The sequence below is a fragment of the Methylobacterium sp. 37f genome (genome assembly GCF_023093475.1).
Lineage (GTDB): Bacteria > Pseudomonadota > Alphaproteobacteria > Rhizobiales > Beijerinckiaceae > Methylobacterium.
The window spans coordinates 56,527-112,507 of record NZ_JAGHKN010000001.1; the positions used below are offsets into that span (position 1 = coordinate 56,527).

Here is a 55,981-nt window from a genome sequence, read left to right on the forward strand (position 1 = left end):
CCTCACTGAGGCCGGACGCCCTGATCGCGACGAACACCTCGTCGATCTCGATCACCCGGCTGGCGGCATCGACCGATCGGCCGGAGCGCTTCATCGGCATCCACTTCATGAACCCGGTGCCGGTGATGCAGCTCGTGGAGCTGATCCGCGGCATCGCCACGGAAGACCCGACCTACGAATCGGCCAAGGCCTTCATCGCCAAGCTCGGCAAGATCTCGACGATGTCGGAGGATTTCCCGGCCTTCATCGTGAACCGCATCCTGCTGCCGATGATCAACGAGGCGATCTATACGCTGTACGAGGGTGTCGGGTCGGTCGAGTCCATCGATACGGCGATGCGGCTCGGCGCCAACCACCCGATGGGTCCGCTGCAGCTCGCCGACTTCATCGGCCTCGATACCTGCCTGTCGGTGATGCAGGTGCTGTACGAGGGACTTGCCGATTCGAAGTATCGGCCCTGCCCGCTTCTCGTGAAATATGTCGAAGCCGGCTGGCTCGGACGCAAATCCAAGCGCGGCTTCTACGATTATCGCGGTGAAACGCCCGTGCCGACCCGCTGAGGCGGACCGGCACGGACGGGAATCTCGTCCTACTGCTTGTTGCCGTTGGCCGCGGGCTGGGCCGGAGCCGGGTAGGCCGGGTTCGAGGCCGGCACCGAACCGGTATTCGCCGACGACGTCGCGTTCGAATCACCCTTCACCGAGCCCGTCACTTCCTGGCGGGAAGCATCTTGGCTCTGCGAGGCGTAGTCCTTCGGCGAATTCGCGCCCTGCCACGTCATCAGGCCGGTGATCGCGATCGCGAGCAGCACCAGGCTGGCGACGAGGACGTAGAGCACCGGCTTGCCGCGCTTGCCCTGCCGGGCTTCCTGGCCGTGTAGATTGTCTGCCATGCGATCCTCGCTTGAACGGCCCTGAAGACCGCTGTTTCGACCCGAGCGTCGATTCCGCGGAACCGGGCTCGTGATTGTTGCTCGGGTCTGAAACGCGAGGGTCGAGAGCGGAGTTCCCGTCTAGGTCCGGCTCAGCGGCCGGTCACCAGCATGATCTTGCCGAGATGGGCGCTGGATTCCATCAGCTCATGGGCCTTTCGTGCCTCTTCCAACGGGAAGGTGGCGTGGATCACGGGCCGGATCGTGCCGGATTCCAGCAGCGGCCAGACATCCCGGGCGAGGCCTTCGGCGATCGCCGCCTTCTCGGGCTTGGGCCGGGCGCGCAGGGTGGCGCCCGTGAAGGTCAGGCGCTTCATCATGATGGGCGTCATGCTGAAGGCATCGACCTTGTAGCCCTGCATGAAGGCGATCTGCACCAGACGCCCCTCGATCGCGAGGGCCGAGAGGTTCTTGGCGAGGTAGGGCGCCCCGACCATGTCGAGGATGACGTCGACCCCGTTGCCGTCGGTGAGCCGCTTCACCTCCTCGACGAAATCGGCCTCGCGGTAGTTGATCGCGGCCTCGGCGCCGAGCTTGACGCAGAAGTCGCATTTCTCGGCCGACCCGGCGGTGGCGAAGACGCGGGCGCCGTGATGCTTGGCGATCTGGATCGCGGTCGAGCCGATGCCGCTCGATCCGCCATGGACCAGGAAGGCCTCGCCGGCCTTCAGGCGACCGCGCTCGATCACCGTGCTGTAGACGGTGAAGTAGTTCTCCGGCAGGCCGCCGGCCTCGACGAGGCTGAGCGATGTCGGCTTCGGCAGGCATTGCCCGATTTCGGCCACCGCGAACTCGGCATAGCCGCCGCTGATCACCAGGGCGCAGACTTCGTCGCCGAGCGCGAAGCCCGTCGCGCCTTCGCCGAGGCCGACGATGCGACCGGCGACTTCGAGGCCGGGAATCTCGGTGGCGCCCTTCGGCGGCGGATACTTGCCCTCGCGCTGCTGGATGTCCGGCCGGTTGATGCCGGCGGCCACGACCTCGATCAGCACCTGACCGGGGCCGGGCTGCGGCAGCGGCACCGCCTCGAGGGTGAGCACGTCCGGCCCGCCGGCTGCGGCGTAGCGGATCTGACGCATGGTCTCGGGCAGGCTGGCGGTCATCGCAGGGTGTCTCCAGGGAGCCCCGTCATCTGCGGCTGGCATCCCGATTGGCAAGGGCGCGAGTGGCGCGGAGTTCAGCGGGTGCCGTACATTCGGTCGCCGGCATCGCCGAGTCCGGGCACGATGTAGCCGTGGTCGTTGAGGTGGCTGTCGATGGCGGCGGTCCAGACGGGGACGTCCGGGTGGGCTGCCTGCAGGCGGGCGATGCCTTCCGGGGCCGCCAGCAGGCAGACGAAGCGCAGGTCCTGCGCGCCCCGCTGCTTCAGGAGGTTGATGGCGGCGACCGCCGAGTTCGCCGTCGCCAGCATGGGATCGAGCACCAGCACGGTCCGGTCGAAGAGGTCGGACGGCGCCTTGAAGTAATACTCCACCGCCTCCAGCGTCTCGGGATCGCGGTAGAGACCCACATGCGCCACCCGGGCCGACGGCACCAGGGACAGCATGCCGTCGAGGAAGCCGACGCCGGCCCGGAGGATCGGCGCCAGCACCAGCTTCTTGCCGGCGATCTGCGGGGCCTCCATCGACTGGATCGGGGTCTCGATCGTCACCGATTCCAGCGGCAGGTCGCGCGTGACCTCGTAGGCCAGCAGCATGCCGATCTCGTTGAGGATCTGCCGGAAGCCCTTGGTCGAGCGCTCACGCTGGCGCAGCAGGGTCAACTTGTGCTGCACGAGGGGGTGGTCCACCACCCGGACCGTCGCGGCGGCTGCCTGCATCGCTGGATCTCCATCAAGCCGAGGTCTGATCCTGAGCGGCGGGAGACCGAGGCAAGACCGAAACCGGATTTCTAGAGCATCGCGGGATTGCGAGCGAGGTCTTCGGACGGATTGCGCCCGTGAAAAAGGGCTCCCGGCCTGAACCGGAAGCCCTCGGTATTCAGCGCATGCCGGAGACGACGCTCAGACCGAGCGGGTCGTGTCCGCGCTGCGGCGCTTCTGCATGAAAGCGTCGAACTGCTCGCGGTCCTTGGCCCGCTTCAGCTCTTCGACGAAGTCGGCGAACTCGCGGCTCTCCTCCTGGAGGGCGCGGCGCTGCGCGTCGAGACGCTCGAGCTCGCTGCGGCGGTAGGCGTCGAAGGCCAGATTGCCCGTCGACGTGCCGTTGGCGGCCTCGAACGCGGCGGCGAAGCGCGAGCGCGCGGCGCCCGCGTTCCACGCGGCCCCGCGGCCGGCCAAGCCGCGCAGTTCGCTGAGCGCAGGGTAACCCGCGACCTTCCAGGCGATGTAGGCGGCGGCGAGCGGCCACCAATAGACGAACGCGACGACGATCGCGCCGATTTCCAGGGACCGCTTGGGGAAGGGGCCGCTGCGGCAGACCTTCCCGGAGGTGAAGGGGGAGGAGGAAGACAGACTCACGGCTCACGACTCCAATGTAAATGTGAACGACATTCACTTGCGGACGGATCGCGCTGCTTTCAAGGGGTCGTCCCTCAGGTCGTTGCGCTGGTTCCGCGCCCTCCGGTCGCAGCCCCGTGGACGAGGGCGAGGACGCCGGCACGCAGCAGTTCGTACTTGTCCGGCATGCCGGCGCCTTTCGGCAGATGGCCGGACGCCGCCAGGGTGGCGAGTCCGTGGGCGAGGGCCCAGACCTCCAGGGCGATGAAGCGGGGTGCGACGCCGCCGAAGCCTTCGGGGAAGGTCGATTGCAGGGCGTCCACCAGCAGGTCGAACGGACTGGGGCGTACGCTCGCCTCCGCATTCGGCACGCCGGCGCTCAGGCCGCGGGTCTCGAAGATCGCCGCATAATAGCCGGGCTCCTCCTCGGCGAAGGCCAGGTAGGCCTCGCCCATCCGGGTGAACCGCTCCAGGGGCGTTCCCTTGGCGGTGAGCGCGCGGGCCAGACGTTCGGCGAGATCGGCAAAGCCCCGACCCGCGACCTCTTCGAGCAGGGCTTCCCGACCGCGGAAGTGGCGATACAGGGCAGCCGGAGTGACACCGACGAGGCGGGCGGCATCCACCAGGGTGAAGCCGCCGATGCCGCGTTCCGCGATGAAGCGGCGGGCCGCCTCGATCAGGGCCTCCTTCAGGTTGCCGTGGTGGTAGCTCCGCCGGTCCCCCGGCCCCTCGCGCCAATGCCGCACGCCACTCTCCTCGCCCCCGGCCCGAACCGACATGACCTGCCGGCCCGGCCCAAGGTTCCTTCACACGAACCCACGCTCCCTCCCCTACCACGAGGAACCGTTTTTCGAGGCAGCTTCCGCTGCGCGGATCAGGCGCATCCATGGGCAACACAGATGTAAAGGCCGAGATGAATGGGCGACGATGATGCAAGCGCCGGGCAGGACCTCACCCGCGAACGTCGCCGTGACTTCCGCGACGCAGGGGCCGGCGATCCGGCCCGACCGAAGTCCGGGGCCGGGATCGACTCGGCGAGTCGCCTTGCTCAAAAGCAGATTCTAGACTCATGGTGGGTAGAATACAGAATATCGTCCCGGGGTGGATCAAGAGCCGTGCCTGAGGGATCTGCGCAAATTGATTTCGAGAGCCTGACGGATCTCATCTACGAGGCGGCGGTCCTTCCCGAACTTTGGCCCTCCGTGCTGGATCAGCTCGCCGGGATCGCCGGTGCGCAAGGCACAGTTCTGATTGCCTCTGATCTGAGATCTCACCGCTGGATCAACTCGAAATCCCTCGACCAAGTCATGGCGGATTTTGCATCGGGAGGCTGGAGCAGCGCCGGCCAGCGGACCGCGCGCCTGCTGGCCGCTCGCCACGCCGGGTTCGTGCGCGAACAGGACGTCTACACCCCCGAGGAGTTGGAGCAGGACGTCCTGATCCAGCACTTCCTGCGCCCGCGTGGCCTCGGGTGGGGAACCGCGACCGCCTGCCCGCTCTCGACGGGCGACACGCTCATCTTCAGCATCGAGCGGCGCTTCGTGGACGGGCCGGTTCCGGCAGAGGCGATGCGGGTCCTCGACACCCTGCGGCCGCATCTCGGACGCGCCGCCCTGGTCTCGGCGCGGCTGAAGCTCGAACGGGCCCGTGCGGCGGTGGAAGCCCTGGAGGTGCTGAGCCTTCCGGCCGCCGTCCTCGGCGCGGACGGCCGATTGCACAACCGCAACGCCGCCTTCGCCGGGCTGGTGCCGCGGGTGGTCCGGGATCAGCGCGACCGGGTCACCCTCAGCCATCCGGGCGCCGATGCCCTGCTGTCGGACGTGCTCTCGGGCCGCCGGGCGAACGCGGCCCGCTCGATCCCGGTCCCCGCCGATGCCGACAACCCCGCGATGGTGATGCACCTGCTGCCGGTGCGCGGCCTCGCCCAGGACGTCTTCGGCGGCGGAACGATGCTGATGCTGGCGGCGCCCGTCCTGCCGCGCCCGGTTCCCGGCACCGAACTCCTGGCGGGCCTGTTCGACCTGACCGCCGCCGAGGCCCGGATCGCCCGCGGCATCGCCGACGGGGCTACGATCGCGCTCCTGGCCGCCCAGCAATCGGTCGCGCACGAGACGATCCGCAGTCAGGTCAAAGCGATCTTCGCCAAGACCGGCGTCACCCGACAGGTCGATCTCGCGCGCCTGATCTCGGGGTTCAGCCTGATCCGATGAGCGATGCGGTCACGGGGCGCGCGACGCGGCGCCGGTCGGATTCCGGACGGCGAGCGCCCGGAACAGGATGACGTTCGAGAGGTCGTAGTCCGCGGCCGGTCCGCCGAGAGCCGGTCTGACGGGAACTTCACCGGCGGTGGGCGTCAGCGCCGAAGTGATCAGGCAGGCGATCACCCGGTCGCTCGAACCCCGCTCGACGTGCCGAGCCAGTCGCCGACGCATCCACGGAGCCATCGTCCATCTCTCGAGCATCGCCACCCTCACGTGCCTCAACGCGTCGCATAGAAGCGCAGCGGTGCAGGAGCATCATCCCCCATTTGGGGGAGAATCGAAATTCCTTCCGAAAATGGCGCGGAGGTAAAGACTTTCCTTACAGGCGGAAGAGCGAATCCGCCCGCTTGAGGGCGGCTTCCTTGGCGGCGCGGGCCGCCTCCAGCCGCGCAATCTCCGTGGTCAGCAGGGCGATCCGCTCCGCGAGATCGGTCACCGACAGGGCATCGAGCGGTTCCCCGACCCGATGCGCAATCGCCCTGCGGGGCGCGCCGTCATCTTCGTCCCTCATGGTGTTCCCTCGGGTGGCATCACGTCGAGCCAGGATATCATTTAAGCCGGCAGATCATTCGAGCCAGGATCGTCCGGCCGCCAGCGGCCCGACGCCGAGATGCCGCGCCAGCGTCGCGCCGATATCCGCGAAGCTCTCGCGTCGCCCGAGCGGCCCCGGCGCGACCGCTGGCCCGAAGGCCAGCACCGGCACCTGCTCCCGGGTGTGCTCGGTCCCGGTCCAGGTCGGATCGTTGCCGTGATCGGCCGTGATCACGCAGAGGTCGCCGGATCGGAGCACGGCGTGGATCTCGGGCAGGCGCGCATCGAAGGCTTCGAGTTCGGCGGCGTAGCCCGGGACGTCGCGGCGATGGCCATAGTCGGTGTCGAAATCGACGAGGTTGAGGAAGACGAGTCCCCCATCCGGCAGGCTCGCGAAGGCCGCCAGCGCCGCGTCGAGGCAGGCGGCGTTGCCCGCGGGCTTGATCTCGCGCCCGGTCGCCCGGTGGGCGAAGATATCGCCGATCTTGCCCACGCTGACGACGGACCGGCCGGATTGCGCGAGCGTGTCGAGGAGCGTGCGGCCGGGCGGCTCGACGGCGTAGTCCTTGCGGTGGGCGGTCCGCCGGAAACCCTCCCGCTCGGTACCGACGAAGGGGCGGGCGATGACCCGGCCGACCCGGTAGGCGTCGCAGAGATCGCGGGCGATCCGGCAGGTGGCGTAGAGGCGCTCCAGACCGAAGCTCTCCTCGTGCGCGGCGATCTGGAAAACGCTGTCGGCGGAGGTGTAGCAGATCGGCTTGCCGGTGCGGAGGTGCTCGGCGCCGAGACGGTCGATGATGGCGGTGCCGGCCGCGTGGCAATCGCCGAGGATACCGGGGAGGCCGGCCTGCGCGATCAGCGCGTCCGTGAGCGCGGCCGGGAAAGCCGGAACCGTGACGGGGAAATAGCCCCAGGGCTCGCGGACCGGTACGCCTGTGATCTCCCAATGGCCTGAGGGCGTGTCCTTGCCGGCGGCGGTCTCGATCGCGTGGCCGTAGGCGCCCTGCACCGGGCCGATGGCATCGAGCCCCGGCGGAAGCGTTCCGGTCGCCCCCCGTGCGGCGAGGCCGAGCCCGAGCGCACCGAGATGCGGCAGCGTCAGCGCTCCGGCGCGCAGGCCCGCCCGGTCGCCGCGTCCCTGCGCGCAGGCTTCGGCGATGTGCCCGAGGGTGTCGGAACCGGAATCGCCGTAGCGGTCGGCATCGGGGGCGCCGCCGATGCCGACGGAATCGAGGACGATGAGGAAAGCGCGCGGCATCCCCCTCCCCTCAGGCCGGGATCGGGTCGGCGACGGTGTCGCTCTGCAGGTCGAAGGCCGCGGCGAACAGGGCCTGGGTGTAGGCGGTCTTGGGCGCGGCGAAGATCGCCTCCGCCGGCCCCTCCTCCACCACCCGGCCGTTCTGCATGACGAGGACGTAGTTCGCCAGCGCCCGCACCACCTTCAGGTCGTGGCTGATGAACAGGTAGGCGAGGCCGCGCTCGCGCTGGAGGTCGCGCAGGAGGGTGACGATCTGGGCCTGGACCGAGCGGTCGAGGGCCGAGGTCGGCTCGTCGAGGACGATGAATTTCGGCTTCAGCACGATGGCGCGCGCGATGGCGATGCGCTGGCGCTGGCCGCCCGAGAACTCGTGCGGGTAGCGGTTCATGGTTGCGGGATCGAGGCCGACATCGGTGAGCGCCCCCGCGACCACCGCGTGACGCTCGGCCCGCGTCCGCACGGCGCCCTGGACCACCAGACCCTCCGCCACGATGTCGGCCACGGTCATGCGCGGCGACAGCGAGCCGTAGGGGTCCTGAAACACCACCTGCATGTCGCGGCGGACGGGGCGCATCGCGGCGGGCGGCAGGCCGGCGATGGAGCGCCCGAGGAAGACGATGGGGCCTTCGCAACCGGTCAGGCGCAGGAGGGCGAGCCCGAGGGTGGTCTTGCCAGAGCCGGATTCGCCGACGACACCCACGGTCTCGCCGGCCCGCACCCGCAGGGACACCCCGTCGACCGCCTTGACGTGGCTGGTGGTCCGGCGCAGCCAGCCCTCGCGGATCGGGAACCAGACCTTGAGGGGGCCGGCCTCCAGCAGGGGCGCGGCATCGGCCGGCACCGGGTTGGCACGGCCCTTCGGCTCCGAGGCGAGCAGGCGGCGGGTGTAGTCGTGCTGCGGCCGGGCGAAGATCTCCGCCACCGGGCCCGCCTCGACGATGCGTCCCGCGAGCATGACGCAGACGGTATCGGCGATGCGCTGGACGATGCCGAGGTCGTGGGTGATGAACAGCATCGCCATGCCGAGGCGCTTCTGCAGGTCGGCCAGCAGGTTGAGGATCTGCGCCTGCACCGTCACGTCGAGGGCGGTGGTCGGCTCGTCGGCCACCAGCAGGTCGGGCTCGCAGGCGAGCGCCATGGCGATCATGACGCGTTGGCGCTGGCCACCCGACAATTCGTGCGGATAGGCGTTCAGACGGCGCTCGGCGTCGCGCAGGCCGACCAATTCGAGCAGTTCGAGGATGCGCGCCCGCGCCTTACGGCCGGACAGGCCGCGATGCACCTCCAGCACCTCGCCGATCTGCCGCTGGATCGTGTGCAGCGGGTTCAGCGAGGTCATCGGCTCCTGGAACACCATGGTGATGTCGGCGCCGCGGATGCCGCGCAGGCGCTTCTCCGGCAGGGCCAGCAGGTCCTGGCCCTTGAACAGGATGCGGCCGCCGGGATGATGGGCGCTGCCATCGAGAAGACGCAGGATCGAGAGGGCGGTGACCGACTTGCCGGACCCCGACTCGCCGACCAGCGCCAGGGTCTCGCCCGGCTCAATGGTGAAGCTGACCCCGTCCACCGCGCGGGTCTCGCCCTCGCGCGAGCGGAAGGCGACCGACAGGTCCTGTACGTCGAGGAGCGTAGCGGTCATCGAGGCCTGTTATGGGGTGGAGCGGAAAGCATTCGCGTCAGGGTTATAGCGTGGGTGCCACCGATCGGCGAACGCGGATCGACGCGACCCCCGCCCTTGTCTCCGCGCGCTGGGAATTGATCGGCGACGCGCGCGCTCTACAACCCGGCGGTGACCGCGTTCCTCAGATTCCTTCCCGCCGCCCTCCTCCTCGTCCTCCCGGCGTTCGTGCCGTGTCCGGCCCTTGCCGCCGCCGAGGGGGCGACCGAGACCGTGGAGCAGGCCTTGTGCCGGCTGATCGAGGGCTCTGCCAAGGCGCGCGGGCTGCCCGTGCCGTTCCTGACGCGGCTGATCTGGCGCGAGAGCGCGTTCCGCGTCAGCGCCGTGAGCCCCGTGGGCGCGCAGGGCGTGGCGCAGTTCATGCCCGGCACGGCCCGGGAGCGCGGCCTGACCGATCCCTTCGATCCCGAGCAGGCGATTCCCCACGCGGCCCACCTGCTCGCCGACCTGAACCGGCAATTCGGCAATCTCGGCCTCGCGGCGGCGGCCTATAACGGTGGACCCGGGCGTGTGTCGTCGTGGCTCGCGGGCACCGGCGGCCTGCCGACGGAGACGCGCAACTACGTGCTGGCGATCACGGGTGCGCCCGCCGAGGCGTGGCGACCCGGAACGGCGGTCGAGATGCCCGAGGGCGAGCCGCCGCGGGACCGGGATTCGGACTCGAAATCGGCCGACACCAAGGCCAGAGGGGAGACCGGTTCCAAAGCCGAGTCCGAGACGAGCTGCCTGAAGGTGACGGCGGCCCTGCGGATTCCGTCGCGCGGCGATCGCTTCGCTTTGGGCGGCAACGAGGGACCGGCAGCGCCCTGGGGCATCCAGCTCGCCGGAAACTTCTCGAAGGCCCTGGCGCTGCAGAGTTTCACGCGGACACGGAAGCTCTACACAAGCGTCATCGGCGATGTTCGCCCGATGATCATCGGCACACGTCTGCGCAGCCGCGGTACGCGCGCTTTCTACCGCATCCGCATACCGGCCCAGAGCCGCGAGGCTGCCGACATCCTGTGCGGCAAGATCCGCCAGGTCGGCGGCGCCTGCCTCGTACTCAGGACCTGATCGGGGCGCTGCACCGCTCCGGCGTCCCAATCGCGCCATGAATCCGCCGCGCCAGCCCTGTCACAGGGGGCACGCGCGCCAACAGAGAGATGCATGACCCGGGTCCTTGCCGTCCTTGCCAGCCTTGCCGCTCTCGCCCTCGTCGCGATCGGGATCACGGCCTGCTCGCCCCTCGCCTTCTTCGACGCGATCGGACCCCGAGACCAGGGCGGCCGTCTCAGCCTGAAGAACGCGGCGTTCGGGACGCATCCGCGCCAGCGCCTCGACGTGTTCACGCCGGTGGCGGGCGCGGCCGGCGCGCCGGTGCTGGTGTTCTTCTACGGCGGCTCCTGGAAGAATGGCTCGAAGGAAGATTATGCCTTCGTCGGGCAGGCGCTGGCCGCCCAGGGGTTCGTGACGGTGCTGCCGGATTATCGTCTCTATCCGGAGGTCCGCTTCCCCGATTTCCTCGACGATGGCGCACAGGCCGTGGCCTGGGTCGAGCAGAACATCGCCGCCTATGGTGGGGATCCGCGCCGGATCGTCCTCGCGGGACATTCCGCCGGGGCCTACAACGCGGTGATGCTCGGGGTGAATCCCAGCTACCTGCGCCGGGCCGGCGTCGATCCGCGCGTGATCCGCGCCGTCGCGGGCCTGTCCGGTCCCTACGATTTCCTGCCGCTGGATGCCGGCACCGCCACAGAGTTGTTCGGTGAGGCCCCCGACAAGGCGGCGACCCAACCCATCACCTTCGCGGGTCCGCGGTCCCCGCCCGCCTTCCTCGCCAGCGGCGACGGCGACACCACCGTGCGGCCGTCCAACACCCGCAACCTCGCTGCCCGCCTTCGCGACGCCCGGGTGCCGGTGCAGGAGCGCATCTATGCCGGGCTCGACCACGCCGACACCCTGCTAGCCTTGTCGGTGACCTTCCGCTCCAAGGCCCCGGAGCTTGCCGAGATGGCGGCCTTCCTGCGCCAGCACGCGGGCGACCGGCCGCAGCAGGCCCGGATGATCGCCCGCTGAGCGTCACGCACCGCGCAGGGCGTCGCGGGCCTTGCGGTGGTCCGGCGCGTTCGAGAAGGCCCGGTGCATCGCCGACCAGAGCGGCGTCCGCGCGAATGCCTCATCGAGCGGCAGGGCGCGCTGCATCAGGCCGTCCGCGCGCCGGCGCTCCGGGTTGGTGTTCAGCCAGGTGTTGCGGTTGGTGATGTCCCAGGTCAGCACGTTGAGGACCGCCGCCTCATCCAGCACCACGTCGAGGAAGCGGCGGGCGAGGTCGGATACGGCCCGGTCGCGGGCCGGGAGATCGGCCGGGTAGGTCCGGTCGTTGATGTCGAACTCCGTCACCTCGATGGCGAGCCCGAGGCCCGCGACCTCGGCCAGGAAGCGCCGGAGCTTGTCCTGGTTCAGCGGATGCTTGGCGTAAAGGTGACCCTGCAGGCCGAGGCGGCGGATCGGCACACCGCGCCGGCGCATCCCCTCGAGTGTCCGCAGCACCATGGCGCGGCGCTGATCGATCCAGTCGGCATCGAGTTCGAGGTCGTTTTCGTTCCAGACCCCCGCCGCGTCGGGCGCGACGGCGTGCTGGAGGTGGAAGGCGAGATCGACGTAGCCGGGGCCGAGCGCATCGAGCCAGGGCGTGCGCCGCAGCCCGTCGGCGCGTCCGTCCTGCGGCCCGCAGATCTCGTTGACGACGTCCCAGGCCTCGATCCCGCCGCGATAGCGCCCCGCCATGGCGTCGATCCAGCGGCGCAGGAAGGCCTCGCCCTCGCCGGCCCGGAGCCGGGCCTCGACCCAGGCGGGCAGGCCCTCGTGCCAGACCAGGGTATGGCCGCGCAGGCGTTGCCGGTTGGCGCGTGCGAAGGCCGCGACCTCGTCCGCATAGCTGAGATCCAGGTTCTCCGGCGTCCGCCACGCATAGGTGAGCTTCATCGCATTTTCGGACACGAGAATGCCGGCCTCGCGCGCCAGCGCCCGCCCGTAGGCGGGGTCCTGGCGCAGGGTCACGCCGTTCACCGCCGCGCCGTAGGCGAGGCCCGTGCGGGCGGCCGCCGCGTTGAGGCTGTCGGCCGACCAGGACGGGGCGGCGGCCGAGGCGCAGCGTTCGCCGAGGATGAGGGCACCGCCCGACGCGAGCGCACCGCCGAGCATTGCGCGCCGCGATCGGCCGAACCGATTCACGCCGGGACCGATGCGGACTCGGTCGGGATCACCCGGGGGCGGCGGTCCGCGCCGATCGCCACGAAGGTGAACAGCCCCTCCGTCACCTTCATGGTCGTTTCGCCCTCGCGTTCGCGCCGCCAGACCTCGACCTGGATGCGCATCGAGGTGCGGCCGACCTGCACGATCCAGGCGTAGATGCTGACTTCGTCGCCGACGATCACGGGGCGGTGGAACGTCATGGCCTCGACCGAAATGGTTGCGCAGCGCCCGCGCGAGCGCCGCGCCGCGATGTTGCCGGCGGCCAGGTCCATCTGCCCCATCAGCCAGCCGCCGAAGATGTCGCCGGCCGGATTGGTATCGGCCGGCATGGCGATGGTGCGGACCACCGGCGGCCCGCGATTCTCGGGCTGGTGCGGTTCGGCGGCGTCGGTCGTCATGGTGCAGTCTCTGGTTGCGAGGGGCGGCCCACGCAAGCCGCGCGCCGCCCGCGCCGTCATGTCACATCCGATCACGGGCGAACAGGCGCTCCGTCCGGCAGCGCGAACACCACCAGCGCGTCGCCGGTGCCGAAGCCCGAGCCCTTGGTGAAGGAGGCGCCCCCGGCTGCCACCGCGACGTATTGTCGGCCTTCGATCGCATAGGTGATCGGCGGGCCGCCGATCCCCGCGCCGCACTGGAAGCGCCACAGGACGGCGCCGGTCCCGGCATCGTGGGCATCGAGATGGCCGTCCTCCTCGCCGGAGAAGACGAGGCCGGAGGCGGTGGCGAGCGTGCCGCCGGAGAGGCGGCTGCCGCCCTTCACGCTCCACTTGATCGCGCCGCCCTTGGCGAGGTCCACCGCCGTCAGGGTGCTGAAGCTGGGCTCGCCCTTGGCCTCGGTCGTCTCGGTGTAGCGGATCGCCGGGCGGTCGCCGGCCGCCGGCACGGTCTTCACCACGTAGGTCGTGGCCCCGTGCCGGACCTGCGCGAAGGCGGTGCCGGCGCGCGGATCGTAGGCGACCGGGTGCCAGGAGATCGCCCCGAGGGGGCCGGGGCTCACCACCGTGCCGGCCTCGGTCGGCGGGGCGTAGAGGTTCTTCTGCGCGATCAGCGGCGCGGACTTCGTCAGGAGCTTGCCGGTTGAGCGGTCGTGGACGTAGAGCCAGCCGGTCTTCGAGCCCTGCGCCACGGCCTTGACCGGCCCTTGTGGGGTCGGCTGGTCGAGCAGGAAGGGCGGGCTCGCCACGTCGTAGCCCCACTCGTCGTGCGGGACCTGCTGGTAGTACCAACGCAGCTGCCCGGTGCGGACGTCGAGGGCGACGAGGCTCATGGTATAGAGGTTGTCGCCCGGGCGCGAGAGACCGAAATTCTGCGGCGCCGGGTTGCCGGTGCCGACATAGATCAGCCCGAGGTCCCGGTCGTAGGCCGGCGTCATCCAGAGGGAGCCGCCACCGACCCGCCAGGCCTCCCGGTGCATCGGGGCGGCCGCCTTCTCGGCCGCGATGTCGCGATGAAGCGCGACGCCGTCCGGCGTCGTCGCGGAGAAATCCCCCTCCCAGCCGTCCGCCTTGGTGACGTACCAGCGCCAGCGCTCGGCTCCGGTGGCGGCGTCGTAGGCGGCGAGCCAGCCGCGGCGGCCGTAGCCGCCCTCGATGCCCACCACCGCGCCGCCGTCGAGGCCGCCCTTGGCGTCTTCCACGTGCAGGCCGTAGCCGGCCCCCGCCACCCCCACGATGACGAGGCCGTCGGCCACCAGCGGCGGCATCTTGAAGCCGAGGCGGCTAGACCCCTGCACGGTGCCGGCTCCCAGCCCCTCGGCCAGGGCCGAGGCGGTCTCGGATTCACCCTCCTCCGGGCGCACCGCCTCGTGGTCCCACAGGACCTTGCCGGTTGCGGCATCGAGAGCGATCACCCGCCCGTCCATCGTGGCCTCGAAGACCTTGCCGTCCGAGACTGCCACGCCCCGGTTCGAGGGCGGGCCGAAGATCTTCTCGGTGCGGGCCTTGTGGGTGTAGGTCCACAGCACCCGGCCGTCGCGGGCATCGAGGGCGGCCACGTGATTCTGCGTGGTGGAGACGTAGAGCGTCGTCCCGACCACCACCGGTTCCGCCTGGAAATACCCGGTGATGCCGGTTTGGAAGATCCAGGCCGGACGCAGCGACGTCACGTTGCCGCGGTCGATCCCGGTCAGCGGCGAGAAGTGCTGGTTGGTGTGGTCGCGGCCGAACATCGGCCAATCGTCGGCCGCCACCGCCGGCCAGGGCGTTGCCGCTGCGAGGAGGACGGCCATGACGGCCGGACGTGCGAGTCTCAGGCGTGCGAGTCTCAGGCGTGCGGGTCTCAGGCGTGCGAGTCTCATCGGGGTTTCCTCCCTGGAGCGACGTTGCGCTCGCCAGCCTTTCAGGCGGTGCCGGGGCGCCGAGCCTTGGCCAGTTGCAGCGGCGTGTCGGCGGCCCCCATCGACTGGGCCATCTCGGCGGCGGTGAGCCCGGCGCCGTCGCGCAGGTCCGGGTCGGCGCCGTGCTGCAGCAGGAGCGCGACCATCTCGGTCCGGTTGAACATCGCGGCCGTCATCAGGGCGGTGCGCGTGCCGCCGCCCGTGCCATCCACCTGCGCCCCGTGAGCGAGGAGAAGCCCGGCGATGTCGAGGTCGCCCTTGAAGGCCGCGCCGGCGAGCGGCGTCTGTCCGCGCACATTGGCGAGTTCGGGGTCGCCGCCGTTCTCCAGGATCACCCGCGCGGTCTCGGCCTGCCCGTTATAGGCGGCGAGCATCAGCAGACTGTCACCCTTGTCGTTGCATAGGTTCGCCGGGAGGCCCTGGCCGAACAGCTCGGCCAACTCGTCCGCATGACCCATGCGGGCGTACTGGAAGACCCGGCCGGCGAAGGCCAGGGTGTCCGCATCGAGTTCGGGTTTCGCCGGGGCGTCGGGGTCCATGGGGTGTCCGCTGTTCGATTCGGGGATTTCTGGCGCTGGAGCGGTCGACAGGCGTTCGGGCTGAAATCCTGTTTCCGTCGAGATCTATCGCGCCCCGGCCGAGAGTCGAGGAATTGGCTGCGCCTGCGGGCCGCGATCCACCCCTGCATCCGCTCGTCTGCTTTCACGCCACCGCATCCCCGCAGAGGCAACGCGACACCGGGGAGGCGCGCCAAATCGCCCCGGATCGGCCGCTGCGGCGGGCCAAGCCGCAGGGGCGATCAGATCATCCGGGCGCGGCTCTTTCCCAACGGGGGGGCAAGAACCATACTCAGGGGATGCCGATCTCGAAGAAGCCCCGCGACGCGTCCGACCCGGTCCCGAGTGCCCAGCGTGCGGGCGCCAGAACGTCCCATTCCCAAAGGGCCACTTCGAAGGCGTCGAAGCCCGAGTTGCAGCCCCTCGACGAGCATCTGGCGGCCCTGCTCAGCCCGGCACTGAACCGCAACCGTCTTCCGGCCATCGAACCGCCGGCCCCGCCCCGTCCCGGCCAGCCCAAGAAGCCGGCCGCGCGCAAGGGGCAGGCCAACGCGGCAGCCGGCAAGGCAGCCGGTTCGGACAAGGCACTTGGTTCGGACAAGGCAGCCGGTTCCGACAAGTCGCCCGCCCCTGACAAGACCACCGGCATGGGCTTCGGCGAGGCCGCACAGGCGACGTTCGCCCAGGGCGATGCGGCCGATGTCGACCCGCGCCTCGCCCAGGCCCTCGGCCTGCGCGCACCCGAGGACGGGCCGGTGCCGGAAGGTCTGGCGGATGATGGGGACAGCTCCCTCGCCACCGACGGGGTCTCGGCCACGGTGGATGCGCTTTCGCGCCTCCTCACCGAGGGCAATCCGCTGTTCCGCGACGGCCAGACCTGGGTGCCGCACCGGCCGGACCGGCCGAAGAAATCCGAGGGCGGCTTGGCCTTCACGCTCAAGTCCGAGTTCGAGCCGGCGGGCGACCAGCCCCGCGCCATCGCCGAGTTGGTGGACGGCGTGAAGAAGGCGGAACGCGACCAGGTGCTCCTGGGCGTCACCGGCTCCGGCAAGACCTTCACCATGGCGAAGATCATCGAGGCGACGCAGCGCCCGGCCCTGATCCTGGCACCGAACAAGACCCTGGCGGCGCAGCTCTACGGCGAGTTCAAGAGCTTCTTCCCCGACAACGCGGTGGAGTACTTCGTCTCGTATTACGACTATTACCAGCCCGAGGCCTACGTGCCGCGGTCGGACACCTTCATCGAGAAGGAATCGTCGATCAACGAGCAGATCGACCGGATGCGCCATTCCGCGACGCGCGCCCTGCTCGAGCGCGACGACGTCATCATCGTCGCCTCGGTCTCGTGCATCTACGGCATCGGCTCCGTCGAGACCTATACGGCGATGTCGTTCACGGTGTCGCTGGAGGAGAAGATCGAGCAGCGCCAGCTCATCGCCGACCTGGTGGCGCTCCAGTACAAGCGCATCCAGTCCGACTTCGCCCGCGGCACCTTCCGGGTGCGCGGCGACGTGATCGAACTCTGGCCCGCCCACTTGGAGGATCGCGGCTGGCGCATCGGGCTGTTCGGCGACGAGATCGAGTCGATCACCGAGTTCGATCCGCTCACCGGCAAGAAGATCAACGACCTGAAGTTCGTGAAGGTCTACGCCAATTCGCACTACGTCACGCCGCGCCCGACCCTTCAGCAGGCGATCAAGGGCATCAAGACCGAACTCAAGCTGCGCGTCGACGAACTGACCAAGATGGGCCGCCTGATCGAGGCCCAGCGCATCGAGCAGCGCTGCACCTTCGACATCGAGATGATCGAGGCCACCGGAGCCTGCAACGGGATCGAGAACTATTCGCGCTACCTGACCGGACGAAAGCCCGGCGAGCCGCCGCCGACTCTGTTCGAGTACCTGCCCGACAACGCCCTAGTCTTCACCGACGAGAGCCACGTGACGGTTCCGCAGATCGGCGGCATGTACAAGGGCGACTTCCGCCGCAAGGCGACTCTGGCCGAGTACGGCTTCCGCCTGCCCTCCTGCCTCGACAACCGCCCGCTGCGGTTCGAGGAATGGGACGCGATGCGGCCGCAATCGATCCACGTCTCGGCCACGCCCGCCAAGTGGGAGATGGAGCAGACCGGCGGCGTCTTCGCCGAGCAGGTCATCCGCCCGACCGGCCTCGTCGACCCGGTGATCGAGATCCGCCCCGCCCGCTCCCAGGTCGACGACCTGCTCGGCGAGGTGCGCGAAGTGGCGCAGGCCGGCTACCGCACGCTGGTGACGACGCTGACCAAGCGCATGGCCGAGGATCTGACCGAGTACCTGCACGAGAACAGCGTGCGCGTCCGCTACATGCACTCGGACATCGACACCCTGGAGCGCATCGAGATCATCCGCGACCTGCGGCTGGGCGCCTTCGACGTCCTCATCGGCATCAACCTCCTTCGAGAAGGCCTGGACATCCCCGAATGCGCCCTGGTGGCCATCCTGGATGCCGATAAGGAGGGCTTCCTGCGCTCGGAGACCTCGCTGGTGCAGACCATCGGGCGCGCCGCCCGCAACGCCGATGCACGCTGCATCCTCTATGCGGACAACATCACCGGCTCGATGGAGCGGGCGATGGCCGAGACCGAGCGCCGCCGCACCAAGCAGCTCGCCTACAACGAGGAGCACGGCATCACGCCGCAGAGCGTGAAGCGCGGAATCGCCGACATTCTCGACAGCGTCTACGAGCGCGACCATGTCCAGGTGGATACGGGGCTCGCCAAGAACGCCGTCACCATCGGTCACAACCTCAAGGCGGTCATGGCCGACCTCGAGAAACGGATGCGGACCGCGGCCGCCGACCTCGACTTCGAGGAGGCCGCGCGCCTGCGCGACGAACTCAAGCGTCTCCAGGCCACGGAACTCCTGGTCTCGGACGATCCCATGGCGCGACAGGGCGACGTGGAGCGCGAGGCCGGGCGCTTCGGGGCCAAGCAGAGCCGGATCGCGAAGCCGACGCTCGACAATATGGGGCCGGGCACCGACCGCGAACTACCGGTCGGATCGGCGCCGCCGCAATGGCAGGAGCGCCCGAAGGCACGGTCGACGCAGGGACTCGGCGGACAGAAGCCCAAATACAAGGGCGGCGGCGGGCGCAAGCGCGGCTGAACGTCGGAGCGATTGTCGGTCGACTTGGCCGATGGTGGCCCCTGGGGCCGGAACCCTTCGGGACGCCGGGGCTTGGTTTGAGACCTTCAGACCATCGCCCCGGAGACCGCCCGTGACGACGATCAAGTGCCCACGTCCGCCCTTTCGGCCCCGCGCCGGTTCCGGTGTGACCTCGCTGTTCCTGGCCGGTCTGGCCGTGTCGGGTGCCGTCGGGATGCTCATCACCCCGGCCAGCCTGCGGCCCGCGGCGGCCCAGACGGTGGCCAATCCCAACGACCAGCCGACACCCGCCACCGTGCCGTCGAACGACGGAACCGCTCCGGCCACGCGGCCGACCGGGCAGGTCGCGCCGCCGAGCGCGATTTCCTCCGGCACGGTGATCACCGCGGCTGGCGCCAAACCGGGCGCACGGACCAATCCTCTTGATCATCTGCCCGCCAAGGATCGCGCCGGCACCGGCGGCAGCCGACGCGACTAGGCGAACCAGCGGCCGCTTCCGGGGGCGCGACCCGGATCACAATTCACGGGATAGGGGAGAACGCTCATGGGCCTGCTCGATCAAGTCATCGGTGGTGTACTCGGCCAAGTGCTCGGCGGTGGTCAGGGACGTGAGCCGGAGCGCGGTGGCGGACACGGTGGCGGCTTCGGCGGTGGCCCATCCGGTGGTGCGTCCGGAGGAATGCTGGGCGGCGCCATGTCGCCGATCGTGCAGGCGCTGCTGATGCTCCTGATGTCGAAGGGGGCCGGGGGACTCGGCGATCTGCTCGGCGGCGGCCAGCGCGGCGAGGCGCGTGATCCCCGTGGCCACGACGAGGGTGATATCGGTGGGTTCGGCCAGGATCGCGGCCAGGATGGAGGGCAGGATCGCGGACGCGGCGCGGGATACGGGCGTGGTGGTTATGAGGATGCGCAGCCGCCGAGCCGCGGGGGCGATTTCAGCGATCTGTCCGGGATGCTGGATGGCCCCGGAGACCGTGGCGTCGGATTGGGTGATCGCAGCGCCGGTGCAGGCCCCTACGCCCGCCTGGACCACGAGCCACAGGACGGCCAGTCGGGCCTCGACGGTCTGATCGATCGCTTCCAGCGCGGCGGCCTCGGCGACGTCATGGAGTCGTGGATCGGGCATGGCAGCAACCGCCCGGTCGAGCCCAACCGGCTCGCGGACGCGCTCGGTCCGGACACCGTGGATACCCTTCAGCAGCGAACCGGTCTCAACCGCGACGATCTGCTGTCGCAACTTTCCCAGGTTCTGCCGCAGGTGATCAACGGCCTGACACCCCAGGGCCGGCGCCCGACCGGCGAGGACGTCCGGGGCTGGTGACGCCGCTCGGATCGTCTCACGCCGCCGGGGCGTCACCGACCCGGCGGAAGTCAGTGTCCGATCCGGACCCGAAATCCATTCCGGCTTCGTAGAGCCGGAAGGTGTTGCGCCCCGCATCCTTGGCGCGGAACAGCGCGATATCCGCATGGCGGCACAGCACGTCGGGGTCGGCGCCGTCCTGAGGCGCCATGGCGATGCCGACACTGACGCCGACCGATACGCGGGTCCCGTCGAGATCGATCGGCTGGGCGACGACCTCGATCAGGCGCTGGGCCAGATTGCGGATGCTGCTGCCGACCACGGGGCCGGTCTGGATGATCATGAACTCGTCGCCGCCGATCCGGGCGACGGTGTCCTCGGCCCGCACGAGGCCGCGCAACCGGGTCGCGACCGCGCGCAGGAGAGCGTCGCCCGCCTGGTGCCCGAGAGTGTCGTTCACCGACTTGAAGCGATCGAGATCGAGGCACAGCACGGCGAAGCTGGCGGAGCGGCGCTGGCTCATGCTCAGCTCCTGGACCAGCCGTTCGCGGAACAGCGTCCGGTTGGCGAGGTCGGTGAGTGCGTCGTGGCGCGCCATGTGGGCGATCCGGAACTCCGCTTCCTTGCGGGCCGTGATGTCGCGCGCCGCCGCCACGTAGCCGTTGGGGCGTTCACCGTCCGCCTCGTAGGTGAGGTTGAAATTCACCTCGACCCAGATCCAGCTGCCATCCTTGCGTCGGTAGCGCTGGGTCGAGACCGCCTGCGTCACGCGGGCCTCGCAGAGGTCGTTCAGAAGCCGGCCATAGGCTTCGGCATCGGCGGGATGGACATGATCCATCGGACGGGTGCCGATGAGGTCGTCGGCCTCGTAGCCCAGCAGAGTTCGGGACGCGGGCGACACGTAGCGGCGAACGGTGTCGAGGGTGGCCCAGATCACCATGTCGGAGCTGTTCTCGGCCAGCAGCCGGTAATGCGCCTCGCGCTCGCGCAGCTTGGCCTTCGCCCGATGCAGGCTCAACTGAGCGCTGACCACCGAGGCGAGATCCTGCAACCGGGCGCGATCGTCGGCGGAAAACCGGCGCGGTTTGGTATCGAGGACGCAGAGGATGCCGACCCGGTGCCCCGCCGATGCAATCAGCGGAGCGCCGGCATAGAAGCGGACATGGGGTGGCCCGACGACCAGGGGACTGCGGGAGAAGCGGGAATCCTCCTCGGCGTCCTCGACCACGAACACCGCATCGGACAGGATGGCGTAGTTGCAGAATGCTCCCTCGCGGGCCGTGCCGTCGAGGTCGAGACCGCACCGGGCCATGAAGTGCTGACGATCCTCCGCGATCAGCGAGACGTAGGAGATCGGCATGCCGAACAGGGCCGTCGCCGTGCGACATATGGCGTCGAAATGCGGTTCCGCTTCGGCATCCAGGATCTCGAGGTCTCGCAGCGCCTTCAGGCGGTCCGCTTCGTTGCTGGCGATGGGGTACATGCGCGCCCTGGATTCCGAGGGGTCGGCGACACGGATCAGGCAGACACAGCGCCCTCCCCGCGCTGTTCCTAACCTGATTGTATGGGGCCAAAACCTGTAAGCTTATGGTTGGGCACCCAGTCTTCCGAAGAACCGGAATTCCGTTCGCCGGAGATGATGGTCGCAGCGAAATATCAAATGAGGTTTAACGTCCGACATCCCTCGTTGTCATCAGCGACGAGAAGCGGCGGAATCCTGCGCTGTTATTTCGCGGATCGGGGCTGACAGGTCGCGCAGAAGAATGTCGACCGTCCGGATTGAATGATCCTCTCGATCGTACCAGTACAGCCTTTGCCGCTACAGGAATGGCCGACACGATCGTAGACGCGGAAGGCATGCTGGAAAGCGCCGCTGCCGCCATCGGGATGGGCGTAGTCCCGCAAGGTCGAGCCGCCGGCCGCCACCGCCTCCGTCAGCACCTCGCCGATCACCCGGGCGAGCCGGCGCGCCTTCGGCGTGGGCGTGCCATCCGGCTTGGCCAGGGCTCCTGCCCGCGTCTCGGGATGGAGTCCCGCCCGATGCAAAGCCTCGCAGACATAGATGTTGCCCAGGCCCGCGATCAGGCGCTGGTCGAGGAGTGCGGCCTTTAGCGGTGTGATCTTGCCTCGGAACAGGCGCGCCACGGCTTCCGGCGTCAGCGCCGCACTGAGGGGCTCGAGGCCCATCCCGGCGAAGTGACGGCTGGCCGAAAGCGTCTCGGTCGGGACGAGGTCCATGAAGCCGAAGCGCCGGGCGTCGTTATAGGTCACGGTCGCGCCGTTCGACATCGCCATCACCACGTGGTCGTGCTTGGCGTTGCCCTGCGCGCCCTCGAGGTAGAAGTCCCCCGGCGACAGGTTGTGCCCGTCGGGTAACGCCACGTCGAAGCGGCCGGTCATACCCAGGTGCATGATGAGCGATTCGCCGGAATCGAGAGTGGCCACCAGGTACTTCGCCCGTCGCGCCAGATCCGTGACCCTGTGCCCCTCCAGGCGCTCCGCGAAGCGCGCGGGGAACGGGAAGCGCAGATTCGGCCGCCGCAGGACCACCCGGGCGAAGCGGGTCCCCACCAGAGCCGGCGCGAGGCCGAGGCGGACGGTTTCGACTTCCGGAAGTTCGGGCATGGGCGGGATCGGGATCTCGGTGCGGCGTTGGCGTGGGTCAGGTGCGGCGGGACCGCCGGGTCCTGTGCGGCTTCGCCAATGGTGAAACCGTCCGCAAGGCAGATGGCGATTTCGGCCACGTTTCGCTATGAGCGTCCGCGAGAGGGTGGTCCATGAGTTCGGTCAAACGGTCGGTGGCGCAGTCCGAAGAGGCGGCGAGCACGCATTTCGGCTTCGAGAACGTGGCGCTCGACGAGAAGCAGGGGCGCGTCGACGACGTGTTCCGCTCGGTCGCCAAGCGCTACGACCTCATGAACGACCTGATGTCGGGCGGACTCCACCGCGCCTGGAAGTCGCACCTGATCTCGATGCTGCGGCCCCCGCGCAACCGGCCCTTCCGCCACCTCGATGTCGCCGGCGGTACCGCCGATATCGCGTTCCGGGCCCTGGAGGCGGGTGGTCCCGCCACCCACACCACCGTCCTCGACATCAACGAGGCGATGCTTCGGGTCGGCGCCGAGCGGGCGGGCGACCGCTTCACGGGGCGGATCGATTTCGTGAGCGCCAATGCCGAGGCGCTGCCGCTGCCGCCCGAGCAGTTCGACGCCTACACCATCGCGTTCGGCATCCGGAACGTGCCGCGCATCGACAAGGCCCTGGCGGAGGCGCACCGGGTTCTGAAGCCGGGCGGCCGTTTCCTCTGCCTGGAATTTTCCAAGGTCGACCTGCCGGTGCTCGATCGGATCTACGACGCCTACTCGTTCCACGTGATTCCGCGCCTCGGGGCGCAGGTGGCGGGGGACGCCGATTCCTACCGCTACCTCGTGGAATCGATCCGCAAGTTCCCCTCCCCCGGCCGCTTCGCCGGGATGATCGAGGCGGCGGGTTTCCGCCATGTCAGCCACCGGCCGCTGACCGGCGGCATCGTGGCGATCCATTCGGGCTGGAAGGTCTCGTGAGGGTCGCTCTCACGACGGGCCGGGCGTCCTGATGCTCGGCGCCGTCGTTCATCTGGCCCGGGGCGCGCAGGTCGGCTTCGTGCTCGCCCGCGAGGGCGCCCTGGCGCTGGTCGATTCCGCCGAGCTGCCGCCGCATCTCCGCTTCGCTCTGCGCCTCGGGCGGATGTTGGAGCGTCCGGGCCTCGGAAGCGGTGCCGGCCCCCTGCAGCGCGCCCTGACCCGCCTGGGTCCGAGCTACGTCAAGTTCGGCCAGTTCCTCGCCACCCGCCCCGACATCGTCGGCATGGAGGCGGCGCGCGACCTGGAAACGCTTCAGGACCGGGTTCCGCCCTTCCAGCAGGACGTCGCCATCCGGGTGGTCGAGGCCACCCTCGGGCGGCCGGTGGGACAGCTCTTCGTGTCGTTCAGCCCGCCCATCGCGGCGGCCTCGATCGCCCAGGTCCACAAGGCCCATATCCTCGACGACGAGGGGGCCGTGCGCGTCCTGGCGATCAAGATCATGCGCCCCGGCGTGCGCGAGCGCTTCCAGCGCGACCTCCAGGTCATGCGCTTCATGGCGCGCGTGGTGCACGTGCTGTCGCCCAAGGCCGAGCGCCTGCGACCGCGCGAGGTGGTCGAGATCCTGGCGCGCTCCGTGATGATGGAGATGGATTTCAGGCTCGAAGCGGCCGCGATGTCCGAACTCGCGCAGAACACCCGCGACGATGCCGATTTCCGCGTGCCCAAGCCCGACTGGGAACTGACCGGCCGCGATGTCCTGGCGAGCGAGTGGATCGAGGGGATCCGCCTCAATGATCGCGCCGCCATCGTGGCCGCCGGACACGATCCGAAGGCCCTCGGCCGGGCGGTGATCCAGTCGTTCCTGCGCCATGCCATCCGGGACGGCTTCTTCCACGCCGACATGCATCCCGGGAACCTGTTCGTCGATCCGACCGGTACCCTGGTGGCGGTGGATTTCGGCATCATGGGCCGCCTCGGGCACATGGAGCGCCGGTTCCTGGCCGAGATCCTGCTCGGCTTCATCCTGCGCGACTACAAGCGCGTGGCCCAGGTGCATTTCGAGGCCGGCTACGTGCCGGCGCACCACTCGGTGGAGGATTTCGCCCAGGCCATCCGGGCGATCGGCGAGCCGATCCACCAGCGCAAGGCCGACGAGATCTCGATGGCCAAGGTGCTGACCCTGCTGTTCGACATCACCGCCCTGTTCGACATGAGCACCCGCACCGAGCTGGTGATGCTGCAGAAGACCATGGTGGTGGTCGAGGGCGTCGCCCGCTCCCTCGATCCGCAACTCGACATGTGGACCGGCGCCGAGCCGGTGGTGCGCTCCTGGATCGCCCGCAACCTCGGGCCGGTGGGACGGGTCGAGAGTCTGGGCCGCGCCGCCCTCACCATCACCGACGTGGTCTCGGACCTCCCCGACCTCGCCCAGCGCCTGCGCCGCATCCTGGTGCGCCTCGACGAGGCCGGCTCGGGCGACGGCAAAAGCCTCGACGCCTTCGCGCGGGCCGAGCGCCGGCGCGCGATCTGGTCGACGCTGGCCCTCTGGGGCATCGCCGTCGGTGCGCTGGTGATGGCCTTCCGGTAGCAGCCCCTAGACCGTGCGGTCTGGCGGATGCGCGGGGATGTGCGATCATGGCCGATCTTGCAGCCGTACGGACGCACGAACATGACGGAATTGCTGGCAAAGGCCTTCCTGCTCCTCGGGCAGATGCCAGCCGCGGCACAGGACGACATCGCCCGCGCTCTCCTCGGCATGGCCGACGTGGCCGATGTACAGGACATCGAGCCGAAGCACCGCGAAGCCGTGTTGGAGGGCCTCGCGCAGGCCGAACGTGGGGCGTTTGCCGATGCATCCGTCGAGGCCACCGTGGCGGCAGCCTTCGCTCGCGCTGTGCGGTGAGGCTGCGCCTCACCCTTCGGGCGGCAGCCGATATCTACGCAATCGCTGCCTACGTGCAGGACCGCCATCCTGCCGGCGCGCGGAAGGTGGAAGCAGCCCTGCAGGAAGCCTTCAGGCTGATCGCCGCCTATCCATACGTCGGACAGATCCGCAGGCAGGGGGTCCGGCGCTTCGCAGTCCCGCGGCACCCCTACCTGATCTTCTACGGCGTCGACGCGGCGGCACAGCAGATCAACGTGTTGACGGTTCGGCACGCCGCCAGGGAGGACGTGACCTGACAGACCTCACCGGCCGGTTATCCGCGTTCGCGATTGACCTTGTTCGCCTTCCGTCACATCGGTCGAGACCATGACCCGCCCGCTCCAGAACCGCCGCATCCTCCTCGTGATCGGGGGCGGCATCGCCGCCTACAAGGCGCTGGACCTGATCCGGCGCCTGCGTGAGCGCGGAGCGCAGGTCCGACCCCTGCTGACCAAGGGGGCACAGGAATTCGTGACGCCCCTGGCGGCGGCGGCCCTGGCCGGCGAGCGCGCCCATACCGACCTGTTCGACCGGGCCGAGGAAGCGGATATCGGCCACATCAAGCTGGCGCGGGATGCGGACGCCATCGTGGTGGCGCCCGCCACCGCCAGCCTGATGGCCCGGATGGCCACCGGCGAATCCTCGGATCTGGCCGCCACCGTGCTCCTCGCCACCACGCTGCCGATCCTGATCGCACCGGCCATGAACGTGCGGATGTGGCAGCACCCCGCGACCCAGCGAAACCTCGCGACCCTCAAGGGCGACGGCGTCCGCGTCATCGGCCCCAACGACGGCGCCATGGCGGAGGCGGAGTTCGGCCCGGGGCGCCTCGCCGAACCGTCCGAGATCGCCGACGCGGTGGAAGCGCTCCTGGCCGATGGCTCCGAGGCGGAAACGCAGCCGTCCGAGACTCGGCCGTCCGCAGGCTTCGGCTTCCTCGCCGGACGATCCGCGCCGGGCGCACCACCCGCCGGACCGCTCGCCGGAAAGCGCGTTCTCGTAACCTCCGGGCCGACCCATGAGCCGATCGACCCGGTGCGCTACCTCGCCAATCGATCCTCCGGACGGCAGGGCCACGCCATCGCGGCCGCCGCCGCCGCCGCCGGGGCCGAAGTGACCCTGGTTTCCGGACCGGTCCTGATCCCGGCTCCGGCCGGTGTGCGGGTGGTCCCGGTGGAGACCGCCCGCGAGATGCTGGCGGCGGTCGAGGCCGCCCTGCCGGCCGATCTCGCCATCTTCGCCGCTGCCGTCGGCGACTGGCGCCCGGCCGAGACCCGCTCGTCGAAGATCAAGAAGGACGGGACCGCGCCGGCCCCCCTCGCCCTGGTCGAGAACCCGGACATCCTCGCCACCATCGCCGGGCGGACGGCCGGGCGCCCGCGCCTCGTGGTCGGGTTCGCGGCCGAGACCGACACGGTCCTCGACAACGCCCGCGCCAAGATCGCCCGCAAGGGCTGCGACTTCATCGTCGCCAACGACGTCTCGCCGGCCGGTGGCGTCATGGGCGGCACCGCCAACACCGTGCATCTCGTCGGGCGCGACGGCACGGTCGAAACCTGGCCGACCCTCGACAAGGACGAGGTCGGCCGGCGCTTGATCCGGCACTTCGCCGGCCTGCTCGACGCCTGAGCTCCGGCGACCCGCAAAAGCCTACGGAGCCGATCGCGCGCCGGCGCGTTAAGCCTTGACTAACGCCTCCCGCCGCATCATTTCGGCGTCGTTCGCACGTGCAGCACATCCCGCTCGCCCATGCGGCTCCACAGGAACTCCCGACCCTAATGCCCAGCGACAGTAGTCGATGGACCGCGCTGCCGACGGCCCTCCGCGTGACCCGCGCCTGATCGCTTGATCGGGCTCGCCCGCGACCGGCCTGCGATGGCCCGGTCGAATGAGGTGAGCCGATGACCTTCTCGAATGCCCTTCCGCGTCTGCGTGGTGCCGTCGCCCCGGTGCGAACCCTGAGCTTCCGCCGCATCGACGGATCGAAACTGGTGCGCGTCAAGGCGCGCCGTTCCAAGCCACGGCGCGCCGCGCCGGGCGATGCCAATGTCGCGCTGATCATGGCCGTGATGATGACCCTGGTGTTCGGCCCGGTGATCGGCGTCCACCTCATCGCCGCCTTCGGCCCCGCCGCACCGGCGTCCGACCTGGCGATCACCAGCACCGGAACGCCCCTGCCGCGCGGCTGAGCGTTTCGCTGATCGGTCGTTCCGCCGAGGGCGGTCGCGCGGTCAGGCCCGCGCCGCCTCCATCTTGGCCGAGAGAGCGGCGTCCTCCGCCATCATCTTGAGAACGGCCGGACGGGCTGCGACGCGGGCCAGGTAGGCCATGATCGCGGGCTCCTCCGGTACGAGCTTGAAGCGCGTCGTCCATCCCAGGGTGGCTCCCCAGAGAACGTCGGCCGCCGAGTGCCGCTCGCCGAGAAGCCACGGTCCCGACGACAGGGCGTCCACAACCGCCTTCAGGACGGCATCGAAATCCCCGTAGGGCGACATCGCCCGGGGGCCGGCCTCACGCTGGAGCGCCCGGTCGACCACCGCCGGCTCAAAGCTCGATCCGTGAAACACCATCCAGCGCAGGTACGGCCCGCGCAGCGGGTCGCCGATCGGGGGAGCCAAGCCGCGCTCCGGAAACAGGTCGGCGAGGTAGAGGTAGATCGCCGCCTGCTCGGTAATCAGCGCCTCGCCGTGGCGCAAAGCCGGGACTTTCCCGAGGGGATTGATGCGGAGGTAGGCGGCATCCCGTCCCTGCCCCGATCGCAGGTCGATGACCTCGAGACGATGCGGGGCCCCGAGTTCCTCCAGGAGGATACGCACGCCGGACGAGCGCGTCTGCGGCGCGTGGTAGAGGGTGATGGCGTCGCTCAAGCGTGTCTCCTGCATCATCGCCGGCGCAGCCTTCCCGGACGGGACGCGCCGCGTCAACCGCTCTGCGACGGGCTCGATCGGGGGATACAGGACCTCGAAGGCGAGGCCTCCCGGCCAGGCGGTCTCGCCTCGCTCTCGACCAGGGGACCGACTCCTTCCAATACGGGTCCGGGGCCGCTTCCGATATGTGTCGGCCGTCATCCCGATCCCGTCGACACACGGCTGGACGCGCGTCGTTGGTACCGGGGGTGGACACCGCCCCCGGGTTTGCGAGGAAGGAGAGCGGCGCAGGCGCGGGGGATGCGCCGCCCCCTCCAACCGGTGAGGTCCCACCTTGCCGGCTACGCAGCCCCTGCCCGTACTTGCAGGAGACCCTTCCTCACCATTGGTAGCGCAAGCCCCCGGTGAGGCCGTGTCCCAGGCCGCCGCGGGTTCCGATGGCGGCCTGATAATCCACGCGCCAGCCGAGTTGCTCCGTCAGACTGCCTTGGAGCCCGCCACCCATAGTCACGAGGTCACGACGCAGGAACGGCACCTGCAGCGATGCGCCGGCCATGGCGTTCTCGACGCTGGCAAGCCGAACGTCGGCGCTGGTGCTCCCTGGTCCGGTGGCGAGATTGTAGGCGGCGCGGATCGAGGGGATGAGGTCACCCCAGCCATAGAATGCGAGTTCGATGCCGAAGCGCGCGGAGGTCTGGGCCACGTCGAGATCGCGATAAGCGAGGTTGTTGCCGGCTGCACCGGTTTCGGTGAAGCCTTCGACCCGGCCCGAAAGATGGGTGATTCCGGCGAACGGGGTCAGGCGGACATCCGCGAAAGCGACGGGGACTCCGACTTCACCGTCGACAGCGAAAGCGCTTCCCGAGGTCTTGCCGGTGCCGGTCAGGCCGTAGGCGGCGGGGCGGCGGATCCGATCGAAGCTGACCATCGGCGCACCGCCGACGATTCCCTGCGCGTAGAAACCCGGGCCGTAGTAACCCGCATAGGCCGAGGCCGTGAAGGCGTTCTGATCCTGCCGGAACCCCGCGTTGCGGCTCACCGATCCGCCTCCGCCACCGATGGCGATACCGGCGCGCCACGGGCCGGCGAGGGGCAGGTCGATCCCGGCGCTGCCCTGCGCCACCGTACGGTCCACCTCGACGCCTCCGCTGCGCGGCTGGTCGGCGAAGACGAAATCGCCGCCGATCCAGGCGCCCCCGGCCTGGCCCCAGGGACCGGCCGAACCGTTCGCACGGCGCAGCGCCGAGAGGTGGTCCTGCACGCTGCGGGTCGCGGACGCTGCGAAGCCGAGGATACCGGCGCCGAGGCTCTGAAGAACGACCGGCGCGCTCTGCTTCATGATCGCGAGGGAATACGGATCGACGTAGGTCGGCAGCGTGAGGCGATAGGCGAGCAGGAGGTTGTCGTTGTTCAGACCGGCATCGTAGCTCTGCCCGTTGATCACGCCCCGGCGGGTGAGGAAGTCGTTGTCGTTGCCGACGAGAAGGAAGTAGTCGTTCGGGGCTTTTTCGCTCAGGACGGGCACGAGACCCATCGCCTCCAGCTTCTCCGGCAGCGTCGTCTGCGAAGCGGGATTGGTATTGACGTTCATCCCGTAGCGGCCGAGCTGCACCGGATTGAGCATGTTGACCACTTCCGTGGTCTGCACCGGCGTGATGGCGGCGCGCAGGATGCCGCCCGGCGCGATCGGCGTGACGCCGTCATAAGGCACGCCGGCGATGTTGGTCGCCTGGGCCGTGTCGACCAGGAGAACGCTCTTGTAGACGATCGGCGTGGTGGTGCCGGTGCCGAGGCCGCTGGAATCGCGAGACAGGACCAGGAACTGCGTCTCGTTGAGCGCCAGCATCTCGCTCTGGGCCGCCGTCCGGTTGGGGGCGTTCCCGTTGCCGTTCTGCTGGTAGGTCGGCAACTGGAGAACATATTCGCGCGTCGGGGCGGTGGGCGTCGGCGTACCCGAAACGTCGTAGTAGAGGATGCGGGTGTTGTTGCGCTGCTGCTGGCCGGCGCCCGAATCCTGCACCGTCGCGCTCTGCAGGATCGTAACGAGGCCGCGCCCGTCCGGCGTCAGCGCGATCGCCTCGAGCCCCTGGTTGTTGCGGCGTCCGGAATCGGTCGGCGGACTGGTCGAATTGAAGTTCAGGCGTCCATCGGTGCGCGGCTGGAGGGCCGTCGGGATGCCGAGCACCCCCAGCAGCTGCCCTGCGGCCGTGAAGTAGTAGATATTCGGGCCATACTCGTCGCTGATGTAGAACGAACCGTCGAGCTTCCGCACGAGGCCCTCGGCATCGAGGCTGATGCGGCCGGCGCTCGGACCGGTGGGGGCCGAGGGCAGCACTGCGCCCACCTGCGTGGTGGTGCCGGTCCCCGGATCGAGCCCGCTGAAGCGCTGACCGCGCGCATCGGTCAGGACGATGCCGCCGGTCTGGGTCAAGGTGAGCTGGCTTTGCGAAGCCGTGGATTGCGGCAGGTTCGCGCCCGGGTCCGGGGTGAAGGTCAGCGTGAAGCGGTTGAGGCGTCCGATATAGTCGGAGAACACGCCGCCGTCCGGGTTGTTGTAGCCGCGATCGGGCAACGTGTAGAGCGTCCCTTCATAGCGACCGCCGGTGCGCCGCCAAGTGCTCAGGTCCACCGCCAGGGACGAGAACGAGCCCAGGGAGTCCCCCAGGAAATCGCGGGTGTCGGCGGACAGGCGTCCGACGCCCTGGAGACCCTGATTGACGTAGGTCGCACCGTTGAACGGCACCGACACCGCCGTGTCGGCCCGCGTGATGTTCGGGGTGCGAATCGCCTGGGCCGAGGCAGTCCCGGCAATCGTCATGGATGCGACGAGAGACCCGGCGGCGCGTGCGGCCCAGCTTCGGTGATGCGCCATCGTCGAACTCCACGGTCAAGCTTCCGTGGGGTCATCGCGTCCCCTCATGACAAGCGTGTGTCATCCGGCAACATTCTTGTCCTGCGTGCATCGATGGCCTCCGCCAGGAGGCACAGGATCTCGAAGGTGAGGGTCGCTCCGGCCAGCGCCGTTATCCCCGACGGGTCGAGAAGTGGCGCGACCTCGACCACGTCGGCGCCGATGAGATCGAGCCCGCGCAGAGCCCGCACGATCTGCAGGGCTTCCCGGGCGGTGAAGCCTCCCATCTCCGGCGTGCCGGTACCGGGCGCATAGGCGGGGTCGAGGGCGTCGATGTCGAAGCTCAGATAGGCCGGCGCCGTCCCGACGACGCTGCGAGCCTCCGCCAGAACCTCCGGCAGCCCGCGGGCGATCACCGCTTCCATGGGTACGATGCGGACGCCCTGGTCCCGGGCCCAGTCGAGCTCGTCCGCCGAATCGATGCTGCCGCGCAGCCCGATCTGCACCATCCGTCTCGGGTCGAGGACGCCGTCCTCGATGGCGCGGCGGAACGGCGTGCCGTGCGTCAGGCGGGACCCGTCATATTGTGCGTCGTCGGTATCGCTGTGGGCATCAATATGGATGAGCCCGACCGGGCGGGAACGGCCGAGCGCGCGCAGCACCGGGTAGGTGACGAAGTGGTCGCCGCCGACCGAGAGCGGCACGATGCCGGCTTCCGCCAGAGGCCGGTAGAACGCCTCGATGGCGCGCGCGGTCGCGCCGACGTCGATGGGATTGACGGGCACGTCGCCGAGATCGGCGCAGGCCGCGAGGTCGTAGGGCGCGATGCCCGTGGCGGCATTGCGGGCGCGGGTGCCGGTGGAGGCCTCGCGCACGCCGCGCGGACCCAGGCGTGCGCCGGGCCGGTTGGTGGTGGCGCCGTCGAACGGAATGCCGACGAGACCGATATCGATTCGGCCCGGAGCCTGGGCCGGTGCGAGTATCGGGAGTCGCATGAAGCTGGCGAGCCCGACGAAGCGCGGCGTCGCCATGCCCGAGAGAGGCCGATACTGGTCGATCCTTGCCTGGTCCGCCTCGTTCGCCATCCGTCGCCCCGCTGTTTGACAGGTTCGGCAGGCCTCGGTGGCCGGAAGCCTGACGACGCCACGATGACGTTCCGTTGACGGATCCGCAACGCGTGTCTATAGAGCCCACATCGCCGACGGGCGCGCTTACCGCGATCGTCGGCTTCGCCATTGCCCGAACAACCTGCACGCGATCCACCGACATCACAGCCCGAGGGCTCGTCGCGATCGCCTCAAACGTGACGAGGATGCCCCATGGCCAACACCGTGTCGGCCAAGAAAATGACCCGCAAGATTGCGAAGCGCACCGCGGTCAACCGCTCGCGTCGCAGCCGCATGCGCACCTTCGTCCGCAAGGTCGAGGAGGCCATCGCCACCGGTGATCAGTCGAATGCGCTGACCGCCCTCCGCGCCGCCGAGCCCGAGATCATGCGGGCCGCTCAGCACGGCATCGTGCACAAGAACAACGCCTCTCGGAAGGTCTCGCGCCTCGCCGCGCGGGTGAAGGCGCTCGCCGCCTAAGCCTTTCTTCCAGACGCGACTGAAAAAGCCCGGCAGCGATGCCGGGCTTTTTCGTTTTCGGCGTCGGTCAACCGGAAGCGCGTTCGGCGTTGATCGGAGCCTCTTGGCAGCAGTCGCGCTTCACTGCTGCGCGCATCGGCGGCGCTTGGTTTGAATTCGTCACGAATGCTCGGCCGGCGACTCCCGAATCAGGACAATCTCTGAAAGAAGGCGTTAACCCTCATTTGAATCTGTTCTGTTGCGACGCCTGTCCCGCGAGTGTAGCTTAACGATGTGTCATGATGAACCAACAAATTCTCAGCACCATCGAGTCGAGATCGAATCATCCACAAGGTGGGATTCGCGACTGGACTCAGGGGAGGTAACCCGCGTCGGAATTGCCGCAATTTTTGCTATCCCCGTTAGTCCCGCTGTTAGGAGAACCGTAGCTTATTGTTGATAGGCTTGCTTCATCGACAAAAGGCCTCCCGGAGTCGATTGACTCTTGGGTGGCGATCTGGGTCTCGCGAATGCCTCGCGGGACGCGACTTCAGTCAAGTGTGCGTACGTACCGGTGGCGGCCCTCCGTCCTCGGCACGAGGAGAGCGATGATGCATGTCGACGGTAGCGTATCCGGCAATGCCGAGATGGGCATGAGCGGCGTGAGCGGACCCGATACGGTGGCCGCCTGGGCTCGGGTGAAGCGTCGCCTGCGGGCGGAACTCGGCGAAGATATCTTCGCCAGCTGGTTCGCCCGGCTCGAACTCGTGGAGGTCGTCGACGGCACGGCCCGACTCACGGTCCCGACGCGATTCCTCAAGAGCTGGATCGAATCCCATTATCTCGACCGGGTGCTGAACACCTTCCGCAGCGAAGTCGAATCGGTCTCGCGCCTGGACGTGTCGGTGCGCGGCCCCTCCGCCGCCGTGCGTCCCGCCACCAGCACGCCGAAGACCAGCAGCGCCGCGAGCCCGCTGGCCCGCCTGCAAGCCGCCGGCAACACGATGCCGTCGCACGGCGAATCGAGCGTCGGCTCCGACAGTGAAACCCATCCGGCGCCCCGCGGCGACGCGGGCGGCGATCTCAACGGCGCTCCCCTCGACAACCGGTTGACCTTCGCGAGCTTCGTCGTCGGCCGCTCGAACGCCCTGGCGCACGCCGCCGCCGAGCGCGTCGCCCGGCACGACGGACAGGGGGCGCTCTACAACCCGCTCTACTTCCATGCCGGTGTCGGCCTGGGCAAAACCCACCTGCTGCACGGTATCGGCCATGCCGCCCGCGAATCCGGCCGCCGGGTGATCTATCTCACCGCCGACCGCTTCATGTACGGCTTCGTCAACGCCCTGAAGACTCAGAACGCCCTGGCCTTCAAGGAGCGCCTGCGGGCCATCGACCTCCTCATCCTCGACGACGTCCAGTTCATCCAGGGCAAGTCGATCCAGGCGGAGTTCGGTCACACCATCAACGCGCTGATCGATGCCGGGCGCCAGGTCGTGGTGGCCTCCGATCGTCCACCGACCGAGTTGGAGGCCCTGGAGGAGCGGGTCCGCTCGCGCCTCGCCGGCGGCCTCGTGGTCGAGATCGGCACCCTCGACGAGCAGCTGCGCACCTCGATCCTTTCGGCGCGACTCGCCGCCGTGCAGGTCTCGCATCCGAGCTTCGAAGTCTCGCCCACCGTGGCGACCTACGTCGCCCGGGCGATCACCGCCAATGGCCGGGACCTCGAGGGCGCCGTGAACCGGCTGCTGGCGCACGCCACCCTGACGGGCGCGGCCGTGACGATGGAGACCGCCGAGGCGGCGATTCGCGACCTCGTGAAGAACCGCGAGCCCAAGCGCATCAAGATCGAGGACATCCAGAAGCTGGTGGCCTCGCGCTACAACGTCTCGCGCTCCGACATCCTGTCCGAACGGCGCACCGCCGCTGTGGTCAAGCCGCGCCAGATCGCCATGTACCTGTCGAAGGTGCTCACCCTGCGCTCGCTGCCGGAGATCGGCCGCCGCTTCGGCGGTCGCGATCACACCACCGTGCTGCACGCCGTGCGCAAGATCGACAAGCTGATCGGCGAGGACAACGTCCTGAACGACGAGGTCGAGCTCCTGAAGCGCATGCTGCAGGATTGAGCGTGCCGGGGTGTCGCGCCGTTATGCGACGCCCCGAATCCGCCGCGGGATAGCCGGCCTCTCGCACTTGCGTTCGCCGGGAGGCTTCGCCAAGTTCAGCGGCCACGGTGCCAGGACGCACGTGGAACCGGAGCGCGTCGATCGCGCCCGTTCTGGCGACGTCCGACGAGAGACCACGAGTTCAGACCATGAGAGTCACTGTCGAGCGTGCGGCCCTCCTTCGGTCGCTCGGCCACGTGCACCGCGTGGTGGAGCGCCGGAATACCATTCCGATCCTGTCCAACGTCCTGCTCCGCTGTGACGCCGGCGGCCTGGAGCTGCGGGCGACCGACCTCGACATCGAGGTGACGGAAACCATTCCGGCCGACGTGGTCGATGCCGGTGCCACCACGGTGCCCGCCCACGTCATCTACGACATCGTTCGCAAGCTGCCGGACGGCGCCCAGGTCTCCCTCGAGACCAGCGGCGAGACCGGCCAGATGACCATCCGGTCGGGACGCTCGCGCTTCTCGCTCGGCGCCCTCCCGGAGGGGGATTTTCCCGATCTGGCGGCCGGTGAGCTGCCGACCCGCTTCGTGATCGCAGCGTCCGACCTGAAGCGCCTGATCGAGAAGACGCAGTTCGCGATCTCGACCGAGGAGACGCGCTACTACCTCAACGGCATCTATCTCCACACCATCGAGGTCGACGGGACGCTGCGCATGCGCGGCGTCGCCACCGACGGGCACCGCCTCGCCCGCGTGGAGATCGAGGCGCCCGAGGGCAGCCGCGACATGCCAGGCATCATCGTGCCCCGCAAGGCGGTGGCGGAGATCATCAAGCTCGTGGAGGATGGCGGCGAAAGCGTCGAGATCGACCTGTCGCCGGCCAAGATCCGCTTCAAGTTCGCCAGCGGCGTGGTTCTGATCTCGAAGCTGATCGACGGGACCTTCCCGGACTACCAGCGCGTGATTCCCTCGGGCAACGACAAGTTCCTGACGGTCGAGCGCGACGTCTTCGCCAAGGCCGTCGACCGTGTCTCGACGATTTCGTCCGAGCGCGGCCGCGCAGTGAAGCTGGCCGTTCAAGAGGGCCGCCTGGCCCTCTCGGTGAACAACCCGGATTCCGGCAGCGCCACCGAGGAACTCGACGTCGACTACGACGCCCCCGCCCTCGATATCGGCTTCAACGCCCGCTACCTCCTCGACATCACGAGCCAGCTCGAGGGTGACACCGCCCTGTTCAAGCTGGCCGATCCGGGTTCCCCGACCCTGATCCAGGATCGCGAGGGCGCGGCCGCCCTCTATGTCCTGATGCCGATGCGGGTGTGATCGGCGCGTCCTGCGTCGCGGCGCGAGACAGGATGCGGGTGATCGGCTAAGGGCTGGCGGGTGCGTCTCACCCGTCTGATCTGCCGCGACTTCCGGAACCACGCCGACCTCGACCTTGCGGTCGACCGTCGCTTCGTCGCCCTGGTGGGCGAGAACGGTGCCGGCAAGACCAACCTCCTCGAAGCGATTTCGCTGTTCTCGCCGGGACGCGGCCTGCGCCGGGCCGACCTGTCGGCGATGCCGCGGACCGGCGGGCCGGGCGGGTTCGCCGTGTCCATGTCGCTGGCTGGGGCGACACAGTCGGGCGACGAGACCGAACACCGGATCGGGACCGGCTACGAACCGCCCGGCTTCGACGGCCGGGCCGCGCGCCTGTGCCGGATCGACGGGGCCACCGCGCCCTCCCCGGTCGCCTTCTCTGAATTTCTCCGGGTGGTCTGGCTGACACCCGACCTCGACGGCCTGTTCCGGGGGCCGGCGGGCGATCGCCGCCGCTTCCTCGATCGGCTGGTGCTGGCGGTCGACGCCACTCACGGCGCCCGCGTCAACGCGCTCGAACGGGCGCTGCGCTCGCGCAACCGCCTGCTGGATGAGCGACCGACGGATGGCCAATGGCTCGATGCGGTCGAGCGCGAGGTCGCGGAACTCGGCGTCGCGGTCGCGCTGGCCCGGCGCGAGACCGCCGAGCGCCTCGACCGGCTCATCGCCGAGAGCCGTGACGACGCCCAGCCCTTCCCCTGGGCCGGCCTGCGCCTGGAGGGCGACCTCGACGACCTCGTGGCGGTGTGGCCGGCGATCGAGGCCGAGGACCGCTTCCGCTCGGCCCTGCGTCAGGGCCGCGCCCGCGATCGGGCGGCGGGTCGGACGCTGAGCGGGCCGCAGACCAGCGACCTCGTGGTCCGCCATGGCCCGAAGGACGTACCGGCCGCCACCGCCTCGACCGGCGAGCAGAAGGCGCTGCTGATCGGGCTCGTGCTGGCCCATGCCCGCCTCGTTCAGGCGATGAGCGGGCTCGCGCCGGTGATCCTCCTCGACGAGGTCGCGGCGCATCTCGATCCCCGCCGGCGGGCCGGCCTGTTCGATGCGCTGGAGGCCCTGCACGGCCAGGTCTGGATGACGGGGGCCGACCCGGCGCTGTTCGGGGAGCTTGAAGGGCGGGCCGACATGGTAAGGGTGCTGGACGGGCGAATCGCCCGCGATTGACGCGCGGTGCGACCATGCCGTTGTCCAGCCTCGCCCTGTTCGCGATGATCTATGCCGGGGCCGTGGCCTCCCCCGGCCCGGGCATCGCCGCCCTGGTGGCGCGGGTCATCACCAGCGGGTCCCGCGGCATCGCCGGCTTCGTCTTCGGCATGATCCTGGGGGATCTGACTTGGTTCGCCATCGCGGCCGGCGGCTTCGCCCTCCTGGCGCAGGCCGCGGCCCCGATCTTCCTGGCCCTGAAGGTCGGCGGCATCCTCTATCTCGTTTATCTCGCCTGGAAGACCTGGACCGCTCCGGTGGATGCCCCCGCGATCGCCACGACTTCGCGCCAGGACACCATCCGGGCGTTCCTGGGCGGCCTCGCCATGACCCTCGGCAACCCGAAGGTGATCCTGTTCTTCCTGGCCCTGCTCCCGAGCGTCGTCGATCTGTCCCATCTGTCGGCGCGCGGCCTGCTGATGATGGCGGTGACCCTGGTGATGGTGCTGAGCACCGTGCTCGGCCTCTACGTCCTCGCGGCGGTGCGGGCGCGGCGCATCTTCATCGCCCGCCGCGCCCGCCGCCGGATCAACCAGGGCTCGGCGATCGTCATGGCGGGGGCCGCGGCCGCCATCGCCCTGCGCTGAGCGGAGGGCCGGTTCGCACCGCCAGTGGGTTCGGGCAGCCCCGACGTCTCCCTAGCGGCCGAGCAGCGAATCCCAGAACTCATAGCGGGTGGGATTGTCGGGGCAGAGGCCACCGCCGCATTCCGCCAGGGTCGAGCCCGCATTGGCCAGGGTGATCGCGAGGAACAGGAGCACGCTGGCGAGGCCGAAGCCCCCGATCCGGGCTCGGCTCGACGGTCGAACGCGCGCTACGAACTGACCTTCGAAGAGGCACAGGATCGCGGCGGCCACGATCAGGCCGGCGAAGGCGATCAGTGACCAGACGTAGAAGTGCAGCCCGAACAGGGCCGAACCGTAGACCCCCGTGCCGGGCACGATGTGCAGCAGGGTCTGCCGGGCGGCGATGCCGAAGCCGGCGACGGAGCCCAGGACGACGATCGCGTAGTGCCCGGGGCGTGCGCCGAGGCAGACGTTCAGGGCAAAGCCCATTCCGGCGGCCGCGAAGGCGGCGCGCTGGAGGATGCAGAGCGGACAGGGCAACTCGCCGTCGACCACCTGATAGCCGAAGGCGACAAGGAGGATGGCGCTGCAACCGGCAAGCCCGAGGGCGTTCAGGGCGCGCGCCCCGTTCGGCGTGAGAAGGGCGTCTGTCACGGGATCCGGCTTTCAGAAGGTCAGGTTCAGCGCGTCGGAGGCGTGTTGGCGAAACAGCAGGAGGAGCGCGATGAGCGAGACGCCCCAGAGGCCGAGCGCGAGGGAGCGCCGACCCACCAGGGCGGCCGCGAGAGCGCCCGACACGCCGAGAAACGGGATGACCATCATGGCTCGACGAGGCTCGCGACGGGGATGCCGGACATGCAAGCGCCGGTGGCGAACGCATCCGCCAGGATCGAGGAGGGATCTTTCCGTCCGCTTAAAGGCCCCGGGTCGCGCCGTACCGCCCGGTGCGGGGTGGGCCATGCATGCCCCACCCGGCCCGGCGAAAATCCGGACCCGGAGCCCTGCGCGGACCAGTCCCCCGCGCGGTGATTGACCTCGGCGCTCCGGATGGTTCAGAGGCATGGAAGGCTCCGGTCGGCGCGATCGCCGCAATTGCCGCCCTTGCCGTTTCGGCGGCCGCCTCCGCCGTGTCTCACTCCGACAGACGATCAGGATTCCGATGACCAGTCGCCTCGACGAGGCCCGCGCCGCGTTGAAGACCACCTTCGGCTATGATGATTTTCGGCCCGGCCAGGACGAGGTGATCGGAGCCGTCCTCGACGGGACCGACGTGTTCGCCGTGATGCCCACGGGCTCCGGCAAGTCGATGACCTATCAGTTGCCGGCCCTGGTCGAATCGTCCCTGACCGTCGTGGTCTCGCCGCTGATCGCCCTGATGCACGATCAGGTGCAGCAGATGCTGGGATTCGGCGTTGCGGCCGCGACCCTGAACTCCTCGGTCGCCGAGGCGACGTCGCGCGAGACTTGGCGCAAGATCCGCAGTGGCGACCTGCGCCTGCTCTTCGTTTCGCCCGAGCGGCTGATGATGGAAGGGCTGATGGACGCCCTGAAGGGCGCCGGCGTGCGGCGGCTCGCCGTCGACGAGGCCCACTGTGTCTCGCAATGGGGCCACGATTTCCGGCCCGAGTACCGGGACCTCGCCCGGGCGCGCGAAGCCCTCGGCAACGTCCAGACCGTGGCGCTCACCGCCACCGCCGACAAGGCGACGCGGGCCGACATCACCGAGCGGCTGTTCCCTGCCGGGCGCGAGCTGAAGGCCTTCGTCCACTCCTTCGACCGGCCGAACATCCGCCTGACCTTCGCGCCGAAGGACAATCCGACCCGGCAGATCGAGCGCTTCCTGCGCCACCGGCGCGCCGAGAGCGGGATCATCTACTGCTCCTCGCGCAAGCGCACCGAGCAGCTGGCCGAGACCCTGGCCAAGGACGGCTTCAACGCCCTGCCCTACCATGCCGGCCTCGACCAGGGCACGCGCATGAAGAACCAGGACACATTCCTGCAGGAGGACGGCGTCGTGATGACCGCCACCGTCGCCTTCGGCATGGGCATCAACAAGCCCGACGTGCGCTTCGTCTGCCATGCCGACATGCCCTCCAACGTCGAGGGCTATTACCAGGAGATCGGTCGCGCCGGCCGCGATGGTCTGCCGGCCGACACCCTGACCATCTACGGCCTCGACGACATGGCCCTGCGCCGGCGCCAGATCGACGAGAAGGAGGTGCCGGACGAGCGCCGCCGGGTCGAGCGGCGCAAGCTCGAGGCAATGATCGCGCTATGCGAGGGCGCCACCTGCCGGCGCCAGTTGCTCCTCGGCTATTTCGGCGAGGCGAGCGAGCCCTGCGGCCGCTGCGATCTCTGCCGCAGCGGCGTTTCGCTCATCGACGCCACGGTGCCGGCTCAGAAGCTGCTCTCGGCCATCGTGCGCACCGGCCAGCGCTTCGGCGCCGCCTATGTCTGCGACGTGGTCCACGGCAAGGAATCCGACACGATCCGGCGCAACGGCCACGCGGCGCTCAAGACCTTCGGGGTCGGTGCCGACAAGCCCATCGCCGCCTGGCGCGCGATGCTGCGCCAGCTCTTCGCGGCCGGCGCCGTGACCGAGAACGGCGACGGTTTCGGCGGGCTCTCCCTCACCGACAAGGGCGAGGCGATCCTGTTCGGCCGAGAACCGATCCAGATGCGCCCCGATCCCGAGCCGAAGGTGGCCGAACCGCGCGACCGCAAGCGCGGGGCGACCCGCGACGATGCGAGCCTCGATCTCGATCCGGCCACCGAGGCCCTGTTCCAGCACCTGCGCGGCCTGCGCGCCACCATCGCCCGGGCCGAGGGCATCGCCGCCTTCATGGTCTTCCCGGACCGGACGCTGATCGAGATGGCGCGCACCAAGCCTGTCGATCTCTACGCGCTACGTACCGTCCACGGCGTCGGCGAGCGCAAGCGCGAGGCTTATGGCGAACGCTTCGTCGGCGCCATCGCGGAATTTCTCGCGCACGCGCCGGCAACGGGCGCCTGATGCGCTTTCGGACTCGTTGGTTTCGTCGCGACTCGTGTAGGGACTGGGGTGGTCCGAGGCCGAGATCGGCGAATCGCACCGATCCCGGAGCCAGCCGCGGCGACATGCCGGGTGCGACGGCCTGATGCGTCCGGATCAACCGACAGAGGGATCTCTCATCGTCCAGCCGTCCGAGCCGACCGCGACGCAACCCCGTCAGGTCTTCTACATGCCGGGCTTCGACCCGCGTGAGCCCGAGACCTATTGGGGTCTGTTCCGGCGGGAAAGTCGGCTGGCCGCCGTCCGCCGCAGCATGGCGATCACGGTGAGCGACCCCGAGCGCACGTCGGACGGCCTCGCCCTGGACTGGACCGTGACCCTCGACGGCGCACAGACCCAATACACCCTGCTGCGCTGGGACGACATCGTGCGCGCCCGCTTTCCCCGGTCGAACGGGCGGCGGCTTTGGGAGGTCCCGGCGCTGTGGCTCCGCCTGCTGCGGGTCGGCTACCTGCGGCCGTTCCGGCGCGAAGCCCGGCGCTTCGCCCGCGTGATCATCGGCGTCCATTTCATCTATCTCTTCCTCGTCGTCCTCAGCCTCGCGGTGGCGGCCGGACTGGCGGCGCTGGCACCGGTCGATGCCCGGCCCTGGGTCCTCCTGACCGTGCCCCCCCTGGCCTACGGCATTCTGGCCGTGCTGATGCGGGTGACGCGCGGCAAGCCGTTCTACGTGGCCCATCTCGTCGACGACACCGCCTTCACGCATGACCATGCCAGCGGCGCCGACACCCGGATGCGAGACCGCCTGGACGCCTTCGCCGACATCATCCGGGGGGCCGAGGGCCGCGCCTCCGAGATCGTGGTGATCGGCCATTCCTCCTCCAGCTTCCTCGGTCTCGAGGCCCTGGACCGGGTCCTGACCCGGGATCCGGAGTTCGGCCGGCGCGGGACACCGGTGTCGTTCGTGAGCATCGGCAGCGTCATCCCGTGGATCACCCTCGATCCGCGCGCCATCGAGACCCGTGCCGCCCTCGCCCGTGTGGCGGCTTCGGATGCCATCGTCTGGCTCGACGTGCGGGCGAAGTGGGACTGGCTCTCGGTGCACAAGCGCAATCCCCTCAGCGCCTCGAAGCTGCCGGCGCCCCGTGCCCATCGCCCGGTCGAGATCCATGTCCGCATCGAGGACCTGATCGAGCCGCGCATCATCGCGCGGCGCAAGTGGAACCTGTTCCGCATGCACTTCCAGCTGCTGATGTCGAGCCGCGACCCGGAGGCGTTCGACTACATCGTCTTCGTGGCCGGGCCAGAGCCGGTCCACGGCCTGATCCGGCGCTGGCGCAACGTGACGGAGCAACCCAAGGGGTGCGCGGTCGCTGAAACCGACCCCGATTAGGGGTTCCGACCGGCTCGATCCGCGATCACATGTTGCCAGGGCGCGGCGTTCCGCTTTAGAGCCGTGACGCACGGCCGGACCCGGACGGGGGCCGTGCCGAGAGGGTCGCATGTTCCGCAACGATGTTCCGATCACCCCCGAACTGGTCCGCCAGCACGGCCTGACGCCGGACGAGTACGCGCGTTTCCGTGGCCTGATCGGGCGCGACCCGACCCTGACCGAGCTCGGCATCGTCTCGGCCATGTGGAACGAGCACTGCTCCTACAAATCCTCCCGCAAGCATCTGCGCGGCCTGCCGACCTCGGCCCCCTGGGTGATCCAGGGACCCGGCGAGAATGCCGGCGTCATCGATATCGGCGACGGCCTCGCCTGCGTCTTCAAGATGGAGAGCCACAACCACCCGAGCTTCATCGAGCCCTACCAGGGCGCGACGACCGGCGTCGGCGGCATTCTTCGTGACGTGTTCACCATGGGCGCGCGCCCGATCGCGGCCCTCAACGCCCTGCGCTTCGGCTCGCCCGACCATCCGCGCACCCGCCACCTCGTCTCAGGGGTGGTCGCGGGCATCGGCGGCTACGGCAATTCCTTCGGCGTGCCCACGGTCGGCGGCGCCATGGGCTTCCATCCGCGCTACGACGGCAACATCCTCGTCAACGCCATGGCGGTGGGCCTCGCCCGCACCGATGCGATCTTCTACGCGGCCGCCACTGGCGTCGGGAATCCGATCGTCTATCTCGGCTCGAAGACCGGTCGCGACGGCATCCACGGCGCCACCATGGCGTCCGCCGAATTCGACGACGCCTCCGAGTCGAAGCGCCCGACCGTGCAGGTCGGCGACCCCTTCGCCGAGAAGCTGCTGCTGGAAGCCTGCCTCGAGCTGATGGCCTCGGGCGCCGTCATCGCGATCCAGGACATGGGCGCGGCCGGCCTGACCTGCTCGGCCGTCGAGATGGGCGCCAAGGGCGATCTCGGCGTCGAACTCCACATCGAGAAGGTGCCGGCTCGCGAGACCGGAATGAGCGCCTACGAGATGATGCTGTCCGAGAGCCAGGAGCGCATGCTCATGGTTCTGAAGCCCGGCATGGAAGCGGAGGCCGAAGCGATCTTCGTGAAGTGGGGCCTCGATTTCGCGATCATCGGCCACACCACCGATACGCTCCGCTTCGTCGTCAAGCATGACGGCGTCGTGATGGCCGACCTGCCGATCAAGGAACTCGGCGACGAGGCGCCGCTCTACGACCGGCCGCACATCGCCAACACGCACCAGCCGGTGATCGCCGCCGCCGACGTGCCCGAGACGGTGGGCAGCGCCGAGGCCCTGAAGCGCCTCGTCGGCTCGCCCGACTTGTCCTCGAAGCGCTGGGTCTACGAGCAGTACGACCATTTCATCGGCGGCAACACGGTGCAGAAGCCGGGCGGCGATGCCGCCATCGTGCGGGTCGAGGACGGCCCGCGCGGGCTCGCCATGACCGCCGACGTGACCCCGCGCTATTGCGAGGCCGATCCGGTCGAGGGCGGCAAGCAGGCCGTGGCGGAAGCGTGGCGCAATATCACGGCGGTCGGCGGACGCCCGCTCGCCATCACCGACAACCTGAACTTCGGCAACCCGGAGAAGCCGGAGGTGATGGGCCAGCTCGTCGGTTGCCTCAAGGGCATCGGCGAGGCCTGCAAGGCGCTCGACTTCCCCGTCGTCTCGGGCAACGTCTCGCTCTATAACGAGACCAACGGCGTCGGCATCCTGCCCACCCCCACCATCGGCGGCGTCGGTGTGCTGGACGACGTGACCCGCCACGCCACGATCGACCTCAAGCGCGCCGGCGACGTCCTGGTGCTGATCGGCGAGACCGCCGGCTGGCTCGGCCAGTCGGTCTATCTCTCGGTCATCGCCGGCCGCGAGGAAGGGGCTCCGCCGCCCGTCGATCTCGCGGTCGAGCGCCGCAATGGCGACTTCGTGCGCGGACTGATCACCGCAGGTCTGGTCGACACCGTCCACGATCTCTCCGATGGCGGCCTCGCCGTGGCGCTGGCCGAGATGGCGATGGCCGGCGGCATCGGCGCCGCTTTGCCCCAGGTCCCGCCGGGCATGCCGGCCCACGCCTACCTCTTCGGCGAGGATCAGGCCCGATATCTCCTGGCAGTCGATCCCGAGACCGCCCCGGACCTTCTCTACAGCGCCTCGGCGCAGGGCGTTCCCGCCGTCGTCGTCGGCGTCACCGGGACCGACCATTTGACCCTGCCGCACGGCGAGACCATATCGGTGGCCGACCTTCGGGAAACCCACGAGGGCTGGCTGCCGGCCTATATGGCGAGCCAGCCGGCCGGCGTTCCCGCCTGAAGCCCCTTATTCCGATCGTCAGGAGCCAACCCGATGCCGATGGATGCGCGCGAGATCGAGGCGATGATCCGCGAGGCGCTGCCCGACGCCCGGATCGAGATCAAGGATCTGGCCGGGGACGGCGACCACTATGCCGCCACGGTCCTGTCCGCGGCCTTCAAGGGCAAGACCCGCGTCGCCCAGCACCAGATGGTCTACGGCGCCCTCCAGGGGCGCATGGGCGGCGTGCTTCACGCCCTTGCGCTGACCACCGGCGTCCCGCAGGATTGAGGTCGCCGCCGGCGGCGGACCGCATGGACCAGCCGAATGGACCAGCCGAGCCTCTACGACGATGACATCGTGACCTGGGCCGAGCAGCAGGCCTCGACCCTGCGTGAACTCGCGCGCCGGCCGGACCTGTCGAACATCCTGGATTGGGAGAACGTCGCCGAGGAGATCGAGAGCGTGGGGCGGTCTCAGATCCAGGCCGTGGAAAGCCTGCTTGCCCAGACACTCGGGCATCTGCTCAAGCGCCTGTCTGCCCCCGATACCCTCGTGGTCGAGCATTGGCGCAACGAGGCTGGGACGTTTCAGATCGCCGCGCCCGCCCGCTACGAGCGGTCGATGCGCCAGCGCCTGGACTGGGACAAGATCTGGACCCTGGCTCAGGCGCAGGCGAGACTCGGACTGACGACCTACGGCGACAGTCTTCTCCCTCACCTGCCGCCCCGATATCCGCTGGGGCCGGACGAACTCCTCGTCACGCCGTTCGATGTGGATGCCGCTTTGCGCACAATCGCGGAGTCGACGATCTTGAAATCCGCCTCAAAATCCTGAACTCAGCCGTTACGACACGCAATCCAAGACAACGAGGTTTCCCATGAGCGACGCGAGCACCACGATCGAGAACGAGATCAAGTCCCAGGACGTGGTCGTGTTCATGAAGGGCACCCCCCAGTTTCCGATGTGCGGCTTCTCCGGCCAGGTCGTGCAGATCCTCAATTACCTGGAAGTGCCGTTCAAGGGCGTGAACGTCCTCGACGACATGGCGGTCCGCGATGGCATCAAGGCCTTCTCGAACTGGCCCACCATTCCGCAGATCTACGTGAAGGGCGAGTTCGTCGGCGGCTGCGATATCACCCGCGAAATGTTCCAGTCGGGCGAGCTGCAGCAGTTCCTGGCCGAGAAGGGCATTCCCGTGAAGGCCCCGACGGCCGCCTGAGGCGGACCCCTCTCGACTGACTGACCGGAACGAGGGCGCGCGAGCGCCCTTTTTCATATCCGGCGTCGTTGGCGCGGAACGGTTTCCCGACACTTGCGGCCGCCGAACGAACAGGGATGCAGCACGGATCGTTGACCGGATGTGAGTTCACATCGGGGAGCGACACCACATGCACGACGTCATCATCGTCGGCGGCGGCCCTGCCGGGCTGAATGCAGCCCTCATCCTCGGCCGCTGCCGCCGCGATGTGCTGCTCTGCGACGCCGGTGAGCCCCGCAACGCGGTCTCGCCCCGCACCTGGGGCGTGTTCACCCGGGACGGGACGCCGCCCCTGGATCTGCGGACGCAGGCACGGGAAGACCTCGCCCGGTATCCGAATGTCGAGCACCGTGCGGTCGCCGTCACCGGGGCACGCCGTGGGGACGAGGGCTTTTCCGTCGAACTCGCCGACGGACGCCGGGAGACGACGCGCAAGCTGATCCTCGCCACGGGCCTGCACCAGGCCCTGCCCTCCGTCGAGGGCTTCGACACCTATTGGGGTCACGGCGTCCATTCCTGCCCCTATTGCGATGGATATGAGAACCGCGATCGCCCCCTCGTGGCCTACGCCCACGGTGAGGCCGCCAGGGGCATGGCGCTGGAACTCACCGCGTGGAGCCGGGACGTGACCCTCTGCACCGATGCCCACGCGACGCCTCTCTCGGACCCGGACCGTGAGCGCCTGGGGCGGCATCATATTCGCATCGTCGAGACTGCGATCCGGCGCCTGGACGGGGACGGCCGGCAGCCGCAACGGCTCGTCTTCGCGGACGGTGCGACGCTGCCCTGCCACGCGGTTTTCCTGATGCCGATGCCGTGCGAACCCTCCGACCTGATCACGCAGCTCGGGTGCGACCTGACGCATAAGGGCGTCGTTCCCACGGGCGAGTACGAGACCACCAACGTGCCCGGCCTGTTCGTGGCCGGCGATGCCTCCCGGCGGGTGCAGTTTGCCGTGGTCGCCGCCGCCGAGGGTGCCATGGCGGCCTTCGCGGTCAATACGGAGCTGCTGCGGGAGGATACGGCCTGACCGTCTTCCGGCGATGATCCCGTCACCGCCTCATACCGCCCGACACACCGCCCGCCCTGCCTGGAGCCCGACACGATGACGACACCCCGCCTCCACCCGCACACTCCCGGTGTGGCGGTGGCCTGCCGCTGTGAACTTGGCGAGGAAGCGACCTGGGATGCCCGGTCCGGCATGCTGATCTGGGTCGATGTCGAGGACCCCGCGATCTGGCGCCATCATCCCGAGACCGGCGCGACGCACCATCATCCGCAGCCGGAGAAGCTCGGTTTCGCCCTGCTCACGGCGGATCCCGATACGTTGCTCGCGGGCTTCAAGTCCGGTGTGGCGCGGCTTCACCTGGAAAGCGGCCGGCGCGAGGTGCTGGTGCGCCCCGACGACCATCACGCGGGCAATCGCCTCAACAGCGGCCATGTCGGTCCCGACGGTGCCCTCTACTTCAGCACCATGGACGAAGCGGAGGAGAAGCCGACCGGCACGTTTCACCGATGGCATGCGGGCCGGCTCGAAGCCTTCGGGGGAGCCGTGACGGTGTCGAACGGGCCGGTGGTGACGCCGGACGGCGCGCGCATCTACACGGCCGATACCGCGGAAGGGCTGATCCGTGTCCACACCTGGGACGAGGGCCGGATCGGCCCGCCCCGCCCGTTCGCGGCGTTCGAATCGGGATGGGGCAAGCCTGACGGATTGACCGTGGACGCATCCGGCCATCTCTGGGTCTGCCACTACGGCGGATCGCGCATCACCCGGTACGATCCCGATGGCCGCATCGAGCGCGTCCTGCCGGTTCCGACCGCCCTCGTGACCAAATGCGCGTTCGGCGGGTCCGACCTGACGACGCTGTTCATCACCACCGCTCTGCGTGGGCGCGACGCCACGATCGACCCGATGGCGGGGCATCTCTTCGCCGTCGAAACCGACGTGGCCGGTCGTCCGGGCGAAATCTTCGAAAACTAGCGAACACTGTAATGGGTGCGCTGCCGCACCGCCTTCATCTTCGGCAAGGTGCAGAGGTGAATTAACGGTAAATAACCGATGGGTTTCGGAACTTATTGCCGATGTCCCCATTATCTGCCAATGACGGGGTCTGCAGCTTCCTTTCGGGAGCCATGCAGGGCCTTAGGTCCGGTGACCGCCATGCCAGTGTTCGAAGCCAAGAATCTCGACTCCGATTTCGAAGGCTTCGCCTTCCTCTCGGCCATTCTGCATCCCTCCGCCGAGGCCCAGACCCGAGCCCTGACGCATGGCCGCAATCGCGCCGCGCGCGGTTCGATGATCGCCGATCCGCTCACCATCGAGCCGCGATTCCCGGTGCGCAGCGCCGAAGCCGAGATCGAGACCCACGCGTCCTGAGCGCGGGTCCGTCATTGGCGCCGACGGACAGGATGCCGATCGGGCCTCACCACGTCTGAGGCGTGATGGTGCCTTGCTTCGTCACCACCACCCAGGTCTTACCGCGCCGTTCGATGGCCTCGATCCGGCCGACACCCGGTACGGTATCACCTGGCCCGACCTCGACGAGACGGCGCTTACGGTCTTCCAGCACGGCCACCCCGTCATAGACTTCGCGTACGGCCCAGTTCTCGGTCGGTGACGGCTTCGGCCTGTCCGGAATCGTGCCGGTCTCGGTCGGCTCCGCTGCGGCGGCCTTGGCGGCCTGGGGTGCGGGAGCCGGACCTGGAATCGGCATCGCCGCGCGTTTCTCGATCTGGGTCGTCAGGGCGGCGAGGCGGGCGCTCTGATCCTTCTCGGCCTGCTCCAGACGATCGCCGGTGGCGGCGAGTTTCCCGGTGATGTTCTGCTCGGCGCGGCCGAGGCGCTCCGCGAGGTTGGCGTGCCGGGTCTTCGCCTCCGAGCGCGCCGCCTCGGCGCCCTCCTGAAGCTGAGCCAGGCTTTTCGACAGCCGTTCGATCTGCCGGTCCGATTCGGTCCGAGCGGCGTCCATCTGATGGCGGATCTGGACGAGGACCTCGGCGCCATCGCTGCCGCGCGGGGCGGTCAGGCTCATTGCACCGGCGCCCAGGAGAGACCCGGCACCGAGGGCGACGGCGGCCAGGACGGCGAGGCGCGGTTCGAACCGGAAGGCCGGACGGGCCGCGACCGCGGGCGCCGTGTCCACGGGCCGGGCGGCGCGCTCGGCCGTGGCGCGGGCACCGAGGATCGCCTGCTTGAGGAGGGTGTCGGGCGAGGGTTCCGCCGACGCCGCGAGGACCTTATCCGTCATGACCAAAGCTTCCTGATGGGGCAGGAAGCATTGGTTAAGGCTGTTTCTTTACGAAACCGTTACCTTGTTTTCAGGCGGCTAGGCCACGCTGGCGCAGCAGCGGTTCGATGCTCGGCAACCGCCCCCGGAAGGCGGTGTAGGCCTCCCCTGGATCGCGCAGGTTGCCCGCGCCGTAAACATACTTGCGCAGGCGCGCCGCCGTCTCCGGATGGAAGATGTCCCCGGCTTCGCGGAAGGCATCGAAGGCGTCGGCGTCGAGCACCTCCGACCAGATGTAGCTGTAATAGCCGGCCGCGTAGCCGTCCCCCGAGAAGATATGCGCGAAATGCGGTGTCCGGTGCCGCATCGCGATCTCGGCCGGCATGGCGATGCGCTTGAGGGCATCGGCCTCGAACGCCGCCACGTCGAGGCCGTCCTCGCCGGCGCTCGACAGGTGCAGGGTCATGTCCACGATAGCCGACGCGGTGTACTCGACGGTAGCAAAGCCCTGGTTGAAGGTGCGGGCGGCGAGCAGGCGCTTTAGCAGGTCCTCGGGCATCGGCTCGCCGGTGCGGTGGTGGCGGGCGTGCCGGCGCAGGACCTCCGGCTGCTCCAGCCAATGTTCGTAGAGCTGGGACGGCAGCTCGACGAAATCGCCCGCCACCGCAGTGCCGGACAACAGCGGATAGGTCACGTCGGACAAGAGGCCGTGCAGGGCGTGGCCGAATTCGTGGAACAGCGTGCGGGCATCGTCGAAGGATAGCAGCGTCGCCTCGCCTTCCGGCGCCTTGGCGAAGTTCATCACATTGACGATGATCGGCTTGATGTCGCCGTTGAATCGCTCCTGCGAGCGGAAGGCGCTCATCCAGGCGCCGCTGCGCTTCGTGGCGCGGGCGAAATAATCGCCCAGGAACAGGCCCACTTCCGAGCCGTCCGCATTGCGCACGGCCCAGGCCCGCACGTCCGGGTGATAGCGCGGCACGTCCGGCAGTTCCTCGAAGCGCAGGCCGAACAGCCGCTCGGCCGTATCGAAGGACGCCGCGATCACCCCGTCGAGGGGCAGGTAGGCCTTGATCTCGCTTTCATCGAGGTCGTGCTCGGCCCGCCGCAGCTTCTCGGCGTAGTGACGCCAATCGTGCTTGGCGAGGTTGAAGTTGTGGCCCTCGGCCTGGACCAGGGCCTGGAGTCGGTTGCGCTCGGCGGCCGCGCGATGGTGGGCCGGCGTCCAGACGTTGCGCAGGAGGTCCATGGCGCGGTCCGGCGAGCCCGCCATCGTGTCCGCGAGCTTGAAATGGGCGAAGCTGTCGTGGCCGAGGAGGCGGGCCCGCTCGGCCCGCAGGGCCACGATCTCGGCGATGAGGCTGCGGTTGTCGGTGGCCCCGCCGTTCTCGCCGCGCCGGGTCCAAGCCTCGTAGGCCTTCTCGCGCAGGTCGCGCCGGGTCGAGAACACCAGGAAGGGCTCGATCAGCGACCGCGATAAGGTGATGACATGCTCGTGCGGGCTGTTGCGCTCACGCGCGGCGGACGCGGCGGCCGAGCGCAGGAAGGGGGGAAGTCCGGCCAGGTCGTCTTCGGTCTCGAGCGGCAGCGCGAAGGCGCTCTCGTCGGCGAGAAGGTTCTGGCTGAAGGCGGTGCCGAGTTCCGCCATGCGCCCGGCGATCTCGGCCATTCGGGTCTTGGCGTCGGGGGCGAGATCCGCGCCCGAGCGCCGGAACCGGGTCCGGTAGCGGTCGAGGACGCGGCGTTCCTCGGGACCGAGCTGCTCGGCCTCTGCATCCACCGCCGAGATGCGGGCCCACAGGGCGGCGTTGAGGTAGATCGCACTGCCGTGGCGGGCCAGGCGCGGGGTGATGGCGCGCTCGACGGCCTGAAGGTCCGGGTTGGTGTGGCTGCCGCTGAGGTTGAAGAACACCGAAGCGACGCGGTCGAGGTCGTGCCCGGCCCGCTCCAGGGCGCCGACGGTGTTGTCGAAGGTGGCCGGGCCGGTCTCGCCCGCGATCGCCACGATCTCGGCCGCGTGGCTGGCGAGGGCCGTTTCGAAAGCCGGCAGGTAATGGGCGGGCTCGATGTGCTCGAAGGGCGGAAGGCCGTGGGGCGTGGCCCAGGTCCGATCCGCGAAGGGCCCGATCGACGCCGGGGTGCCGGCGATGTCGAGGGTGGCGTCGGGCGTGCCAGAGGTCATTCGCGTTCCTTCGTGCGTCGCGCGGCGTTGCGCGCGGTGCGTCGCCTGGAGTGCGTCGCGCCGCGCGACGCAAGGTAAGCACGCGGGCGCCGGGCGCAAAGGCGCCGCTCGGTGACGTTTGCGACGAAGCGTGGGTTTTGTGCGCTTGTCGAAGGGCCTGAAGCCCACGATCGTGCCGGCCCGATGGATCGCTCCGATCAAGGAGCGGCCGGACCAGGATGGAAACGCGATGCGCCTGCGCTGCCGAACCGGCTCCCCGAGGGCGGCCTTCTGGAAGGGCCTCCGGGTCAGCCCGGCCCTCCTCGTCCTGATGCTCCATCCTTCACTGGCATTCGAAAAGGGCGTGCCCTCGGACGCGACCGCGATTCCGATGCCGCCGCCGGCCCCGCCTCCGCGGCCCGTCGATCTTCCGGGCGTGGCTCCTGCGGCTTCGACGGGCGAGACGCCGCGTCCGCCCGAGCGTCCGGCCGAACTCTCGCGCAGCGCTCCGGCGGGACCGGACGCGGCCCGACCGGCCCAAACGGTCAAGGAGGATGGCAAGGCCGGTCCATCCGACGAAGCCGCCAAAGCCGGTGAGACCGTGACGCCGACGGAGAGCGGCGAGATCCCGGTACCGCCGCCGCGTCCGGCCGACCTTTCAGGGTCGCCGCTCGCCGTCACGGTGGCGCCTCTCGACGACAGCGCCTGCCGGGCCCGATTGGAGCGCCTCGGAGCTCGTTTCGAGGCGTTGCCGGCCATCTCCAACGGCCAATGCGGCGCGGCGCGGCCCCTGAAGCTGACGGCCCTGGCCGACGAGATCGCCCTGACACCGCCGGCGACGCTGGTCTGCGAGACGGCCGAAGCTCTTGCTCGCTGGACGACGGAGGCTCAGGTCGCCGCCACGCGCGACCTCGGCCAGCCCCTCAAAAGCCTGTCGATCGGCACCTCCTACGAGTGCCGGGGCCAGAACCACGATCCCGATGCCAAGCTGAGCGAGCACAGCTTCGCCAACGGCGTCGACGTGATGGCATTCGGGTTCGCCGGGCGTGCCACGATCTCGGTGATGCCGGCGACGGAGGGAACGCCGGAGGCGACCTTCCTGACCGCGGTGCGTGGGCGCGCCTGCGACTTCTTCCGCACCGTACTCGGCCCCGGCTCGGACGCGGCCCATGCCAACCATCTCCACCTCGACGAGCGCCAGCGCAACGCCGGCCATCGGCTCTGTCAGTGACGGACGGAACGCCGAAGGGGCGAGCGCTCTTACTCCTGCGCAAATCATAAGACGGTGCAGGAGTTTCGGGTGATTCAGGGCGGACGATCGATCGGTGGCGGCTTCGCCGTTCTCACTCTGCTTCTGCTGGGAAGCACGGCTTCGGCCGCGCCGAAGGATGACGACAGGAAGACGGGCGAAGCGCCCAGCCTGACGCGCGAGGCGGTGGAATCCGCGACCCTGGTCCGGGGCGATGGGTCCGCCGAGACCGACAATGCGAAGCGGAGCGGAACGAAGCGGCCGGAGCCGGCCCTGATCAAGGCCCAGATCCTGCTGGACCGGGCGCATTTCTCGCCCGGAGCGATCGACGGCCGCGATGGCGACAACCTGCGCGGTGCGCTCGCCGCCTTCGCCAGTGCCAACGGCCTCGAGGCTGCCAAGGAGTCGAAGCCCGGCAACGGGGTGAAGCCCGAGCTTGCCGAGAAGCTGCAGGCGACCAGCCCCGATCCGGTGCTGACCGAATACACCATCAGCGACGCCGACGCGGCCGGTCCCTATGTCGAATCCATTCCGCCGAAGATGGAGGCCCAGGCGGATCTCGATGCGCTCGGCTACACCAGCCCGCGCGAGATGCTGGCCGAGCGCTTCCACATGTCGCCCGACCTGCTCGCCGCCCTTAATCCCGACGCCGCCTTCGACAAGGCCGGGACCGTCATCGTGGTGGCGGCCGTGCCCGCGCTGGAGACCGGCAAGCCGAAGCCCGAAGAGAAGCGGAAACGCGAGGAGATAGGATCGAAGCGCCCGGCCAAGGAGGACGACGCGAAGGATTCCGGGAGCAAGGGCAAGGAGGCCAAGGCCGGGCAAGACAAGGTCGACCAGGCCAAGTCCGACGTGATTAAGTCCGACGTGACCAAGTCCGACGAGACAAAGGCCCGGCAAACCAAGTCCGACCAGAACAAAACCGATCCGTCGAACCCGGACGACCCGAAGGCGCGCGATCCCAAGGACGTGACGCGCATCGAGGTGGACAAGGAAAGCCGATCCGTGCGGGCCTTCGACAAGGAGGGGAAGCTCGTGGCCTTCTATCCCGCCTCGATCGGCAGCGAGGAGAAGCCCGCGCCATCGGGCACGGCCAAGGTCGAGGGCGTCGCCTACGCGCCGACCTACACCTACGACCCGAAATACCAATTCGCCGGCGTGAAGGCGAAGACCAAGTTCACGATCCCGCCCGGCCCCAACAACCCTGTCGGCGTGGTCTGGATCGACCTGTCGATCCCGTCCTACGGCATCCACGGCACGCCGGAGCCCGAGAAGGTCGGAAAGACCGAATCGCACGGCTGTATTCGCCTGACCAACTGGGACGCCCGCGATCTCGCCACCCGGGTTACGCGCGGCGCCGAAGTGGTCTTCAAGGACGAGTAGCGCGCCACAGGGCGACCGCCGTCAGGAGCGCGGCATCCGCCAGGAAGGCCAGGGCTGCCGTCGCGGCGGTGCCCTGAAGCATCGCCACGGTGTTCTGGTTCTGAAGGCCGGCCACGATGGGCGTGCCGAGGGTCGCGGCACCCGCGAGGGCACCGACCGCGGCCGTGGCGATGGCAAGCACCAGTGCGGTGCGCAGGGTCTCGACGAGGACGGGCGCGGCCAGGGGCAGTTCGATGCGCAGCAGGACCTGCCACCGGTTCAGGCCGATCGCCCGGCCGGCTTCGCGAACCTCCGGGGCCATGCCCTCGATGGCACCCACCGTGCCGCGCAGCACCGGCATGATGCCGTAGGCCACGAGGGCCAGCAGCGTCGGCGGCCCGCCGAAGCCGAGGATTGGCAGGGCGAGAGCCACCACCACGACCGGCGGCACGGCCTGGGCCGCCGCGGCGAGGCCGTCGACGGCCGGACGCCATGGAGCTGCGAAGCGGCGGGTGACCAGGAGGCCGAGGCCGATGCCGAGGAGCGCCACCAGCGCCAGACCGGTTCCGGCGAGGATGAGGTGCCGACCCGCCAGATCGAAGAGGCGCACGGTCTCCAGCGGCCGACGGGCGGGCTCGCCGAGCGCGTCGGCGATGCGGCTCGCCACGGCCGGGTGGCTGGCGATAGCCAGGATGAGGCCGGAGAGGCCGAATCCGAGGGCGGGATGCAGGCTGATCCTCACGCGTGCCACCGCCGGCGCGCTGCCGCTTCGACGGCGCTGAGGCCGCGCTCGGTCCCGAGCGAGAGGGCCACCACCGGAATGGCGCCGAGAAGGATCAGGTCGGGCGCGAACTGGGCCATCCCGTCGAAGACGATCCGTCCGAGGCCCCCGGCTCCCACCAATGCGCCGAGGGTGGCGAGGCCGAGGCTCTGCACGGCGGCGACCCGCAGGGCGCCCACCAGGATCGGCGCGCCGAGTTGAAGGCGCAGGCGGATCAGAATCTGCCTGGGGCTGAGTCCCATGGCCTCGGCGGCCTCCAGGCTCGCGTGGTCGGGGGAGCGCAGCGCCAGGGCGAGGCCGCGCCAGAGCGGCAGGGCCAGGTAGGCCGCGATGGCGACGATCGCCGGCGCCGGCCCGAGCGCCGAGAGGCCGAGATCGCGCAGGACCGGAAGCGCGCGCAGGAGTCCGGCCGTCACCGCCACCAGGGCGCCCAGCAGGGCGACGGCGGGTATCACCTGCACGCCGGTGAGCACCATCGCGACGACGCCCTGCCCCCGGCGCGGCAACGAGAGCAGGACGGCCGCGATTCCAGCGAGGCCGAGCGCTGCGCCGGACAGGATGAGGTGTTCGCCGATCGCCGCATTCACCGCCTCCCGACGGGCCGCATACTCGACGGCGAGCGACAGGGCGTCGACGGCGCCGCTGTTCGCCAGCAGACCGAAGCCGAGGATGCCCCCGAGGGTGATCAGCCAGCCGAGACCCGGACGGTCGGCGCGCCGAACCGCGAGGCCAACGCCCGTCATCAGCAGCGCGGCGGCGAACCAGCTCCCCGGGCCGAGGCTGGCGCGCGCTGCCGGGGGGAGTCCCCCGAGGCTCCGGGCGGCGCCGTCGCCGAGCCCGTAGGCCAGGGCCAGGACGGCGCCGGCGAGAAGCACGATCGCGGCTCCGGCCGAAGCGCGTCGCCTCGACCCCATCAGGAGCCCGAGGGCGAGGCCGCTCAGGGCCAGGATCACGGGGAGCAGCCCTCCGAGAACGAGACCGGCGAAGAGCGGCCGACCCTGCGCCAGGCGATTCCCGGCGAGGTTCAGGAAAGGCATCTCCGTCAGTGCCAGGACGAGGGCGCCGAAACCCAAGGCGGTCGCGAGGATCGGCAGCAGCCAGCGGAAACCGATGCTGGGGGGTGTCGCCGAGCGGGCCGGCATCACGGCAGCAATCCGGTCTCGGACAGGTAGCGGGCCGCCACGGCCTCGGCGACCTCCCCGTCGACCGTGATACGGGCATTAAGGCGCCGCAGCGTGGCGGCGTCGAGGCTTTGAAAGACCCGCGCGAGGGCGGGTGCGATCCCGGGATGGCGCGCCAGGTCGGCCTGCCGGATCACCGGCGCCACCTCGTAGACGATCTGGGCGCCCTGGGGATCGCTCATCACGGTCAGATCGAGGGCCGAGAGGGCGCCATCGGTGCCATAGACCATGCCGGCATTCACGCCGGAGATGCCTTGCGCGGCGGCGCGGGCGGTCACCGACGTATCGCCGCCCGGCAGGCTGACGATGCGGTCGAGCGGCAGGGAGAAGCCGTAGGCCGCTTCGAAGGCCGGCAAGGCCGCGGGGCTCTCGACGAAC

General features: G+C 69.3%; 54 protein-coding genes (2 of these 54 running past the window's edge). 29 read left to right on the forward strand and 25 right to left on the reverse strand.

Features of this window, described 5'->3' with window-relative positions; genetic code table 11:
- On the forward strand, window positions 1-560 hold the 3' portion of the coding sequence (locus J7U37_RS00255) for a 3-hydroxybutyryl-CoA dehydrogenase (RefSeq protein ID WP_056190193.1). It extends 322 nt beyond the left edge of the window; 560 of the gene's 882 nt are visible here — the last part of the coding sequence; its start codon lies beyond the left edge, outside the window; the stop codon is at window positions 558-560.
- A gap of 29 nt (window positions 561-589) precedes the next feature.
- Here J7U37_RS00255 and J7U37_RS00260 read toward each other — a convergent pair whose 3' ends face one another.
- From J7U37_RS00260 to J7U37_RS00280, 5 genes are all read right to left on the reverse strand, one after another.
- Entirely contained in the window at window positions 590-892 is a 303-nt protein-coding gene (locus J7U37_RS00260) for a hypothetical protein (RefSeq protein ID WP_247634458.1), read from the reverse strand.
- Window positions 893-1,023: 131 nt separating this feature from the next.
- Complete coding sequence (locus J7U37_RS00265) at window positions 1,024-2,034, reverse strand: NAD(P)H-quinone oxidoreductase (RefSeq protein WP_247634459.1); 1,011 nt, start codon at window positions 2,032-2,034, stop codon at window positions 1,024-1,026.
- 74 nt (window positions 2,035-2,108) lie between these two features.
- The gene (gene upp / locus J7U37_RS00270; RefSeq protein WP_247634460.1) at window positions 2,109-2,750 is read right to left on the reverse strand and encodes a uracil phosphoribosyltransferase; all 642 of its coding nucleotides are present in this window, start codon (window positions 2,748-2,750) and stop codon (window positions 2,109-2,111) included.
- 183 nt (window positions 2,751-2,933) lie between these two features.
- Window positions 2,934-3,389, reverse strand: coding sequence for a DUF2852 domain-containing protein (locus tag J7U37_RS00275; protein WP_056190199.1), 456 nt, complete (start codon window positions 3,387-3,389; stop codon window positions 2,934-2,936).
- 74 nt (window positions 3,390-3,463) lie between these two features.
- Complete coding sequence (locus J7U37_RS00280) at window positions 3,464-4,114, reverse strand: TetR/AcrR family transcriptional regulator (RefSeq protein ID WP_056190417.1); 651 nt, start codon at window positions 4,112-4,114, stop codon at window positions 3,464-3,466.
- A gap of 369 nt (window positions 4,115-4,483) precedes the next feature.
- Between J7U37_RS00280 and J7U37_RS00285 the strand changes: the two genes are divergently transcribed.
- Entirely contained in the window at window positions 4,484-5,578 is a 1,095-nt protein-coding gene (locus J7U37_RS00285) for a helix-turn-helix transcriptional regulator (RefSeq protein WP_247634461.1), read from the forward strand.
- 9 nt (window positions 5,579-5,587) lie between these two features.
- On the opposite strand, the gene J7U37_RS00290 is transcribed toward J7U37_RS00285, so the two are convergent.
- The 4 genes from J7U37_RS00290 to J7U37_RS00305 form a co-directional block, all read right to left on the reverse strand.
- On the reverse strand, window positions 5,588-5,800 hold the full coding sequence (locus J7U37_RS00290; RefSeq protein WP_056481757.1) for a hypothetical protein: 213 nt from the start codon (window positions 5,798-5,800) through the stop codon (window positions 5,588-5,590).
- Window positions 5,801-5,948: 148 nt separating this feature from the next.
- Window positions 5,949-6,140, reverse strand: coding sequence for a DUF1192 domain-containing protein (locus tag J7U37_RS00295; protein WP_056190202.1), 192 nt, complete (start codon window positions 6,138-6,140; stop codon window positions 5,949-5,951).
- A 54-nt stretch (window positions 6,141-6,194) separates the two neighbouring features.
- Window positions 6,195-7,418: a phosphopentomutase gene (locus J7U37_RS00300; RefSeq protein WP_247634462.1), complete on the reverse strand. Its 1,224-nt coding sequence runs from the start codon at window positions 7,416-7,418 to the stop codon at window positions 6,195-6,197.
- Between the two features lie 10 nt (window positions 7,419-7,428).
- Window positions 7,429-9,057, reverse strand: a complete 1,629-nt coding sequence (locus tag J7U37_RS00305; protein WP_247634463.1) for an ABC transporter ATP-binding protein — start codon at window positions 9,055-9,057, stop codon at window positions 7,429-7,431.
- Window positions 9,058-9,264: 207 nt separating this feature from the next.
- Between J7U37_RS00305 and J7U37_RS00310 the strand changes: the two genes are divergently transcribed.
- Together J7U37_RS00310 and J7U37_RS00315 are read left to right on the forward strand one after the other, a co-directional pair.
- A complete protein-coding gene (locus J7U37_RS00310) occupies window positions 9,265-10,149 on the forward strand; it encodes a lytic transglycosylase domain-containing protein (protein ID WP_156376048.1) in 885 nt (294 codons plus the stop codon).
- Window positions 10,150-10,242: 93 nt separating this feature from the next.
- Window positions 10,243-11,151, forward strand: a complete 909-nt coding sequence (locus J7U37_RS00315; RefSeq protein ID WP_056190212.1) for an alpha/beta hydrolase — start codon at window positions 10,243-10,245, stop codon at window positions 11,149-11,151.
- A 3-nt stretch (window positions 11,152-11,154) separates the two neighbouring features.
- Here J7U37_RS00315 and J7U37_RS00320 read toward each other — a convergent pair whose 3' ends face one another.
- The 4 genes from J7U37_RS00320 to J7U37_RS00335 form a co-directional block, all read right to left on the reverse strand.
- Window positions 11,155-12,279, reverse strand: a complete 1,125-nt coding sequence (locus J7U37_RS00320) for an endo-1,4-beta-xylanase (RefSeq protein ID WP_247634464.1) — start codon at window positions 12,277-12,279, stop codon at window positions 11,155-11,157.
- Between the two features lie 26 nt (window positions 12,280-12,305).
- Entirely contained in the window at window positions 12,306-12,728 is a 423-nt protein-coding gene (locus J7U37_RS00325; protein WP_056190217.1) for an acyl-CoA thioesterase, read from the reverse strand.
- A 71-nt stretch (window positions 12,729-12,799) separates the two neighbouring features.
- Window positions 12,800-14,560, reverse strand: coding sequence for a PQQ-binding-like beta-propeller repeat protein (locus J7U37_RS00330; RefSeq protein WP_247634597.1), 1,761 nt, complete (start codon window positions 14,558-14,560; stop codon window positions 12,800-12,802).
- A 110-nt stretch (window positions 14,561-14,670) separates the two neighbouring features.
- Window positions 14,671-15,207 carry an ankyrin repeat domain-containing protein gene (locus tag J7U37_RS00335; protein WP_056190220.1) on the reverse strand — a complete coding sequence of 179 codons (537 nt, stop codon included), beginning with the start codon at window positions 15,205-15,207 and terminating at the stop codon, window positions 14,671-14,673.
- A 317-nt stretch (window positions 15,208-15,524) separates the two neighbouring features.
- Here J7U37_RS00335 and uvrB point away from each other — a divergent pair, with 317 nt between their 5' ends.
- From uvrB to J7U37_RS00350, 3 genes are all read left to right on the forward strand, one after another.
- Window positions 15,525-18,368: an excinuclease ABC subunit UvrB gene (gene uvrB, locus J7U37_RS00340; RefSeq protein ID WP_056481741.1), complete on the forward strand. Its 2,844-nt coding sequence runs from the start codon at window positions 15,525-15,527 to the stop codon at window positions 18,366-18,368.
- 112 nt (window positions 18,369-18,480) lie between these two features.
- Window positions 18,481-18,846, forward strand: a complete 366-nt coding sequence (locus J7U37_RS00345; RefSeq protein ID WP_244476864.1) for a hypothetical protein — start codon at window positions 18,481-18,483, stop codon at window positions 18,844-18,846.
- A 66-nt stretch (window positions 18,847-18,912) separates the two neighbouring features.
- A complete protein-coding gene (locus J7U37_RS00350) occupies window positions 18,913-19,689 on the forward strand; it encodes a YidB family protein (protein WP_247634465.1) in 777 nt (258 codons plus the stop codon).
- 16 nt (window positions 19,690-19,705) lie between these two features.
- Here the strand turns inward: J7U37_RS00350 and J7U37_RS00355 are convergent, their stop codons facing one another.
- On the reverse strand, window positions 19,706-21,151 hold the full coding sequence (locus J7U37_RS00355) for a sensor domain-containing diguanylate cyclase (protein WP_247634466.1): 1,446 nt from the start codon (window positions 21,149-21,151) through the stop codon (window positions 19,706-19,708).
- Between the two features lie 242 nt (window positions 21,152-21,393).
- Window positions 21,394-22,293 (reverse strand): bifunctional DNA-formamidopyrimidine glycosylase/DNA-(apurinic or apyrimidinic site) lyase, encoded by a 900-nt coding sequence (gene mutM / locus J7U37_RS00360; RefSeq protein WP_247634467.1) that lies wholly within the window; start codon window positions 22,291-22,293, stop codon window positions 21,394-21,396.
- A 152-nt stretch (window positions 22,294-22,445) separates the two neighbouring features.
- Here mutM and ubiE point away from each other — a divergent pair, with 152 nt between their 5' ends.
- From ubiE to J7U37_RS00390, 6 genes are all read left to right on the forward strand, one after another.
- Window positions 22,446-23,231, forward strand: a complete 786-nt coding sequence (gene ubiE, locus J7U37_RS00365; protein ID WP_247634468.1) for a bifunctional demethylmenaquinone methyltransferase/2-methoxy-6-polyprenyl-1,4-benzoquinol methylase UbiE — start codon at window positions 22,446-22,448, stop codon at window positions 23,229-23,231.
- A gap of 31 nt (window positions 23,232-23,262) precedes the next feature.
- Window positions 23,263-24,819, forward strand: a complete 1,557-nt coding sequence (gene ubiB / locus J7U37_RS00370; protein ID WP_247634469.1) for a 2-polyprenylphenol 6-hydroxylase — start codon at window positions 23,263-23,265, stop codon at window positions 24,817-24,819.
- A gap of 81 nt (window positions 24,820-24,900) precedes the next feature.
- Entirely contained in the window at window positions 24,901-25,134 is a 234-nt protein-coding gene (locus J7U37_RS00375) for a hypothetical protein (protein WP_247634470.1), read from the forward strand.
- Window positions 25,131-25,412, forward strand: a complete 282-nt coding sequence (locus tag J7U37_RS00380) for a type II toxin-antitoxin system RelE/ParE family toxin (protein ID WP_247634471.1) — start codon at window positions 25,131-25,133, stop codon at window positions 25,410-25,412. Before J7U37_RS00375 ends, J7U37_RS00380 begins: the two co-directional genes overlap by 4 nt.
- A gap of 70 nt (window positions 25,413-25,482) precedes the next feature.
- Entirely contained in the window at window positions 25,483-26,784 is a 1,302-nt protein-coding gene (locus J7U37_RS00385) for a phosphopantothenoylcysteine decarboxylase (RefSeq protein WP_247634472.1), read from the forward strand.
- A 272-nt stretch (window positions 26,785-27,056) separates the two neighbouring features.
- On the forward strand, window positions 27,057-27,344 hold the full coding sequence (locus tag J7U37_RS00390; RefSeq protein WP_247634473.1) for a hypothetical protein: 288 nt from the start codon (window positions 27,057-27,059) through the stop codon (window positions 27,342-27,344).
- A 42-nt stretch (window positions 27,345-27,386) separates the two neighbouring features.
- Here J7U37_RS00390 and J7U37_RS00395 read toward each other — a convergent pair whose 3' ends face one another.
- The 3 genes from J7U37_RS00395 to speB form a co-directional block, all read right to left on the reverse strand.
- Window positions 27,387-28,037 (reverse strand): glutathione S-transferase family protein, encoded by a 651-nt coding sequence (locus J7U37_RS00395; protein WP_247634598.1) that lies wholly within the window; start codon window positions 28,035-28,037, stop codon window positions 27,387-27,389.
- A 364-nt stretch (window positions 28,038-28,401) separates the two neighbouring features.
- Entirely contained in the window at window positions 28,402-30,894 is a 2,493-nt protein-coding gene (locus tag J7U37_RS00400) for an esterase-like activity of phytase family protein (RefSeq protein ID WP_247634474.1), read from the reverse strand.
- Window positions 30,895-30,938: 44 nt separating this feature from the next.
- Complete coding sequence (gene speB / locus J7U37_RS00405; protein WP_247634475.1) at window positions 30,939-31,958, reverse strand: agmatinase; 1,020 nt, start codon at window positions 31,956-31,958, stop codon at window positions 30,939-30,941.
- A 234-nt stretch (window positions 31,959-32,192) separates the two neighbouring features.
- Between speB and rpsT the strand changes: the two genes are divergently transcribed.
- From rpsT to J7U37_RS00430, 5 genes are all read left to right on the forward strand, one after another.
- Window positions 32,193-32,459 carry a 30S ribosomal protein S20 gene (rpsT, locus tag J7U37_RS00410; RefSeq protein ID WP_056190238.1) on the forward strand — a complete coding sequence of 89 codons (267 nt, stop codon included), beginning with the start codon at window positions 32,193-32,195 and terminating at the stop codon, window positions 32,457-32,459.
- A 590-nt stretch (window positions 32,460-33,049) separates the two neighbouring features.
- A complete protein-coding gene (gene dnaA / locus J7U37_RS00415; protein ID WP_247634476.1) occupies window positions 33,050-34,561 on the forward strand; it encodes a chromosomal replication initiator protein DnaA in 1,512 nt (503 codons plus the stop codon).
- 188 nt (window positions 34,562-34,749) lie between these two features.
- The gene (dnaN, locus tag J7U37_RS00420; RefSeq protein WP_056190240.1) at window positions 34,750-35,871 is read left to right on the forward strand and encodes a DNA polymerase III subunit beta; all 1,122 of its coding nucleotides are present in this window, start codon (window positions 34,750-34,752) and stop codon (window positions 35,869-35,871) included.
- 60 nt (window positions 35,872-35,931) lie between these two features.
- A complete protein-coding gene (recF, locus tag J7U37_RS00425; protein ID WP_247634477.1) occupies window positions 35,932-37,074 on the forward strand; it encodes a DNA replication/repair protein RecF in 1,143 nt (380 codons plus the stop codon).
- Between the two features lie 14 nt (window positions 37,075-37,088).
- Complete coding sequence (locus tag J7U37_RS00430; protein WP_247634478.1) at window positions 37,089-37,700, forward strand: LysE family translocator; 612 nt, start codon at window positions 37,089-37,091, stop codon at window positions 37,698-37,700.
- A gap of 51 nt (window positions 37,701-37,751) precedes the next feature.
- Here the strand turns inward: J7U37_RS00430 and J7U37_RS00435 are convergent, their stop codons facing one another.
- Together J7U37_RS00435 and J7U37_RS00440 are read right to left on the reverse strand one after the other, a co-directional pair.
- Window positions 37,752-38,333 (reverse strand): disulfide bond formation protein B, encoded by a 582-nt coding sequence (locus J7U37_RS00435; protein WP_247634479.1) that lies wholly within the window; start codon window positions 38,331-38,333, stop codon window positions 37,752-37,754.
- A gap of 12 nt (window positions 38,334-38,345) precedes the next feature.
- Window positions 38,346-38,501 (reverse strand): DUF5993 family protein, encoded by a 156-nt coding sequence (locus J7U37_RS00440; RefSeq protein ID WP_200941014.1) that lies wholly within the window; start codon window positions 38,499-38,501, stop codon window positions 38,346-38,348.
- A gap of 337 nt (window positions 38,502-38,838) precedes the next feature.
- On the opposite strand from J7U37_RS00440, the gene recQ reads away from it, so the two are divergent.
- From recQ to J7U37_RS00485, 9 genes are all read left to right on the forward strand, one after another.
- A complete protein-coding gene (gene recQ / locus J7U37_RS00445; protein ID WP_247634480.1) occupies window positions 38,839-40,692 on the forward strand; it encodes a DNA helicase RecQ in 1,854 nt (617 codons plus the stop codon).
- A gap of 208 nt (window positions 40,693-40,900) precedes the next feature.
- Complete coding sequence (locus tag J7U37_RS00450) at window positions 40,901-42,064, forward strand: hydrolase (protein WP_247634599.1); 1,164 nt, start codon at window positions 40,901-40,903, stop codon at window positions 42,062-42,064.
- A gap of 109 nt (window positions 42,065-42,173) precedes the next feature.
- A complete protein-coding gene (gene purL / locus J7U37_RS00455; protein ID WP_247634481.1) occupies window positions 42,174-44,399 on the forward strand; it encodes a phosphoribosylformylglycinamidine synthase subunit PurL in 2,226 nt (741 codons plus the stop codon).
- Between the two features lie 33 nt (window positions 44,400-44,432).
- A complete protein-coding gene (locus J7U37_RS00460; RefSeq protein ID WP_056095688.1) occupies window positions 44,433-44,669 on the forward strand; it encodes a BolA family transcriptional regulator in 237 nt (78 codons plus the stop codon).
- 36 nt (window positions 44,670-44,705) lie between these two features.
- The gene (locus J7U37_RS00465; protein WP_247634482.1) at window positions 44,706-45,215 is read left to right on the forward strand and encodes a DUF29 domain-containing protein; all 510 of its coding nucleotides are present in this window, start codon (window positions 44,706-44,708) and stop codon (window positions 45,213-45,215) included.
- Between the two features lie 43 nt (window positions 45,216-45,258).
- Complete coding sequence (gene grxD / locus J7U37_RS00470) at window positions 45,259-45,600, forward strand: Grx4 family monothiol glutaredoxin (protein ID WP_247634483.1); 342 nt, start codon at window positions 45,259-45,261, stop codon at window positions 45,598-45,600.
- Between the two features lie 169 nt (window positions 45,601-45,769).
- A complete protein-coding gene (locus tag J7U37_RS00475; protein WP_247634484.1) occupies window positions 45,770-46,669 on the forward strand; it encodes an NAD(P)/FAD-dependent oxidoreductase in 900 nt (299 codons plus the stop codon).
- A gap of 75 nt (window positions 46,670-46,744) precedes the next feature.
- Window positions 46,745-47,623 carry an SMP-30/gluconolactonase/LRE family protein gene (locus J7U37_RS00480; RefSeq protein WP_247634485.1) on the forward strand — a complete coding sequence of 293 codons (879 nt, stop codon included), beginning with the start codon at window positions 46,745-46,747 and terminating at the stop codon, window positions 47,621-47,623.
- Window positions 47,624-47,803: 180 nt separating this feature from the next.
- Window positions 47,804-48,019 (forward strand): hypothetical protein, encoded by a 216-nt coding sequence (locus J7U37_RS00485; RefSeq protein ID WP_056190259.1) that lies wholly within the window; start codon window positions 47,804-47,806, stop codon window positions 48,017-48,019.
- Window positions 48,020-48,065: 46 nt separating this feature from the next.
- Here J7U37_RS00485 and J7U37_RS00490 read toward each other — a convergent pair whose 3' ends face one another.
- Together J7U37_RS00490 and J7U37_RS00495 are read right to left on the reverse strand one after the other, a co-directional pair.
- Window positions 48,066-48,890, reverse strand: a complete 825-nt coding sequence (locus J7U37_RS00490) for a hypothetical protein (RefSeq protein ID WP_247634486.1) — start codon at window positions 48,888-48,890, stop codon at window positions 48,066-48,068.
- 70 nt (window positions 48,891-48,960) lie between these two features.
- The gene (locus tag J7U37_RS00495; protein WP_247634487.1) at window positions 48,961-51,051 is read right to left on the reverse strand and encodes a M3 family metallopeptidase; all 2,091 of its coding nucleotides are present in this window, start codon (window positions 51,049-51,051) and stop codon (window positions 48,961-48,963) included.
- A gap of 310 nt (window positions 51,052-51,361) precedes the next feature.
- On the opposite strand from J7U37_RS00495, the gene J7U37_RS00500 reads away from it, so the two are divergent.
- Both J7U37_RS00500 and J7U37_RS00505 read left to right on the forward strand, forming a co-directional pair.
- Window positions 51,362-52,261, forward strand: coding sequence for an extensin family protein (locus tag J7U37_RS00500; RefSeq protein ID WP_348772965.1), 900 nt, complete (start codon window positions 51,362-51,364; stop codon window positions 52,259-52,261).
- 69 nt (window positions 52,262-52,330) lie between these two features.
- On the forward strand, window positions 52,331-53,662 hold the full coding sequence (locus J7U37_RS00505) for a L,D-transpeptidase (protein ID WP_247634488.1): 1,332 nt from the start codon (window positions 52,331-52,333) through the stop codon (window positions 53,660-53,662).
- Here the strand turns inward: J7U37_RS00505 and J7U37_RS00510 are convergent.
- The 3 genes in view from J7U37_RS00510 to J7U37_RS00520 are tightly spaced (each overlapping or abutting the next) and all read right to left on the reverse strand, a layout consistent with a single transcriptional unit that may run on beyond the window.
- On the reverse strand, window positions 53,649-54,392 hold the full coding sequence (locus J7U37_RS00510) for an ABC transporter permease subunit (RefSeq protein WP_247634489.1): 744 nt from the start codon (window positions 54,390-54,392) through the stop codon (window positions 53,649-53,651). The genes J7U37_RS00505 and J7U37_RS00510 overlap by 14 nt on opposite strands.
- Complete coding sequence (locus J7U37_RS00515) at window positions 54,380-55,564, reverse strand: ABC transporter permease subunit (protein ID WP_247634490.1); 1,185 nt, start codon at window positions 55,562-55,564, stop codon at window positions 54,380-54,382. Before J7U37_RS00515 ends, J7U37_RS00510 begins: the two co-directional genes overlap by 13 nt.
- A protein-coding gene (locus J7U37_RS00520; RefSeq protein ID WP_247634491.1) for a glycine betaine ABC transporter substrate-binding protein crosses the window boundary here: on the reverse strand, window positions 55,564-55,981 show its final stretch. Its footprint extends 476 nt past the window's final position; the window shows 418 of its 894 coding nt (coding positions 477-894); the start codon falls outside the window, past its right edge; its stop codon occupies window positions 55,564-55,566. Before J7U37_RS00520 ends, J7U37_RS00515 begins: the two co-directional genes overlap by 1 nt.

Bases quoted from the DNA above. Each gene is read 5' to 3' on its own strand.
- J7U37_RS00260 (WP_247634458.1), bottom strand. From the start codon at position 892: ATGGCAGACAATCTACACGGCCAGGAAGCCCGGCAGGGCAAGCGCGGC.
- J7U37_RS00265 (WP_247634459.1), bottom strand. From the start codon at position 2,034: ATGACCGCCAGCCTGCCCGAGACCATGCGTCAGATCCGCTACGCCGCA.
- upp (WP_247634460.1), bottom strand. From the start codon at position 2,750: ATGCAGGCAGCCGCCGCGACGGTCCGGGTGGTGGACCACCCCCTCGTG.
- J7U37_RS00290 (WP_056481757.1), bottom strand. From the start codon at position 5,800: ATGCGTCGGCGACTGGCTCGGCACGTCGAGCGGGGTTCGAGCGACCGG.
- J7U37_RS00295 (WP_056190202.1), bottom strand. From the start codon at position 6,140: ATGAGGGACGAAGATGACGGCGCGCCCCGCAGGGCGATTGCGCATCGG.
- J7U37_RS00300 (WP_247634462.1), bottom strand. From the start codon at position 7,418: ATGCCGCGCGCTTTCCTCATCGTCCTCGATTCCGTCGGCATCGGCGGC.
- J7U37_RS00305 (WP_247634463.1), bottom strand. From the start codon at position 9,057: ATGACCGCTACGCTCCTCGACGTACAGGACCTGTCGGTCGCCTTCCGC.
- J7U37_RS00315 (WP_056190212.1), top strand. From the start codon at position 10,243: ATGACCCGGGTCCTTGCCGTCCTTGCCAGCCTTGCCGCTCTCGCCCTC.
- J7U37_RS00320 (WP_247634464.1), bottom strand. From the start codon at position 12,279: ATGCTCGGCGGTGCGCTCGCGTCGGGCGGTGCCCTCATCCTCGGCGAA.
- J7U37_RS00325 (WP_056190217.1), bottom strand. From the start codon at position 12,728: ATGACGACCGACGCCGCCGAACCGCACCAGCCCGAGAATCGCGGGCCG.
- J7U37_RS00330 (WP_247634597.1), bottom strand. From the start codon at position 14,560: ATGGCCGTCCTCCTCGCAGCGGCAACGCCCTGGCCGGCGGTGGCGGCC.
- J7U37_RS00335 (WP_056190220.1), bottom strand. From the start codon at position 15,207: ATGGACCCCGACGCCCCGGCGAAACCCGAACTCGATGCGGACACCCTG.
- uvrB (WP_056481741.1), top strand. From the start codon at position 15,525: ATGCCGATCTCGAAGAAGCCCCGCGACGCGTCCGACCCGGTCCCGAGT.
- J7U37_RS00350 (WP_247634465.1), top strand. From the start codon at position 18,913: ATGGGCCTGCTCGATCAAGTCATCGGTGGTGTACTCGGCCAAGTGCTC.
- J7U37_RS00355 (WP_247634466.1), bottom strand. From the start codon at position 21,151: ATGTACCCCATCGCCAGCAACGAAGCGGACCGCCTGAAGGCGCTGCGA.
- mutM (WP_247634467.1), bottom strand. From the start codon at position 22,293: ATGCCCGAACTTCCGGAAGTCGAAACCGTCCGCCTCGGCCTCGCGCCG.
- ubiE (WP_247634468.1), top strand. From the start codon at position 22,446: ATGAGTTCGGTCAAACGGTCGGTGGCGCAGTCCGAAGAGGCGGCGAGC.
- ubiB (WP_247634469.1), top strand. From the start codon at position 23,263: ATGCTCGGCGCCGTCGTTCATCTGGCCCGGGGCGCGCAGGTCGGCTTC.
- J7U37_RS00375 (WP_247634470.1), top strand. From the start codon at position 24,901: ATGACGGAATTGCTGGCAAAGGCCTTCCTGCTCCTCGGGCAGATGCCA.
- J7U37_RS00385 (WP_247634472.1), top strand. From the start codon at position 25,483: ATGACCCGCCCGCTCCAGAACCGCCGCATCCTCCTCGTGATCGGGGGC.
- J7U37_RS00390 (WP_247634473.1), top strand. From the start codon at position 27,057: ATGACCTTCTCGAATGCCCTTCCGCGTCTGCGTGGTGCCGTCGCCCCG.
- J7U37_RS00395 (WP_247634598.1), bottom strand. From the start codon at position 28,037: ATGCAGGAGACACGCTTGAGCGACGCCATCACCCTCTACCACGCGCCG.
- J7U37_RS00400 (WP_247634474.1), bottom strand. From the start codon at position 30,894: ATGGCGCATCACCGAAGCTGGGCCGCACGCGCCGCCGGGTCTCTCGTC.
- speB (WP_247634475.1), bottom strand. From the start codon at position 31,958: ATGGCGAACGAGGCGGACCAGGCAAGGATCGACCAGTATCGGCCTCTC.
- rpsT (WP_056190238.1), top strand. From the start codon at position 32,193: ATGGCCAACACCGTGTCGGCCAAGAAAATGACCCGCAAGATTGCGAAG.
- dnaA (WP_247634476.1), top strand. From the start codon at position 33,050: ATGCATGTCGACGGTAGCGTATCCGGCAATGCCGAGATGGGCATGAGC.
- dnaN (WP_056190240.1), top strand. From the start codon at position 34,750: ATGAGAGTCACTGTCGAGCGTGCGGCCCTCCTTCGGTCGCTCGGCCAC.
- J7U37_RS00430 (WP_247634478.1), top strand. From the start codon at position 37,089: ATGCCGTTGTCCAGCCTCGCCCTGTTCGCGATGATCTATGCCGGGGCC.
- J7U37_RS00440 (WP_200941014.1), bottom strand. From the start codon at position 38,501: ATGATGGTCATCCCGTTTCTCGGCGTGTCGGGCGCTCTCGCGGCCGCC.
- recQ (WP_247634480.1), top strand. From the start codon at position 38,839: ATGACCAGTCGCCTCGACGAGGCCCGCGCCGCGTTGAAGACCACCTTC.
- J7U37_RS00450 (WP_247634599.1), top strand. From the start codon at position 40,901: ATGCCGGGCTTCGACCCGCGTGAGCCCGAGACCTATTGGGGTCTGTTC.
- purL (WP_247634481.1), top strand. From the start codon at position 42,174: ATGTTCCGCAACGATGTTCCGATCACCCCCGAACTGGTCCGCCAGCAC.
- J7U37_RS00460 (WP_056095688.1), top strand. From the start codon at position 44,433: ATGCCGATGGATGCGCGCGAGATCGAGGCGATGATCCGCGAGGCGCTG.
- J7U37_RS00465 (WP_247634482.1), top strand. From the start codon at position 44,706: ATGGACCAGCCGAGCCTCTACGACGATGACATCGTGACCTGGGCCGAG.
- grxD (WP_247634483.1), top strand. From the start codon at position 45,259: ATGAGCGACGCGAGCACCACGATCGAGAACGAGATCAAGTCCCAGGAC.
- J7U37_RS00475 (WP_247634484.1), top strand. From the start codon at position 45,770: ATGCACGACGTCATCATCGTCGGCGGCGGCCCTGCCGGGCTGAATGCA.
- J7U37_RS00480 (WP_247634485.1), top strand. From the start codon at position 46,745: ATGACGACACCCCGCCTCCACCCGCACACTCCCGGTGTGGCGGTGGCC.
- J7U37_RS00485 (WP_056190259.1), top strand. From the start codon at position 47,804: ATGCCAGTGTTCGAAGCCAAGAATCTCGACTCCGATTTCGAAGGCTTC.
- J7U37_RS00490 (WP_247634486.1), bottom strand. From the start codon at position 48,890: ATGACGGATAAGGTCCTCGCGGCGTCGGCGGAACCCTCGCCCGACACC.
- J7U37_RS00495 (WP_247634487.1), bottom strand. From the start codon at position 51,051: ATGACCTCTGGCACGCCCGACGCCACCCTCGACATCGCCGGCACCCCG.
- J7U37_RS00500 (WP_348772965.1), top strand. From the start codon at position 51,362: ATGCTCCATCCTTCACTGGCATTCGAAAAGGGCGTGCCCTCGGACGCG.
- J7U37_RS00515 (WP_247634490.1), bottom strand. From the start codon at position 55,564: ATGCCGGCCCGCTCGGCGACACCCCCCAGCATCGGTTTCCGCTGGCTG.